Annotated in this window: 60 protein-coding genes (1 of these 60 running past the window's edge); 38 read left to right on the plus strand and 22 right to left on the minus strand. The window is 62.6% G+C overall.

What is annotated here, in order from left to right:
* Window positions 1-339 precede the first annotated feature (339 nt).
* From NKJ84_RS21485 to NKJ84_RS21495, 3 genes are all read left to right on the plus strand, one after another.
* A complete protein-coding gene (locus tag NKJ84_RS21485) occupies window positions 340-774 on the plus strand; it encodes a DUF4383 domain-containing protein (RefSeq protein WP_023719157.1) in 435 nt (144 codons plus the stop codon).
* 6 nt (window positions 775-780) lie between these two features.
* Window positions 781-1911 (plus strand): hypothetical protein, encoded by a 1131-nt coding sequence (locus NKJ84_RS21490; RefSeq protein ID WP_352508106.1) that lies wholly within the window; start codon window positions 781-783, stop codon window positions 1909-1911.
* A 159-nt stretch (window positions 1912-2070) separates the two neighbouring features.
* Window positions 2071-2586: a hypothetical protein gene (locus tag NKJ84_RS21495; protein WP_352450478.1), complete on the plus strand. Its 516-nt coding sequence runs from the start codon at window positions 2071-2073 to the stop codon at window positions 2584-2586.
* A gap of 8 nt (window positions 2587-2594) precedes the next feature.
* On the opposite strand, the gene NKJ84_RS21500 is transcribed toward NKJ84_RS21495, so the two are convergent.
* Complete coding sequence (locus NKJ84_RS21500) at window positions 2595-4217, minus strand: FAD-binding oxidoreductase (protein ID WP_352508107.1); 1623 nt, start codon at window positions 4215-4217, stop codon at window positions 2595-2597.
* Window positions 4218-4424: 207 nt separating this feature from the next.
* Between NKJ84_RS21500 and NKJ84_RS21505 the strand changes: the two genes are divergently transcribed.
* On the plus strand, window positions 4425-4919 hold the full coding sequence (locus NKJ84_RS21505) for a YegJ family protein (RefSeq protein ID WP_254819220.1): 495 nt from the start codon (window positions 4425-4427) through the stop codon (window positions 4917-4919).
* Window positions 4920-4932: 13 nt separating this feature from the next.
* Here the strand turns inward: NKJ84_RS21505 and NKJ84_RS21510 are convergent, their stop codons facing one another.
* Both NKJ84_RS21510 and NKJ84_RS21515 read right to left on the minus strand, forming a co-directional pair.
* The gene (locus tag NKJ84_RS21510; RefSeq protein WP_352508108.1) at window positions 4933-5904 is read right to left on the minus strand and encodes a hypothetical protein; all 972 of its coding nucleotides are present in this window, start codon (window positions 5902-5904) and stop codon (window positions 4933-4935) included.
* A 72-nt stretch (window positions 5905-5976) separates the two neighbouring features.
* Window positions 5977-7017 (minus strand): CapA family protein, encoded by a 1041-nt coding sequence (locus NKJ84_RS21515; RefSeq protein WP_352508109.1) that lies wholly within the window; start codon window positions 7015-7017, stop codon window positions 5977-5979.
* A gap of 143 nt (window positions 7018-7160) precedes the next feature.
* On the opposite strand from NKJ84_RS21515, the gene NKJ84_RS21520 reads away from it, so the two are divergent.
* The 6 genes from NKJ84_RS21520 (at window position 7161) to NKJ84_RS21545 (ending at window position 15075) form a co-directional block, all read left to right on the plus strand.
* Entirely contained in the window at window positions 7161-8414 is a 1254-nt protein-coding gene (locus tag NKJ84_RS21520) for a hypothetical protein (protein ID WP_352508110.1), read from the plus strand.
* 113 nt (window positions 8415-8527) lie between these two features.
* On the plus strand, window positions 8528-11842 hold the full coding sequence (gene uvrB / locus NKJ84_RS21525; protein WP_352508111.1) for an excinuclease ABC subunit UvrB: 3315 nt from the start codon (window positions 8528-8530) through the stop codon (window positions 11840-11842).
* A 438-nt stretch (window positions 11843-12280) separates the two neighbouring features.
* Window positions 12281-13810, plus strand: coding sequence for an ABC-F family ATP-binding cassette domain-containing protein (locus NKJ84_RS21530; protein ID WP_352508112.1), 1530 nt, complete (start codon window positions 12281-12283; stop codon window positions 13808-13810).
* A gap of 103 nt (window positions 13811-13913) precedes the next feature.
* A complete protein-coding gene (locus tag NKJ84_RS21535; RefSeq protein WP_023719167.1) occupies window positions 13914-14087 on the plus strand; it encodes a hypothetical protein in 174 nt (57 codons plus the stop codon).
* A gap of 127 nt (window positions 14088-14214) precedes the next feature.
* Complete coding sequence (locus NKJ84_RS21540; protein ID WP_254819275.1) at window positions 14215-14643, plus strand: VOC family protein; 429 nt, start codon at window positions 14215-14217, stop codon at window positions 14641-14643.
* Window positions 14644-14721: 78 nt separating this feature from the next.
* Complete coding sequence (locus tag NKJ84_RS21545; protein ID WP_352508113.1) at window positions 14722-15075, plus strand: DUF1428 domain-containing protein; 354 nt, start codon at window positions 14722-14724, stop codon at window positions 15073-15075.
* Here NKJ84_RS21545 and NKJ84_RS21550 read toward each other — a convergent pair.
* From NKJ84_RS21550 to NKJ84_RS21560, 3 genes are all read right to left on the minus strand, one after another.
* Window positions 15062-16717, minus strand: a complete 1656-nt coding sequence (locus tag NKJ84_RS21550; RefSeq protein ID WP_352508114.1) for a tetratricopeptide repeat-containing sulfotransferase family protein — start codon at window positions 16715-16717, stop codon at window positions 15062-15064. The genes NKJ84_RS21545 and NKJ84_RS21550 overlap by 14 nt on opposite strands.
* 183 nt (window positions 16718-16900) lie before the next feature.
* Window positions 16901-17167: a DUF1488 family protein gene (locus tag NKJ84_RS21555; RefSeq protein ID WP_254819211.1), complete on the minus strand. Its 267-nt coding sequence runs from the start codon at window positions 17165-17167 to the stop codon at window positions 16901-16903.
* A gap of 10 nt (window positions 17168-17177) precedes the next feature.
* A complete protein-coding gene (locus NKJ84_RS21560) occupies window positions 17178-17360 on the minus strand; it encodes a hypothetical protein (protein WP_352477934.1) in 183 nt (60 codons plus the stop codon).
* Between the two features lie 337 nt (window positions 17361-17697).
* Here NKJ84_RS21560 and NKJ84_RS21565 point away from each other — a divergent pair, with 337 nt between their 5' ends.
* From NKJ84_RS21565 to NKJ84_RS21580, 4 genes are read left to right on the plus strand one after another with little or no spacing between them, the layout of a single operon-like run.
* The gene (locus NKJ84_RS21565) at window positions 17698-17964 is read left to right on the plus strand and encodes a hypothetical protein (protein WP_352477936.1); all 267 of its coding nucleotides are present in this window, start codon (window positions 17698-17700) and stop codon (window positions 17962-17964) included.
* Complete coding sequence (locus tag NKJ84_RS21570) at window positions 17961-18206, plus strand: hypothetical protein (RefSeq protein ID WP_254819208.1); 246 nt, start codon at window positions 17961-17963, stop codon at window positions 18204-18206. Before NKJ84_RS21565 ends, NKJ84_RS21570 begins: the two co-directional genes overlap by 4 nt.
* Window positions 18207-18251: 45 nt before the next feature.
* Window positions 18252-18389: a hypothetical protein gene (locus NKJ84_RS21575; RefSeq protein ID WP_254819207.1), complete on the plus strand. Its 138-nt coding sequence runs from the start codon at window positions 18252-18254 to the stop codon at window positions 18387-18389.
* A gap of 32 nt (window positions 18390-18421) precedes the next feature.
* Window positions 18422-18646 carry a hypothetical protein gene (locus NKJ84_RS21580; RefSeq protein ID WP_352508116.1) on the plus strand — a complete coding sequence of 75 codons (225 nt, stop codon included), beginning with the start codon at window positions 18422-18424 and terminating at the stop codon, window positions 18644-18646.
* A 10-nt stretch (window positions 18647-18656) separates the two neighbouring features.
* Here the strand turns inward: NKJ84_RS21580 and NKJ84_RS21585 are convergent, their stop codons facing one another.
* Window positions 18657-19052 carry a Kazal-type serine protease inhibitor family protein gene (locus tag NKJ84_RS21585; protein WP_352508117.1) on the minus strand — a complete coding sequence of 132 codons (396 nt, stop codon included), beginning with the start codon at window positions 19050-19052 and terminating at the stop codon, window positions 18657-18659.
* 501 nt (window positions 19053-19553) lie between these two features.
* Here NKJ84_RS21585 and NKJ84_RS21590 point away from each other — a divergent pair.
* From NKJ84_RS21590 to NKJ84_RS21600, 3 genes are all read left to right on the plus strand, one after another.
* The gene (locus NKJ84_RS21590) at window positions 19554-19766 is read left to right on the plus strand and encodes a cold-shock protein (protein WP_006202520.1); all 213 of its coding nucleotides are present in this window, start codon (window positions 19554-19556) and stop codon (window positions 19764-19766) included.
* A 226-nt stretch (window positions 19767-19992) separates the two neighbouring features.
* Window positions 19993-20205, plus strand: a complete 213-nt coding sequence (locus tag NKJ84_RS21595; RefSeq protein ID WP_006202521.1) for a cold-shock protein — start codon at window positions 19993-19995, stop codon at window positions 20203-20205.
* 192 nt (window positions 20206-20397) lie between these two features.
* A complete protein-coding gene (locus NKJ84_RS21600; protein ID WP_352508118.1) occupies window positions 20398-20808 on the plus strand; it encodes a BA14K family protein in 411 nt (136 codons plus the stop codon).
* 69 nt (window positions 20809-20877) lie between these two features.
* On the opposite strand, the gene NKJ84_RS21605 is transcribed toward NKJ84_RS21600, so the two are convergent.
* The 3 genes from NKJ84_RS21605 to NKJ84_RS21615 all read right to left on the minus strand — a co-directional run bounded on the left by NKJ84_RS21605 (window position 20878) and on the right by NKJ84_RS21615 (window position 23040).
* Window positions 20878-21519: an MBL fold metallo-hydrolase gene (locus tag NKJ84_RS21605; RefSeq protein WP_352508119.1), complete on the minus strand. Its 642-nt coding sequence runs from the start codon at window positions 21517-21519 to the stop codon at window positions 20878-20880.
* Window positions 21520-21689: 170 nt separating this feature from the next.
* Entirely contained in the window at window positions 21690-22001 is a 312-nt protein-coding gene (locus tag NKJ84_RS21610) for a hypothetical protein (protein ID WP_254819202.1), read from the minus strand.
* 145 nt (window positions 22002-22146) lie between these two features.
* A complete protein-coding gene (locus NKJ84_RS21615) occupies window positions 22147-23040 on the minus strand; it encodes a branched-chain amino acid aminotransferase (RefSeq protein ID WP_352508120.1) in 894 nt (297 codons plus the stop codon).
* 243 nt (window positions 23041-23283) lie between these two features.
* Here NKJ84_RS21615 and NKJ84_RS21620 point away from each other — a divergent pair, with 243 nt between their 5' ends.
* The 4 genes from NKJ84_RS21620 (at window position 23284) to NKJ84_RS21635 (ending at window position 27210) form a co-directional block, all read left to right on the plus strand.
* The gene (locus tag NKJ84_RS21620) at window positions 23284-23811 is read left to right on the plus strand and encodes a MarR family winged helix-turn-helix transcriptional regulator (protein WP_023719182.1); all 528 of its coding nucleotides are present in this window, start codon (window positions 23284-23286) and stop codon (window positions 23809-23811) included.
* A complete protein-coding gene (locus tag NKJ84_RS21625; protein WP_023678415.1) occupies window positions 23798-24517 on the plus strand; it encodes a response regulator in 720 nt (239 codons plus the stop codon). The genes NKJ84_RS21620 and NKJ84_RS21625 overlap by 14 nt, the downstream gene beginning before the upstream one ends.
* A gap of 49 nt (window positions 24518-24566) precedes the next feature.
* Entirely contained in the window at window positions 24567-25982 is a 1416-nt protein-coding gene (locus tag NKJ84_RS21630) for an ATP-binding protein (protein ID WP_352508121.1), read from the plus strand.
* A 205-nt stretch (window positions 25983-26187) separates the two neighbouring features.
* A complete protein-coding gene (locus tag NKJ84_RS21635) occupies window positions 26188-27210 on the plus strand; it encodes a glycosyltransferase family 4 protein (protein ID WP_352508123.1) in 1023 nt (340 codons plus the stop codon).
* Between the two features lie 12 nt (window positions 27211-27222).
* On the opposite strand, the gene NKJ84_RS21640 is transcribed toward NKJ84_RS21635, so the two are convergent.
* The 3 genes from NKJ84_RS21640 to NKJ84_RS21650 form a co-directional block, all read right to left on the minus strand.
* Complete coding sequence (locus tag NKJ84_RS21640) at window positions 27223-27582, minus strand: tRNA-binding protein (RefSeq protein WP_352477950.1); 360 nt, start codon at window positions 27580-27582, stop codon at window positions 27223-27225.
* A gap of 6 nt (window positions 27583-27588) precedes the next feature.
* Window positions 27589-28089, minus strand: a complete 501-nt coding sequence (locus NKJ84_RS21645) for a type III secretion system chaperone family protein (RefSeq protein ID WP_023678420.1) — start codon at window positions 28087-28089, stop codon at window positions 27589-27591.
* 331 nt (window positions 28090-28420) lie between these two features.
* The gene (locus NKJ84_RS21650) at window positions 28421-28723 is read right to left on the minus strand and encodes an accessory factor UbiK family protein (RefSeq protein ID WP_352508124.1); all 303 of its coding nucleotides are present in this window, start codon (window positions 28721-28723) and stop codon (window positions 28421-28423) included.
* Between the two features lie 130 nt (window positions 28724-28853).
* On the opposite strand from NKJ84_RS21650, the gene lgt reads away from it, so the two are divergent.
* The 6 genes from lgt to NKJ84_RS21680 all read left to right on the plus strand — a co-directional run bounded on the left by lgt (window position 28854) and on the right by NKJ84_RS21680 (window position 34734).
* Window positions 28854-29705, plus strand: coding sequence for a prolipoprotein diacylglyceryl transferase (lgt, locus tag NKJ84_RS21655; protein WP_352508125.1), 852 nt, complete (start codon window positions 28854-28856; stop codon window positions 29703-29705).
* A complete protein-coding gene (locus NKJ84_RS21660; protein WP_352508126.1) occupies window positions 29702-30790 on the plus strand; it encodes a class I SAM-dependent methyltransferase in 1089 nt (362 codons plus the stop codon). Before lgt ends, NKJ84_RS21660 begins: the two co-directional genes overlap by 4 nt.
* Window positions 30791-30929: 139 nt before the next feature.
* Window positions 30930-31718: a peptidoglycan editing factor PgeF gene (pgeF, locus tag NKJ84_RS21665; RefSeq protein ID WP_352508127.1), complete on the plus strand. Its 789-nt coding sequence runs from the start codon at window positions 30930-30932 to the stop codon at window positions 31716-31718.
* Entirely contained in the window at window positions 31718-32869 is a 1152-nt protein-coding gene (locus NKJ84_RS21670; RefSeq protein WP_352508128.1) for a M24 family metallopeptidase, read from the plus strand. The genes pgeF and NKJ84_RS21670 overlap by 1 nt, the downstream gene beginning before the upstream one ends.
* A 54-nt stretch (window positions 32870-32923) precedes the next feature.
* Window positions 32924-33544, plus strand: a complete 621-nt coding sequence (locus NKJ84_RS21675) for a hypothetical protein (protein WP_352508129.1) — start codon at window positions 32924-32926, stop codon at window positions 33542-33544.
* 254 nt (window positions 33545-33798) lie between these two features.
* Window positions 33799-34734 (plus strand): ribose-phosphate pyrophosphokinase, encoded by a 936-nt coding sequence (locus NKJ84_RS21680; RefSeq protein WP_254819191.1) that lies wholly within the window; start codon window positions 33799-33801, stop codon window positions 34732-34734.
* Between the two features lie 112 nt (window positions 34735-34846).
* On the opposite strand, the gene NKJ84_RS21685 is transcribed toward NKJ84_RS21680, so the two are convergent.
* The gene (locus NKJ84_RS21685) at window positions 34847-35713 is read right to left on the minus strand and encodes an AraC family transcriptional regulator (RefSeq protein ID WP_352508131.1); all 867 of its coding nucleotides are present in this window, start codon (window positions 35711-35713) and stop codon (window positions 34847-34849) included.
* A 130-nt stretch (window positions 35714-35843) separates the two neighbouring features.
* Here NKJ84_RS21685 and NKJ84_RS21690 point away from each other — a divergent pair, with 130 nt between their 5' ends.
* The 8 genes from NKJ84_RS21690 to NKJ84_RS21725 all read left to right on the plus strand — a co-directional run bounded on the left by NKJ84_RS21690 (window position 35844) and on the right by NKJ84_RS21725 (window position 43289).
* Complete coding sequence (locus NKJ84_RS21690) at window positions 35844-37088, plus strand: MFS transporter (RefSeq protein WP_352508132.1); 1245 nt, start codon at window positions 35844-35846, stop codon at window positions 37086-37088.
* 205 nt (window positions 37089-37293) lie between these two features.
* Entirely contained in the window at window positions 37294-38043 is a 750-nt protein-coding gene (locus tag NKJ84_RS21695) for an SDR family oxidoreductase (protein ID WP_352508134.1), read from the plus strand.
* A 385-nt stretch (window positions 38044-38428) separates the two neighbouring features.
* Window positions 38429-39073, plus strand: coding sequence for a 50S ribosomal protein L25/general stress protein Ctc (locus NKJ84_RS21700; RefSeq protein ID WP_023719196.1), 645 nt, complete (start codon window positions 38429-38431; stop codon window positions 39071-39073).
* 23 nt (window positions 39074-39096) lie between these two features.
* Complete coding sequence (gene pth / locus NKJ84_RS21705) at window positions 39097-39822, plus strand: aminoacyl-tRNA hydrolase (protein WP_254819186.1); 726 nt, start codon at window positions 39097-39099, stop codon at window positions 39820-39822.
* Between the two features lie 110 nt (window positions 39823-39932).
* Window positions 39933-41036, plus strand: coding sequence for a redox-regulated ATPase YchF (ychF, locus tag NKJ84_RS21710; protein ID WP_352508135.1), 1104 nt, complete (start codon window positions 39933-39935; stop codon window positions 41034-41036).
* Between the two features lie 217 nt (window positions 41037-41253).
* Window positions 41254-42228 (plus strand): magnesium/cobalt transporter CorA, encoded by a 975-nt coding sequence (gene corA / locus NKJ84_RS21715; protein ID WP_352508136.1) that lies wholly within the window; start codon window positions 41254-41256, stop codon window positions 42226-42228.
* 132 nt (window positions 42229-42360) lie between these two features.
* Window positions 42361-42822, plus strand: coding sequence for a MaoC family dehydratase (locus NKJ84_RS21720; RefSeq protein ID WP_352508137.1), 462 nt, complete (start codon window positions 42361-42363; stop codon window positions 42820-42822).
* Entirely contained in the window at window positions 42819-43289 is a 471-nt protein-coding gene (locus tag NKJ84_RS21725; protein ID WP_352508138.1) for a MaoC family dehydratase, read from the plus strand. The genes NKJ84_RS21720 and NKJ84_RS21725 overlap by 4 nt, the downstream gene beginning before the upstream one ends.
* Window positions 43290-43332: 43 nt before the next feature.
* On the opposite strand, the gene NKJ84_RS21730 is transcribed toward NKJ84_RS21725, so the two are convergent.
* The 4 genes from NKJ84_RS21730 to petA form a co-directional block, all read right to left on the minus strand.
* Window positions 43333-43878: an adenine phosphoribosyltransferase gene (locus tag NKJ84_RS21730; RefSeq protein ID WP_254819181.1), complete on the minus strand. Its 546-nt coding sequence runs from the start codon at window positions 43876-43878 to the stop codon at window positions 43333-43335.
* A gap of 214 nt (window positions 43879-44092) precedes the next feature.
* Window positions 44093-44965, minus strand: a complete 873-nt coding sequence (locus tag NKJ84_RS21735) for a cytochrome c1 (protein WP_352477976.1) — start codon at window positions 44963-44965, stop codon at window positions 44093-44095.
* Window positions 44966-45054: 89 nt separating this feature from the next.
* Window positions 45055-46356: a cytochrome b gene (locus NKJ84_RS21740; protein ID WP_254819179.1), complete on the minus strand. Its 1302-nt coding sequence runs from the start codon at window positions 46354-46356 to the stop codon at window positions 45055-45057.
* 16 nt (window positions 46357-46372) lie between these two features.
* Window positions 46373-46933 (minus strand): ubiquinol-cytochrome c reductase iron-sulfur subunit, encoded by a 561-nt coding sequence (petA, locus tag NKJ84_RS21745; protein WP_352508139.1) that lies wholly within the window; start codon window positions 46931-46933, stop codon window positions 46373-46375.
* Window positions 46934-47213: 280 nt separating this feature from the next.
* On the opposite strand from petA, the gene NKJ84_RS21750 reads away from it, so the two are divergent.
* Window positions 47214-47570, plus strand: coding sequence for a cupin domain-containing protein (locus NKJ84_RS21750; RefSeq protein ID WP_352508140.1), 357 nt, complete (start codon window positions 47214-47216; stop codon window positions 47568-47570).
* A gap of 27 nt (window positions 47571-47597) precedes the next feature.
* On the opposite strand, the gene NKJ84_RS21755 is transcribed toward NKJ84_RS21750, so the two are convergent.
* Genes NKJ84_RS21755 through NKJ84_RS21770 form a run of 4 tightly spaced genes read right to left on the minus strand, consistent with a single transcriptional unit; the run spans window position 47598 to window position 52269 of the window.
* Window positions 47598-47912: a DUF6665 family protein gene (locus tag NKJ84_RS21755; RefSeq protein WP_254819177.1), complete on the minus strand. Its 315-nt coding sequence runs from the start codon at window positions 47910-47912 to the stop codon at window positions 47598-47600.
* Between the two features lie 22 nt (window positions 47913-47934).
* Entirely contained in the window at window positions 47935-49818 is a 1884-nt protein-coding gene (locus NKJ84_RS21760) for an ABC transporter ATP-binding protein (protein ID WP_352508141.1), read from the minus strand.
* Window positions 49815-51704, minus strand: coding sequence for an ABC transporter ATP-binding protein (locus NKJ84_RS21765; protein ID WP_352508142.1), 1890 nt, complete (start codon window positions 51702-51704; stop codon window positions 49815-49817). Before NKJ84_RS21765 ends, NKJ84_RS21760 begins: the two co-directional genes overlap by 4 nt.
* 22 nt (window positions 51705-51726) lie before the next feature.
* Window positions 51727-52269: a hypothetical protein gene (locus NKJ84_RS21770; RefSeq protein WP_352508143.1), complete on the minus strand. Its 543-nt coding sequence runs from the start codon at window positions 52267-52269 to the stop codon at window positions 51727-51729.
* A gap of 283 nt (window positions 52270-52552) precedes the next feature.
* Here NKJ84_RS21770 and NKJ84_RS21775 point away from each other — a divergent pair, with 283 nt between their 5' ends.
* Together NKJ84_RS21775 and soxR are read left to right on the plus strand one after the other, a co-directional pair.
* Entirely contained in the window at window positions 52553-53011 is a 459-nt protein-coding gene (locus NKJ84_RS21775; RefSeq protein WP_352508144.1) for a tRNA (cytidine(34)-2'-O)-methyltransferase, read from the plus strand.
* Between the two features lie 170 nt (window positions 53012-53181).
* A protein-coding gene (gene soxR, locus NKJ84_RS21780) for a redox-sensitive transcriptional activator SoxR (protein ID WP_352508145.1) crosses the window boundary here: on the plus strand, window positions 53182-53402 show its 5' end (the start). Its footprint extends 226 nt past the window's final position; 221 of the gene's 447 nt are visible here — the first part of the coding sequence; it begins with the start codon at window positions 53182-53184; its stop codon lies off the right edge, out of view.

The raw sequence follows: 53402 nt of genomic DNA on the forward strand, positions 1-53402 counted from the left end.
CTCGTGTCCTCGAATGGCATCCCGAACCCCCCAGCGCAAAGCGCGCCAAACTGTTCGCGATGTCCTCGCACACCTGTTCGCGATGTCCCCGGTCCAAACAGGGTGGCGACTGGCAGGACCGTCAAAATCAAGGCCGGCATGGCGCGACACCTTTCGGGAGTTGCTGCCGCGACCGTGTCCTGATCTGACAGGGAGGCGCTGGGAGAAATCCCGGCGCCGACTGTCCTTGTGGCCCCGCCGGACGACTTTGCCGGCGACGCTTCACCCTGCGCCAAAATCAGCTACTATCCACTTGCCGTGGGAGGCCGGTTAAAAGGGCTGACGGCAGGGGGACATTTCATGACGCTCATCCAGAAGCTTGCTGTTGCCTATGCTTTCCTGTTCTTCGGCGTTGTTGCCATCGGCTATGTGCCGGCCTTCAACGATGCCGGCGGCAATCTGTTCGGCCTGTTCTCGCTGCAATGGTATGATGATTTGCTGCACGCCTTCTCCGGCGTCTGGGCGCTGGCGGCCGCCTTCATCTCGCACCGCCAGGCGGTGTTCTATTTCAAGCTGTTCGGCTCGGTCTATCTGTTCGACGGCGTGCTCGGCCTGGTCACTGGTTCCGGCTGCCTCGATGGCGGCATTTTCATCAACGGCTTCCGCTCCCTGAACGACATCGAATTCCCGGCCCGCTTCTTCGCCAACCTGCCGCACATCGTCATCGGCGGCTTCGCCGTCTATGTCGGGTTCTGGCTGTCGAAACGTGTGTACGACCATTTCGCCACGGCCTGACCGGCCATGTTCCTGTTCCGCTGGCTGAAGCGCATCATCAAGGCGATCCTCTGGCTCGTCGTCATTGTCGTGTTGATCCCGATCGCCGGGCTGGCCTACGGCTTTCTCACGACGCCGTCGCTGGACACAACGCCTTTGCCGGGCGTCGCTGAGGGTGCCCCGCCGAAGGCGCTGGCCGACAAGATCCGTGCCGAAATCCCCGGCTACCAGCGGCCGGAGGAATCGACCTTTCTTACTTATCCGGAATGGGCCATCGTCTACGCCGCCCGCGAATATGCCGGCTTCGTCGACAAGAACCAGCCGAGCGGTTTTCCCTATCTCTCCTATATCGGCCGCTTCTGGCAGGACTATGCGATGGTCATCCGCGCCAGCTCCGCCTACAGGTTCAACCTCGACAATCACCAGATGCTGGTGATCATCGGCACCAGCCACACGATCGAGCACGCCATCCAGTGGGCCTATGAAAATACGGTCGGCCGCGTCACCGAAGCGACAGCCGGCAAGCGCACCGCCGTCGACATCTACCAGGCCAAGGTGGCGGCGGAGTATGCCGGTTTTCTCGACCAGGTGCCGTGGTACCAGTTTCCCTATGCCGAAAAGCGTGCCGGCCTGTTCGCCGTCCAGCCGGCAGCGGACGACAGCGCTGTCCGTACCAGCGAACGCAAGCTCGCCTTCGGCTTCGCCGACACCATCAAGCAAGGCTACGCCGATCTGATCAAGTCGGCGCTCGCCGCCACCACCGATCCGGCCTTGCTCGACATTCACGTCTGGGCCAAGGGTCCGGTCAGCGAGGTGACGCGCAACGAGCCCGACACTTTGCTGGAGCGCGATCTCGGCGCCGACGGCACGGTCTTCGTCACCAGGCGCTATCAGGTGTTCACCGACATGATTCCGCGCCTGATCGGCAAGGGCATCTCCTTCGTCGAGATCGGCGGCAATGACGAGATCATGGTCACCATGCTTTCCAACGACGAAATCAAGGTTCCCGAAGATGCACGCACCTTGTTCAGCTACCCGCTTCCGGCGGAACCTTCGACGCGACGCACCGGCCTGACCGTCGCCGTGCGCAAGCTGCACATCGTGCTGCCAGCGCTGATGACGGCAGGCGCCAGGCTCGAGCATGTCTACGATTACTGAGGCCTTTCGGTCACAGCCGGCCTCGGCAAAACGTTGCGTGATGCTCCGCCACGCTCATTCCACAATCGCGGCCAAATCCCGCCTTGTTCCGCAACGATTGATGATGCCGTAGACACGTTGTCTTGCGCACATGTGCAGGCAACTCGGAGGCACAAGACCGTGATCAAGACCGCCCTTGTCGCCATGACCATCGTCGGCTGCGACTGCGACGCCAGGCTTTGCGAATATATCGGCGAGACGCCCGCCAAATGGTCGACCATCGCCGAATGCGAAGCGGCGATGAAAAGCCAGATGCTGCACGAGCGCAATTTCGACTATCCGCTGGTCTCCGGCATCTGCCGGACACAGAACTCGTCTTCGTCATCGCAACTCGCTGCGACCGCTTCCGAGCCTGAATTGACGACGGCCAGTACGGCCGCGACAGACCCGCTGCCACCGGAACTGAGCCATCGGCCCAGTGCTGCGGTCGGAACGCAGGCAACGGCGACGGAAACGGAAGCCGTCCGGCCGGTCGCCTATGAAGCGGCGGTCGATGGCGGCCGCGCCGTGCTCTACCGCACGAAGGCCGGCTACGCCGTGGTCAAGACCGATCTCGGCCGCGCCGCATCGGCAACGATCGGCATCGCCAGGCGTTCGGCGAACTGGCTGGCGGCGAAGCTGCCTGACGGTCTGTAGCCGCCGCTTCAGGCCGTGCCGATCAATGCCTTGACGGCGCGATAAAAAATCGACGAAAACAACTCGCCCGGATCGTATTGCAGCTTCTTCGCCAGGAAGGACGGCAGTTCCGGATAGGAGGCAAGCAGTTCCTTGCCTGTGTAGTGGAGCTGGTAGGGCAGGAAAAAACGCCCGCCATGCTTGATCGTCACGTCGATCAGCGCCCTTGTCAGCGCCCGCATCCTGGCATTGCCGTCGGCGTCTGTCGGCTGATTGATGTAGAGCACCAGCGAATAGGCCGGCTCCGGCGCATAATTCAGCGCCACATCCTCCTTGTGGACGATGCGTACCGACGCGTTGAGCACCGGCAGGGTCTGGTTGCGCAGGATCTCGCGCGCTTCCGCGATGAACGGGTTATAGGCCGCCCGCGGGATGAAATACTCGTGCAGGATGTCGGTCTCATCGAGCAGATCGTTGAACAGATAGGGCACTGAATCGTGCATCGGATTGTTGCGCGTGACGAGGCAGGCCTCGCCCTCGGCCATTGCCGTCGTCCGCGCCACCGTGCAGCTCTCGAATTGCGGCTCCAGCGTCTTTTCGGTGAACCATTTCAGCTCCTGGAACAGGCTGCCCCATTTCGCCAGGTTGATGATCACCCGCTTGAGCCCGACCGAACCCGGTTCACCGATTGCCGGCTGGTCGGCCGGCGGCTGGTCGGCCACCTTGTCATAGCGGTAGACGATCATATCCTCGAGGAAATTGCCCGGCGCAGTCGACAGATGCCCATAAAACAGACCGATCGCCCTGTTTGGCTCCAGAACCTCGGCGAAGAACGTCGGGAAATCGTCCGATCTGATGATCTCGCGCGAGGTCCGGTAGACGGCGTTGTCGACGATGTCGAGTGTCGCCTCCAGCACCACGCCGAACAGGCCGTAGCCGCCGACGACGTGGCGGAACAGCTCGGTATTTTCGGCCGGTGAGCAGGTCGTCACCGAACCGTCGGCCAGCATCACCCGCATCGATCGGATCGAGTCGGCGACCGAGCCGGCCTGGTGGTCCATGCCATGCGCGTTGACCGACAGCGAGCCGCCGACCGAAAAGATGTCGGTCGACTGCATCGCCTTTACCGCGAAGCGCGGGTGCAAAAGGTTCTGAATGTCGTGCCAGCGCGCGCCCGGCTGCAAGGTGATCGTCTTCGCCGTCGGGTCGACACTGACCTTGTTGAATTTGCGCATGTCGAGGACCAGCGCGTTATCGTCGAAGGCGTGGCCGCCCATCGAATGGCGCACCGCCGCGACCGAGACCTTCAGGCTATTGGCGCGGGCAAAGGCCAGCGCGCTCGCGATGTGGTCTTCCTCGCTGACTTCGATAACGCCGTAGACCGGTGTCATCGACAAGCCGCTGGCATCGTTGATGTCGCCGCCCTTGGTCAGCCATGGCAGCGCCGGATCGTAGGCTGGCGGGCCCCCCAGCGGCTTCTGCGCCAGGTCGATCCCGTCAATGTCGGCGATGCGCCCGGAATTCTTCTGCACCGACGGACCGCGCGCCAGGCGCGCCACGGTCGTCCCGCCCCAGAGCATCGCGCCGCCGACCACCGCCGCACCCAGCAGCAGCCGCCGCGACAGGCGAAACCCCTTGCGTTCCTCGACCATGACACCCCTCGCTGCCTCAGGGATAGCGCGGGTTTCCGGCAAAAAACCAGAGCCGGAGTGCGTAGCAGAACTAGCGGCAGTTGCGGCAGTTGCGGCATCAGCATCAGGAGCATTTTCTTATGGTTGCAATTAAGGTATGTTTCGCGCTATGATTGAAGATCCGAACGGATCCATGATGATGCTGACCATTGTATGGGCGCCCATTCCATGAAGCTCGTGTCCCGCGCGATACTGTCCCTGATGCTAGAGCTTGCTCCGATATGCGCCGAGGCTCACGACTCCAGTCAGGGCGACGACAGCGTCGTCGCAGTCGCGCCTGACGATCCGGATATGGCGGCGGCGACTGCACAGGCACGTGCCACCCTGGACGCATTCCTGGCATTATCCCAGACACCGCCACCTGGAACGGACACATTCAAACTGAAGGTGATGATCAAGGACGGACATGTGACCGAACACTTCTGGGTCATCCCGTTCCAGCGGAACGAAACCGGATTCGTGGGGATATTGGCGAATGAGCCACATAGTGTCCACAACGTCGTGGCTGGCCAGTATGTAGAATTCAACCGAGACGATATTTCCGACTGGGGATATACCAAAAACGGTCACCAGGTTGGCAGTTTCACCGTCTGTGTGATGTTCAAGTCGATGCCGAAGGAAGAAGTCGACTACATGCGTAGCCAACGCGGCTTCGATTGCTGACCGCCCAGCCGGACTACCCCGCCTCCTCGTCCCGCGCCCCGATTTTGCGCACCAGTGCCGCCGTCGCCAGCATCGCCCCCATGTCTGCGATCATCGGCGCGGCATGCTTGGTGTAGTCCAGGCGCGTGGAGATATCCGGGAGCTCGAAGAAATTCCTTTCCTGCGGCAGCAGGAGGAAGCCGTCGCTGCCGTTGAGCGCGACGCGTGCCGGATCGTTCGGCCGGGTCTCGCCGAGCCATTGCAGCGCCTGCGCCAGCCGGCCCGTCACCAGCGGCCGCGCCGCCTCGATATTGTCGGTGCGGAACTCATAGGCGGCATCGAGCTCCGGCACGCCGCTGGACAATTCCTGCATCTTGCTGCCGAAGATGCCGCGGAGGAAGCCGACGACCTTGTTGGTCCGGCGCGCGGCCACCAATGTGCCGGGGAACGGCACGATCGTCTCGAAGGCGACGATCACGCCCTTGAACACTGCCGTCGTGCTCTTGCCCGTCCCTTCCCGTAGATCTGCTTCGTACAGCTCGAATGGAAACCCTTCATAGCGGCCGGAGAAAACATCGTCGAAAGACTGTCGGTTGAACGAACCAACCGTCTCACGCGGCAGTCGGTCGAACGAATTCGGCTTGACGTTGTGGCGATACCGCATGTCCTCGATGAAACCGAAGATGATCGGCAACAGCGTGCTGCGAAACGACTGCTGCAATTTGCTCGCTGGCTTGATCGCCCGGAAATAGAGCAAGATCGCTGCCAGGAGTCCGCCGACATAGAGGAACACATGCGGGGTCGAGACCCACTGCTCGTTCGGGTCGGCAACCCCGTTGAAGAGCCAGGCCACAAACACCACGAACGCCAGCACCAGCCCGATGAACAGTGGGACCCGCCAGCGCGTCCGGCGATGGGCCGAAGCTCTTTCGGCCTCATAGGCCTCGATGTTCTTCCTGAGGCCGGCGATCACCGCTTCGCTCGGCATGAAATCCGCAGTTTCCATCACCCACCGCCGCCACAAGCCTGCCCGCGCTGGGCATGATAGCCGGTTTGGTGGACCGCGTCAGCGCAGCCGTCAGCGCCCGGCACTGAAGATCGCATCGAGGCGGGCCAGAACCCTTTGCCTTGATTTTCCCTTCAACATTTCAACCGGCACCAGCCGCTCGTGATCGCCGGCGCGCAGCCGCATGAAGGCATGCAGCCGGTAGGCGGCAATGGCGCCGCGCGTGCCGGGATCGGCGCTGATGTCGACGACGAAAATGGCACCGATGCGGCCAGGCCAAGGCTGGCGCGCGAAGGCGGTGCCGAAGAAATCGCCGAGTCCATAGGCGACGAGCGTCTTGCCGATCCGCTCGATCGGCTGCACGACATGGGCATGATGCCCGGCGATCAGGCAGACGCCATGTTCGGCCAGAAGCCGCGCCAGTGCCCGCGTCCTCGCACGTGGAAAATGCCGGAATTCCCAATCCCAATGCGGCACCGCGCAGAGGAGGTCGACACCCGAAGCGGCATCGCGCGGCCATTGCGCCGGATCGCCTTGCATCGAGACACGGCCCGCGAACTGAGCCGCGTCGGCATTGCGCCACAAGGTAAAGGCGGCAAGGCCTATGGTCAGCGAACCAACCGCAAACCGCTCGACCGGAGCCGCAGTGCCGATCGTGCGGATGCCTAATTGCTCCAGCACGGCGACCGTCTCGTCGAAGCCGGCGATGCCCTGGTCGAGCACATGGTTGTTGGCCAGCGACAGCACCAGTTTTTCGCGCGAAATGCCGGCAGCGGCCAGCGCCTCGGCAAGGAACCGCTCGTTCATCGCGTGGTGCGTGCCAAACCTCGTACCCAAAACAGCGCTCGGCCGTTCCACCACCGGGCTTTCGCAATTGCCGACCACGAGATCGGCCGAGGCAAGCAGTGCCGCAATCGCCGGATCGCAGTCCGGCGCGCTGCGATTGGCCACCGCCGAGATATCGCCGACGAAAGCCAGCCGCACCGTCCGCGCCGGCGGCGGGTCGAGCAGGGCTGCGTCCGCCGGAGCAAAGCCGCGCGCGTCGCCATTGAGCGAAGGCCGGAGGAAGCGTGGCAGCCAGGACAGTTTGTAGGAAAGCGGATAATTCGACACGCGACGGCCCAATGGTTTGCCTTGTGTAGCCCGCCAGCCGGATTGATTGAAGCGCTGACTGTTATCGTTGAACCACAGGGCTACAGGCGCGCGAACCAAATGCGTGTATGATCCACTGCGGAGCGACAAAAGGGGTGATCACGATGACGCGTTTTTCCAGGCTGATGGCATGCGCCATCGTTCTTTTCCTGCCGCTGTCTTCGGCCGGCGGCGCTGTGCCGGATACCGCGGCCCTGTTCGAGGCAAAAACCGTGGCCGAGCGTAACGGCGCTCTTGCCGCTCTTGAAACCGCCGCGCCAGGCGATCCGGCAGCCGCCTACGCCGCCGGCGCCGGCGAATTCTTCACCGCGCTGGAGATCCTGGCCGGCGGCCTGCATCGCCACGGTTTCGAAAGCCCGCAATCCTTCATGCTGCCGCTGATGCGGCTGCCGGTGCCGGACAATGCCAATCCCGAGCCACTGACCTACGAACAATTCCGCGCCATTCTCGTCGCCTTCCGCGATCGGTTGGAGAAATCCGCAGCCACGCTGGGTTCGGTGCCCGCCGATGCGGACATCGGCACGGTCATCGACCTCACCCGCCTCGGCATCGATCTCAACGAGGATGGCCAGATCGCGCCGGACGAAAGTGCCGCCGCGATCATGGCGGTTCTGTCACGCGGCGGCGGTGTGCCAGACGCGGCCGCACCCGCCCTCACCTTCCGCTTCGACCGCGCCGACGGTTATTGGCTGCAGGGCTATGCCGAGTTCCTGATGGCGCAGGCAGACTTCTGGCTGGCGCATGATTTCAAAAACACATTCGACGGCTCCTTCCACATGCTGTTCCCGCGCGCAAAACTGCCGCTGCAGGATACGCTCGTGCCGCTGGACGCTGGCATGAATGGCGGCATCCTGACGTCCGAATGGCGCCTCGCCGACTTCATCTCCCTGGTGCATCTCATCAACTGGCAAGTGGTCGAGCCTGAGCGCCGGCAAGCGGCGCGCCGCCATCTGATGGAGATGATCCGACTGTCGCGCGAAGACTGGAAAGCCATCCGCGCCGAAACCGACAATGACCGCGAATGGCTGCCCGGGCCGCAGCAGAAAGGCGCCAGCCCGCTGACGGGCCTTGAAGTCGGCGAGGAGCAGGTGCAGGCCTGGCTCGCCGCCCTTGATATGGCCGAGGATCTTCTGGAAGGCCGCACCTTGCTGCCGCATTTCCGCATCGCCGATAAAGGCATCAACATGAAGCGCTTCTTTGATGAGCCAAAAACCTTCGACCTGGTGCTGTCGATCACCGGGCCGGCCATCGCGCCCTATCTCGAACGCGGCAAGATTCTCACAAGCGAGGAGTTCAACCAGATCCAGCGCCAGTTCGGCGGCGCCGGGTTTCTGACGTTCGCGCTTTGGTTTAACTGAGGACGAAACCTGGAGGGTGCTCCTGACAGCCTGCTGTCAGCAGCCAAATTGCGCCTCGCGCTACCCGCCACTCCGCTCTTTCCATTTTGGCCGATACCTCCCATATTCGGGCCATGGCCAGACTCTCCGACAAGAAAACGCCGCCGCCGGCGAATGACGAGCGCGCTTCGCCGCCCAAGCGGCGCAGTCCGCTGACCGATTTCCTCGATGCCTCGGAGCCCCTGTACAAGGGCGGCTTTGCCGAGGCGCCGCAGGCCGAGTTCACCGGCGCGCCGCTGACCGGCTCGATTGCCGACTGGGCCGAGCAGATCGAGCGGGAAGCCGAGAAGGAAGGGCGTCAAATCTCCCCCATCGAGGGGGAGATGTCGCCGAAGGCGACAGAGGAGGTCGGCAAAGGAAGCGCTCGGCATGAAGGGTCGCAGAGCACTGCCGCACCGACTCCACCCGGCGGCTCCGCCGCCACCCTCCCCTCGAGGGGGAGGGAAGGCGCCAAGTCTGCCAAGAAGATCCCGGAGCGCTCCTCTTCCCCCGGCCGTACTGCACGCGGCACCTCGATGGGCGGCGCGGCTTCGGCGCGGGAGCGCACTGCGGCCGGTCTCAATCCTGTCGCCGGCCTCGACATTTCGCTGGAGGACGCCGAGACCATGGCCTCGGGCGGCGTCACCGCCACCGTCGCGGCGCTGTCGGCGCTGATCGAATCTGGCAATCCGCTGCACAAGGACGGCGTGCTGTGGACGCCGCACCGCCCTGCCCGGCCGGAGAAGTCCGAAGGCGGCATCGCCATCAGGATGGTCTCGGATTTCGAGCCGGCCGGCGACCAGCCGACCGCGATCAAGGATCTCGTCGAGGGCGTCAACAGCAACGACCGCACCCAGGTGCTGCTCGGCGTCACCGGCTCGGGCAAGACCTTCACCATGGCCAAGGTGATCGAGGAGACGCAACGCCCTGCTCTGATCCTGGCGCCCAACAAGACGTTGGCCGCGCAGCTCTATTCCGAGTTCAAGAAATTCTTCCCGGAAAACGCCGTCGAGTATTTCGTCTCCTACTACGACTACTACCAGCCCGAGGCCTATGTGCCCCGGACCGACACCTACATCGAGAAGGAATCCTCGATCAACGAGCAGATCGACCGCATGCGCCATTCGGCGACGCGCTCGCTGCTCGAGCGCGACGACGTCATCATCGTCGCCTCGGTGTCCTGCATCTACGGTATCGGCTCGGTCGAGACCTATACGGCGATGACCTTCCAGATGCAGATCGGCGACCGGCTCGACCAGCGCGCGCTGCTCGCCGACCTCGTCGCCCAGCAATACAAGCGCCAGGAAATCAACTTCGTCCGCGGCTCGTTCCGGGTGCGCGGCGACACGATCGAGATCTTCCCGGCCCACTTGGAAGACCGCGCCTGGCGCATCTCGCTGTTCGGCGACGAGATCGAGGCGATCACCGAATTCGATCCGCTGACCGGCCAGAAAACCGGCGAGCTGAAGAGCGTCAAGATCTACGCCAATTCGCACTACGTCACGCCGCGCCCGACCTTGAATCAAGCCATCAAGTCTATCAAGGAAGAACTCAAATATCGGCTGCAAGAGCTTGAAAAGGCTGGCCGCCTGCTTGAGGCGCAGCGGCTTGAGCAGCGCACCCGCTTCGACCTGGAGATGCTGGAGGCGACCGGCTCCTGCGCCGGCATCGAGAATTATTCGCGCTATCTGACCGGCCGCAAGCCGGGCGATCCGCCGCCGACACTGTTCGAATACATTCCCGACAATGCGCTGGTCTTTGTCGACGAAAGCCACGTCACCATACCGCAGATCGGCGGCATGTATCGCGGCGACTTTCGCCGCAAGGCGACGCTGGCCGAGTATGGTTTCCGCCTGCCGTCCTGCATGGACAACCGGCCGTTGCGCTTCGAGGAATGGGACGCCATGCGCCCGCTCTCCGTCGCGGTTTCGGCGACGCCCGGCGCCTGGGAGATGGAGCAGTCCGGCGGCGTCTTCGCCGAGCAGGTCATCCGCCCGACCGGCCTGATCGACCCGCCGGTCGAAGTGCGCCCGGCCAAGACACAGGTCGACGACGTAGTCGGCGAAATCCGCGAGACCACGAGGGCCGGCTACCGCACGCTGGTCACCGTGCTGACCAAGCGCATGGCCGAGGATTTGACCGAATATCTGCATGAGCAAGGCATTCGCGTCCGCTACATGCACTCAGACATCGACACGCTGGAGCGCATCGAAATCCTGCGCGATCTGCGCCTCGGCGCTTTCGACGTGCTGGTCGGCATCAACCTGCTGCGCGAAGGCCTCGACATTCCCGAATGCGGCTTCGTCGCCATTCTCGACGCCGACAAGGAAGGGTTCCTGCGCTCCGAGACATCGCTGATCCAGACCATCGGCCGTGCCGCCAGAAACGTCGACGGCAAGGTCATCCTCTATGCCGACCAGGTCACCGGCTCGATGGAGCGCGCGATGGCCGAGACCAACCGCCGTCGCGAAAAGCAAATGGAGTGGAACGCGGCCAACGGCATCACCCCGGAATCGGTCAAGTCGCGCATTTCGGACATTCTGGATTCGGTCTACGAGAAGGATCATGTCCGCGCCGACATTTCGCAGTTCACCGACAGCGCCGGCGCGATGATGGGCAACAATCTGAAGGCGCATCTCGACGCCCTGGAAAAGCAGATGCGCGACGCCGCCGCCAACCTCGATTTCGAAAAGGCGGCCCGCATCCGCGACGAGATCAAGCGGCTGCGCGAGATGGAACTGTCCATCTCGGACGACCCGCTGGCCAAATATGCCGACATGGAAAGCCCGGTTTCGGGCCGCGAAAAGGGCAAGCACAACAAGGGCGTGGCCAAACATCGTACAGCAGAGGAACAGGAGCGTTTCCGGAAGCTCGACGAGGCACATGCCGCCGAAGAGGCGGCCAAGGCTGCCCGGCCCAACCTCTTCCGCAAGCCGGAGCTCGACGAAATGGGCGCCGACGGCGCCGTGCCGGTCAAGAAGCCGCTGTTCGCGAAACCTTCGCTGGACGATATGGGACCTGGGACCGACATGCCGACGCCGTCAGGCGCGGTCTCCCGTTCGCTGTTCAAGAAACAGTCGGCGCAGGAAGCGCACGGTTCGGATTTCGGTATACCGGGTGAACCGACCAAGCCGCTGTTCAGGAAGAACTCACTGGACGAGATGACGGTGCGGCGGACCGAGAAGCCGGTCGAGGGAAAAGCGCCGGCGAAACCACAGCCAATCTCCCCCCTCGTGGGGGAGATGCCAAGTGGTGGCAAAGAGGGCAGGGTAGAGGGGGGCGCGAAGGAACGCCACGTTTCAGCCAAACCCATCGTCCGCCAGCGCGCTGGCATCGGCTCCTACGAAGACCCCGCCGACGCCCGCCGTGAAAAGCGCCGGCCGGGCAAGACGGGTCGGCCGGGACGGTAGCGAGCTTCCCTTCTCCCCTTGTGGAGAAGGTGGATCGGCGCGCAGCGCCGAGACGGTTGAGGGTGCTGGACGGATCGCCGTCGGTGCCAAGCTGGAGCGCCCCTCATCCGACCGCTTCGCGGCCATCTTCTCCCACCAAGCAAGGGGAGAAGGGGGAGCCTAGCCACTTGCCATCGGCGCTACCCTTGGTGTAGCCAGTTTCTACAACTTGAACGTCTTGAAAGGAGGGCTGCGTGTTATTTTCTCACCACCGTCAGCGCGGCCCTGTCTCTGCCCTGCGAGCTTGCTTGCAGGGCTGACCAGAGACGGTCCGGGTTCTCCCGCTTCGATTTTCTTGGTCTGCCCTTCGTGGTGCTGCAACGCCGAGCCTGATGGCCAGCCTGCGCACCGTCAAAGTGCATCAACCGGAATCACTCCGGACAGACCAGAGAAATCGACATGGCCCTGATCAGCCTCAAGTCCCTCGGCGTCACTATGAGTGCGCCGCTCTTCTCCAATCTCGACCTCACCATCGGCACCGGCGATCGGCTCGGCATCGTCGCCGCCAATGGTCGCGGCAAATCCACTTTGTTGAAGTGCCTGACCGGCGACATGGAGCCGACATCAGGCGACATCACCCGCACGCGCGGCCTGCGCGTCGGCTATGTCGAGCAAATCATCCCCGCAGCGCTGGCCGGGCGCAGCTTTCATGAAGTGGTGGCCGACGTCTTGCCGGCCGAGCAGGCCGAAAGCGAACAATGGCGCATCGATGTGGTTCTCAACTCGCTCGATGTGCCGCAGCCGATGCGCGAGCGGCCGATGCGAGCCTTGAGCGGTGGTTGGCAAAGGCTGGCGCTGATCGCCCGTGTCTGGGTCACCGATCCCGACGTCCTACTTCTCGACGAGCCGACCAACCATCTCGACCTCGGCAAGATCAGCCAGCTCGAGACCTGGCTGAACGCGCTGTCGCGCGAGGTGCCGGTGGTGATCGCCAGCCATGACAGGGCGTTCCTCGACGCGACGACCAACCGCACGCTGTTTCTACGCCCCGAACAATCGCCGGTGTTTTCGCTGCCCTATTCGCGGGCGAGGCTTACGCTGGACGAGGTCGACGCCTCGACCGAGCGCAAATTCCAGCGCGACATGAAAGTGGCGCAGCAGCTGCGCCGGCAGGCGGCCAAGCTCAACAATATCGGCATCAATTCCGGCAGCGACCTTTTGACGGTCAAGACCAAGCAGCTCAACCAGCGGGCAGAGCGACTGGAAGAAGCGGCAGCGCCGGCACACCGCGAAAGATCGGCGGGCGCGATCAAGCTCGCCAATCGCGGCAGCCATGCCAAGGTGCTGATCACGCTCGACGACTTGGTGGTCGGAACACCTGACGGCACGGTTCTGTTCAGCACCGGCAAGCGCCATATCTGCCAAGGCGACCGCATCGTCCTGCTCGGCCGTAACGGTGTCGGCAAATCACGGCTGATCGGCCTGATCCGGAACGCCATCGTCGAGCCGGAAACGGTGGCGCAAAGCGTGAAGGTGACGCCGTCGACCGTGCTCGGCTATAGCGACCAGGCATTGTCGGGCATCAGCGGCGATGACACGCCGCTGGCGATGCTCTCGCGCAGATTCGATGTCGGCGAGCAGCGCGCCCGCTCGTTGCTGGCGGGCGTCGGCGTTAGCATCGACATGCAGGAGCGCCGGATCGGCGTGCTGTCGGGCGGACAGATGGCGCGGCTGATGATGCTGGCGCTCAGGCTCGCCAATCCCAATTTCTATTTGCTCGACGAGCCGACCAATCATCTCGATATCGATGGCCATGAAGCGCTGGAAGCGGAATTGCTGGAACGTCAGGCGAGCTGCCTGCTTGCCTCGCACGACCGCTCCTTCATCCGCGCGGTTGGCAACCGCTTCTGGCTGATCGAGAAACGGCGGCTGACCGAGATCGATAGCCCGGAAGCTTTCTTCCAGGAGGTAGCCGAAGCGGGCGGTTGAAAAATTGCGGAAAAAAATCCGGCGCTCTGTCGGATGATGATCGCATGCCACGTCCTTGGGACGCCGACACGGTGATGCCGGCGCCAATCGAGGAGAAAGCATCATGTCTATTCTGTCATCCATAGGTCACGCCGTGACGCGTTACTCGGCGGCTCGCGCCCGTTATCGCAGCGAACGCGCCATCCTTTCATTGCCGATCGAGTTGCGCAAAGATATCGGCTGGCCGGAAATCGTCGTCGACGCGCAAAACAGCCCGCGGATTCGCATCGAAGGTTGAAAGGTGGCAGTTGGCCGTCGCGGCAGGCGCCATTTCGAATCCAAAAACCATCGGCCGTGTAGGATCTTCGCCGTTCCGTTCGTCCTGTGGTTCGCAAAGGCCAACCAGACGCAAAGAGGAGCATGACATGAATGATCAGCCGCAGACCCAGTCCGCCGCCAAAGTGCTTGGCGGATTGACGCCCTACCTTCAGCTGGACGGCGCTTTCAAAGCCGCAGAATTTTACCAAAAGGCCTTCGGTGCCGAGCAGGTCTTTGCCTATCCGCCGGATGAACAGGGCCGCACCATGCATATCCATCTGCACATCAACGGTTCGACCCTGATGCTTTCCGACTTCTATCCTGAGCATGGAATGGCCGCTGTGAAGCCGCAGGGCTACACCATGCAGCTCCATCTCGGCAGCGACGACATCGACGCCTGGTGGAAGCGGGCCATCGAGGCGGGTTGCGAGGAAGTCGTGCCGTTGCAGGTGATGTTCTGGGGCGACCGCTGGGGCAATATGCGTGATCCGTTCGGCGTCGAATGGGCAATGAACGCACCGGTGAAAGCAGCTTAACATCCAACACAGGCTGTGTCTGAAATCACCTCTCCCCGCTCTAAAGGGAGAGGAAAACGATCACATGGAGGAAGTCAGATGTCCTATGTCGACGGTTTCGTACTGGCCGTGCCCAAGGCAAATCTCGATGCCTACAAGAAAATGGCGCAGACGGCCGGCGCCGTCTGGAAGGAGCATGGCGCGTTGGCCTATGTCGAATGCATTGGCGACGACGTACCCCATGGCGAGCTCACCTCGTTCCCGCGCGCCGTGCAGGCCAAGGAAGACGAGGTCGTCGTCTTCTCCTGGGTCGTCTATGAATCCAGGCAGCATCGTGATGCGGTGATGGCCAAGGTGATGGCCGATCCGCGCCTCAAGCCGGACTGGGAGACCATGCCGTTCGACGGAAAGCGCATGATCTTTGGCGGTTTTCAGCCCTTCATCGAGCTGTAGGCGCCCCTCGATCAAGTTTATTGAGCAGCGGCTTCAGCCGGTCGCCATAGCGCTTCCACAGATCGACCGAGCCCTGATACATCGGCTGGCGCACTTGCGCGGCCGACGCCGTGCGCACCGGCCGGTCGGTCTGGTGAAACGACAGCACGGCGTCGTCCCACGGGAGGCCGAGATGGGCGATCAGCGCCCGCGACTGGCCTTCCTGGTCGGCGACGAAATCCTCGTAGCGAACGTCGTGCACGACATCAGGCAGCACGGCGTGCCAGTGCGCCATGATATCGGTGTAGAGGTTGTGGAAATCGGCGAGCTCGTCGAGATCGTAGCCGTAGCGGTGGCTGTCGCCGCGGAAATGCACTTTGTAGATCGACAGGCAGGTCGCCGCCGCATCGCGCGCGCAATGGATGATCTTGGCCTTCGGCAGCATCATATGGATAAAGCCGACCAAGAGGAAATTGCCGGGCATCTTGTCGGTGACGTGCCGAAAACCTGGATAGCGGGCGTGCAGCATATCGAGATAGGCCTGGCCGGCCTCGGCATAGGCCTTGTCGGACATGTCGGCGATGCCCCAGGGAAAGCCGCCCTTCATGCTGAGCGGAAACTGCTTACCGACCGCCGTCTTCAATATGCTGAGCTCGCCGGCGCCATAGACCTGCGGATGGCTGGCGATGATCTGCTCGACCAGCGTGGTGCCGGATCGCGGCATGCCGACAACGAAGATCGGCGTGTCGTCGGCGATCCCGCCCGGCCTGTGTTTTTCAAAAAAGGTCTTGTCGAATACGGCCTTCATCGCCTCGAACTCGCCGCGCGTCTTGCCGGCATCGTAGTCGATGCCCTGGCGGCGGATCGCGTTGCCTTCGGCGAAATAGTCGAAAGCGCGGCCATAATCCCTGAGGTCGTCGTTGGCCTTGCCGAGGCCGAAGGAAAGCTGCATGCGCGCCAGGCTGCCTTGCGGCGCCTTGGCGTGCTCCGCCTCCATGCGGGCAAGCTCGGCGTCGCGCTCCTTCTGGCGCTTGACCTGCGTGAGCATCAGCCAGGCCCTGGCCATGCCGGGGTCCACCGCCAGCGCCTGCCTGAAAAGATCCGCAGCCTCGTCGAGATTGCCCTTTTCCATCAGCCCGACGCCCAGGCCGTGCAAAAGATCGGCATCCTTCGGCCGGATCGTCAGCGCCTCGCGAAAAACAGCCAGTGCCTCATCCAGCCGGCCCGCTTCCTGCAGCGTTTCGGCAAGCCCGACGCGGGCGCGGACATGGAACGGGTTGCGGCCGATCGTGCCGCGATAAATATCTTCGGCGCCTTCGAATTGGCCGAGCTGCTTCAGCGACGAGCCGAGATTGTCGCGCGCCGCCAACTGGTCCGGCCGAATCGCCACCACCTTGCGGAAGAGATCGGCCGCGGCCGCTACCCGGCCCAGGTCGCGCAGCACGGTGCCGAGATTGTTGAGGAAATCCGGATTGTTCGGCTGCAGACGCACCGATTGTTCGATCAGCGCCAGCCCCTCGGCGCTGCGCCCGGTCTGGTGCAGCAGAAGCCCGAGGAAATGCGCAGCAGCCGGGTGGTTGGCCTTTTGCGCCAGCACCTGACGGTAAAGCGCCTCGGCTTCCTGCCGGCGCCCCGCCTGGTGCAGCTGCAGCGCCCGCTGCACGTACTGGTCAAGCCCCAGCGGCGGCTGTCCGCCTGAGCCGTAACGTGCGCCTGCCGGTTGTCTCGGATCTCTGTTGATGGGAAACCTGCCGTGTTGTCCGCCTGCCGCGATCTAGGCCATCGCTGCGGCACGTGCAAGAGCAGACGGCGGTCGCTACGAAGCAAACCTCCGAACCCGGGGAACTTACCGAAAGTCGGCCGGCGTCAGCACATACATGTTCTTGCGGCCGTGCGAGTAGGCTTCGCGCGCAATATCGTGGATCGACGAACGCTTGGCGTCGAAGGCACTGAGGAATTCGGCTTCGGCTCCGCTTGCAGCCGGGTTTACCGTCGAAAGTGCCGTAACCTCGATAAAGAACGGGACTTCGAACATGCCGTCATGCCCGACGAAACGAACGCGCTTGGCTGCAGCGTCGTAGGACCGGCTGGGATTGGGAAAATTGAGTGTCATGGCTTGCGCGTCAAATCAGGCGGTTGCTTTCGGCAAGCTGGCGCGCCCGCCGCACCGTGCCGTCGGTGTCGGCAATCCTTCGCCTTGCCGCCTCGTCGCTTCTTATCGTGAGGCGCGGCGATATGACCTTTGTCGGCTTGACGACAGGATCGACTGCAACTGTCGGGACATTCGCTGTTCTTACGGAACTCATGACTCTATTCCCTTCATACCTAAATAAACACAAATGCCGGAGGAACTCTTCCGGAACTTCTTCAAACAATTTTTGAGATGCCCGGCACCGTATCATCGTTTCGCAAATAACCATAGAAAAGTAATTTTACGTTGGTAGCGGCAAAAAGCCGGAATCTTCTTGAATAAGCCGCATTTTCAGAATATTGGTATGGAACCGTTTTTGGGCCGTGCTTGGTCCCCTCGCGGCGTCAGGGGTTCTCGGCCCGCCAAAACCTCATACAAATCGCCGATACCCGATACCGCAATGCAGGCCCCGTTTTCAGGGCCAGGCCGGAAAGAAACTTCAAGGCACAAGAATGTCTGCCCGCACCACTCATTCCATCGCGCATTTCGCGGCACCTTTCGTGCTTGGCGGGCTAGATGGCGTGCAGCCGGCCGGCGACTATGACATCGACCACGACGAGGAACTGATCGACGGCATGTCGTGGCTTGCCTGGCGCCGCGTCGCCACTTTCATCCATCTGCCGTCAAGGACGGTGAAAAGCCCGACCAGCCAGCTTGTCGCCGTCGACCACGCCGAACTCGAAGCAGCGCTTCGGCACGATCAGGAGAATGTTACATGATCCGCTTCCAGCAGAGTGCGCGGCGCACGGATACGCCGTCGCATATCTTCACCGTCGGCCAGACCGTCCGCATGAAGAGCCGCATCGGCCTTGTCCAAAAGACCGCGGAGCTGTTCCAGATCAAGAGCCGGCTGCCGGTCAAGGACGGCTCGCCGCAATACCGCATCCGCAGCGAGCAGGAGACCTACGAGCGGGTCACCACGGAAGACAATCTCGAACCGGTCGACAACCCGGCCGGCTGAGCGATAGCACTCTCGACATTACCACCCACGCACGAGGGATCAGAAATGGCCAAGGGTCAACAGCGAAGCAACCGCGAGACACGCAAGCCCAAGAAGGACAAGGTGGCTGCAAAGCCGGCCTCGCCGTTCGGCTCGGCGGTCAAGCAGGCGGAGACCGGTACGAAACCCAAGTCCAAAGGCTAGGGTCGATCGCAGACAATCTGGTGGAGGCGTGCTTGAACTTCGTCATTGAGTTCTACCGCTCGCGCGATGCCGACGAAGCGACACTCGACCGGGTGTCGCTGGAGGCGCCGAACCTGCGCGCCGCCCTGCAAGGCGCCGCCACGCTGCTTCACACGTTGATGATGCCGCAGATCCCCGATCGCCTGCGCATCTCCAACGAGGACGGCGCCGAGCTCTACGCCGGCCCCGCCGATGGTGCCTATCCGGACGAACAGTAAGGCCGGTGCGCTAGCACGGCCCATCATCGACGACCCGATAATCAGCCGCGCGGGCCTCGCATTCATTGGGGAACGTGCGCAGTTCGCCATGGCGACGGGCACAGACCGGGCGGTATTCGCGGGTACAGAATGTCTGCTCGCCGCCGCCACCACCGCCACGGCACTCGCCTTCACGGATGATGCGGTATCCGGCGCGTTCGGCAAGGCAGGCGTTGGCGAAGGTCTGGCGGTCGCCGCCGCGCCTGGCGCAGACCGGGTCATATTGTCTGGTGCAGAATTGCGGCCCCGGCCGTGGCGGGCGCGGCCCCGGCCCCTCATCGACCACGACGGTGCAGGCCGCGAGAATTGCCGACAGGAACAGGATGGAAAAAACCTGCCGCGAGAAGATTGCCGCAAGAAACCGCATGAATGTTCCCTCCCTCGAAACTCGTGCCTGCACAAATGGTGCCTGCCTCCGGCCGATCCTCGTCATTCCGCCGCCAAATGCAACCCCTGTTTGCAACCGGCGGCATGGCCAACCAGGGCGACGGTAGGCCGGCGCAAAGGCAAAACAGCACCGGCCCCGCTTGCTGGACCATGCCTGGGCTGCGTCTGGCCGATGACCGCGCGGAGAACCGGAACTATCGGTGCGATGCGTCGGGATGCGCCTGTTGGGCCGCCCGCGGCTCTATCTTGCAAGCATCACGTTTCCGTGCGATAAATTTTGTGTTCGGGCATTTGCGACCCGGAGAGCGGAACGTTTTGGACGACCTTTCCCCGATACTGTGAATCTCTGACAGCCCCGTTTTCGGCGGGGGGTTTTACCATGCGCCAGTGCATGACTGCCGAAGCAACCACCGGGACTTGCCCACGGCGCCAGGCGGCGGGCGGAACCACCAAGACTGACACGGGTGAAGGAGTTTCCCCAATGGCCCAGACCGGCACCGTTAAATTCTTCAACGCTACCAAAGGCTTCGGCTTCATCACGCCCGATGGCGGCGCCAAGGATGTGTTCGTCCACATCTCGGCGATCGAGGCTTCCGGGCTGCGCACGCTCGTCGACGGTCAGAAGGTCACCTTCGATGTCGAGCCCGACCGTATGGGGAAGGGTCCGAAAGCGGTCAATCTCCGCGCCGCCTGAACGGCGGCGTGCCGCGCGTCCTTTCGGGGTGTGAGGATGCTGCAAGGCTTTGGTGTGACGTGAATTTTATAAAGGCGCGGCGGCTTTCGTCGCGCCTTTTGTGTTCTGGGATGCTTGCCGGCACCCGCAAAACTTTCTCTTGCCGATGGCACTAAAATAAAGGACAAATTTCCGTCCGGGCATTTGCCGGCCCGAGACTGGACTTGTGGGATCAAAGGAGCTTCCCATGCCGCAGACCGGCACCGTCAAATTCTTCAATCACGCCAAGGGCTTCGGCTTCATCACGCCGGACGACGGGGCAAAGGATGTCTTCGTCCATATTTCGGCCGTGCAGGCGTCGGGTCTTCCCGGTCTTGAGGATGGGCAGAAAGTGACATTCGACACCGAGCCGGACAAGCGCGGCAAGGGTCCGAAAGCCGTCAACCTGTCGATCGGCTGAACCGGCCCTGGACAGAATGGACGTGGGCCGGTCTGGCCTGCGGTGTTTACCGCACGCTTGAATCGCCCAGTTGGATGAACCCGCCTGCCAAATTTCGTTCAGCCCCCGTTCAGCCACGGTCCCATATTAGTCTTCGTTAAAGCCGGACCGCATCCCCCGAAAACGACCCGGGCCGGCACGAAGGAGACCGATATGAACCGAATTTTCAAGACTGCCATCCTGTCCGCCGCGGTCGTTGCGACCACGCTTGCGACCTTGCCCGCGGCCAGTGCCGATGAATGGCGCCATCACCGCCGGCACCACGGCAACGGCGACGCCGTTGCGGCAGGCGTGCTCGGCCTTGCGGCCGGTGCCCTGATCGGCGGTGCGCTCGCCAGCCCGCAGCCCCGCTATTACGACCCGTCCTATGATGATGAATACTACCGGCCTGCCCCGGTGCGCCGTTATTACGTGCAGCCGCGAGTGGCCTATGCCGAAAGCTATGCGGAGCCCTGGACCCGCGGCTGGTACGAATACTGCTCGGACCGCTACCGGAGCTTCAACGCGCGTACCGGCACGTTCACAGGCTATGACGGCGAACAGCATTTCTGCACCGCCAATTAACGGAGGCAGTTTCCTGCCGGAAAAAAGCGCGGTTGCACAGGCCGCGCTTTTTGTTTCCGGCAAGCGGTTTCAGATCAGGAACGGATTGCTCCGCCGCTCCTCACCAAAACGGCCGCCGGGACCGTGGCCGCAGATGAAGCCGATGTCGTCGCCCAACGGCAAAAGCTTCTCCTTGATCGAGGCGATCAGCGCGGCGTGGTCGCCGCCCGGCAGGTCGGTGCGGCCGACCGAACCGCGGAACAGCACGTCGCCGACATGCGCGAACTTCGCCGCCCGGTTATAGTAGACGACGTGGCCGGGTGCGTGGCCCGGACAATGGAGCACCTCGAACACGTGTGAGCCGAACGAAACGGTCTCGCCTTCGGCAAGGAACCGGTCGGGGACACAGTTGCGCACGGGATCGGTGATGCCGTAGCGCTTCGCCTGGTTCTCGAGATTGGCGAGCAGCGGCCGGTCGGCGGCATGCGGGCCGATGATCTCGATACCGAGCGCCTCCTTCAGCTCCATGGCCCCGCCGGCATGGTCGATATGGCCATGCGTGATCCAGATCGCGCCGGCAGTGATCGCATTGTCCTCGAGCGCCGCCAGCACCTTGTCGATGTCGCCGCCCGGATCGATGACAACGCCTTGCCTGTCGTCCATGTCGAAGAGAATGGTGCAGTTCTGCTGGAACGGCGTGACCGGCACAATGCCGGCGTTGAGCTGACCCATATTCGTCCTTTCACGCTGTCGGAGCGCTGCGCGCCCCCCTCGAACGCGTCAGGAAAGCCCTAACCTTTACCCTGATGTAGAGACACACGCGAACGGCGTCCACCGCTCCACAAACGGAAAACGGAATGGGCGGCCGAAGCCGCCCATTTGAAAACTTGAAACGTCAAAGCTTATTTCTTCATCGCGTTCATGACCGCACCGATGATGCCGGTCAGGATGGCGCCGCCGCCGGCACCGCCAACGATATTTGAAATGTTCAACGCGCTGCCTGCCCCTGCCGCCGTGGCCGCGGCTGTCGGGTCGACCGCGCCACCCAGCAGACTGTTGAGGATGGCCGCACCGCCGACGCCGCCAACAGCGCCGCCAAGGATTTTGGTAAGCTGCCCCATCGCCGCCGTCTTGATAGCCGCGCCAACCGCCTGACCACCGATGATACCCGTAATCACCTGAATAATGATCGGAAGAAGCGTGTTCATATCCATATTTCCAGTCCCTCCATAGCTGCCAGCCTCCCGGGCCGACCCCATCATGAGACGCCGAATTGTGTGAAAGTCAAATGCAGAAGCGCTTAAATAAAAGGGGCGGCTCGAAAACCGCCCTTACTAGTTAAAAAAGCTGTGACTTTCGTTATTCTGCAGCGATTGCGTGCTTGGGCTGAACGGCCGCAGAATAGTCATTCATCAGCGTCTTGGCGATTTCGCCGACCTCGAATCGGTATGGACCGATCTCCGAAACCGGCGTCACCTCGGCTGCCGTCCCGGTGAGGAAGCACTGCTGGAAGCCTTCAAGCTCTTCCGGCATGATGGCGCGCTCGATCACCTCCACACCGCGGTCCTTGGCAAGGCCGATGACCGTGCGGCGGGTGATGCCGTCGAGGAAGCAATCGGGCTTGGGCGTATGGATCTTGCCGTCCTTGACGAAGAAGATGTTGGCGCCTGTCGCTTCCGCCACCTGGCCCCGCCAGTCGAGCATCATGGCGTCGGCATAGCCCTTGGCCTCAGCGGCATGCTTGGACATGGTGCAGATCATATAGAGGCCGGCCGCCTTCGATTTCGACGGTGCGGTGCGCGGGTCGGGGCGGCGCCATTCGGCCATGTCGAGGCGGATGCCCTTGAGCTTCTGCGCCGGGTCGAAATAGCTCGGCCACTGCCAGATGGCGATGGCGCAGTTGATCCGACTGTTCTGTGCGGAAACGCCCATCTGTTCGCTGCCGCGCCACGCGATCGGCCGGACATAGGCGTCCTGGAAACCTTGCTTCTTCAACAGCGTGCGGCAGGCGTCGTCGATCTCGGCGACCGAGTAGGGTATCTTGAAGCCAAGCAGGCGCGCCGATTCGTGCAGGCGTTCGGTGTGGTCGGTCAGCTTGAAAATTTCGCCCCCATAAGCGCGCTCGCCCTCAAATACCGCGCTGGCGTAGTGCAGCCCGTGGGTCAAGACGTGGATCTTGGCGTCGGCCCATTTGACGAATTGGCCGTTCATCCAGATAAAGCCGTCCAGTTGGTCGAAGGGAACGGATGCCATGGTAACCTCCCGCGGGCGGCAGCCCGCACAGTGTCGTTGCGTGTTTCGCCTCGGCCGCTGCGGGCGGCCATTGTCTCAAAGCGTAGGCGGATATTTAAGGTCTGGCAAACTTAGGAAGTTCCGGAAAAAACGGCTTCGCTTGCCTTTTCGTTCGCAATCCGCCGAAAAGCTTGCCAAAAATTACCATCGCGTGGAAAATACGTCAATAGTGCTGACATAATTTCTGCTTCACACGGAGAAAAGATGACGAGCCACGCAGCCGCAGAGCCGATCAGGACGGCGATCACCGACGAGGACGGCATCGATTTCGCCATCATCGAGTTGTTCTTCTTCGCCTATCGCGACTTTACCTCCGATCCGGACCAGATCCTGGCCGATTACGGTTTTGGCCGCGCCCATCATCGGGTGTTGCATTTCGTCAATCGCCGGCCCGGCCTGACGGTCGCCGAGCTCCTCGACGTGCTCAAGATCACCAAGCAGAGCCTGGCGCGCGTGCTCAAGCAACTGATTGACACCGACCATATCGTGCAATTGCAGGGCCCCCGCGACCGCCGCCAGCGCGAGCTTTATCCGACGGCCAAGGGCCGTGCGCTGGCGCTGGCGCTGGCGCGGCCACAGTCGCGCCGCATCCATGCTGCATTGGAAGATTCCGGAGCCACCGAACGCGCCGTTATCGAACGGTTCCTTGAAGCGATGGTCAATCCGGAACTAAGGGCGCAGATCGACATTGTGCCCGCAAAGATGTCAGGGAAAAGCCATGGAGACCATTGAGAGGGTTGATCATCCGACAGCACCGGAAGACGACGCGCCGCATCTGCTGGTGGTCGACGACGACACCCGTATCCGCAATCTTCTGAAACAGTATCTGACCGAAAACGGCTTTCGCGTCACCGTCGCCGGAAATTCCGGCGAGGCGCGGCGCAAGCTCGCCGGCCTCGACTTCGATCTGATCGTGCTCGATGTCATGATGCCGGGCGAAAGCGGCGTCGATCTCACCAAGGCGCTGCGGGCGGAGAAAAACGTACCGATCCTGATGCTCACCGCACTGTCCGAAACCGACAGCCGGATCACCGGGCTCGAGGCCGGCGCCGACGACTATCTGCCTAAACCGTTCGACCCGCGTGAGCTGATCCTGCGTATCAACAATATCCTGCGCCGCGGCGGCCCCGCGACGACGCCCAAGGTCGAACAGCTGGTCTTCGGCCCCTATACGTTCCAGATCGCCAGGCGTGAGCTGAAGCGCGGCGGAGAGGCGCTCAAGCTGACCGACCGGGAGCAGGAAATCCTGGCGATCTTCGCTGCCCGTGCCGGCGAGACGATACCGCGGCATGAGCTTGTCGGCGACGAATCCGAGGTCGGCGAGCGCACGATCGACGTCCAGATCAACCGGCTGCGCCGCAAGATCGAACGCGATCCGTCCAATCCGGTCTGGCTGCAGACCGTGCGTGGTATTGGGTATCGGCTCAGCGTGGAATAGAATGCCGCCGACAGCGGCCCTTTGCCGCTCCCGGTGAGCGAAAAGACGAATGGCGACCACGCAACTCGAACGGCCGGGAGATGGCGGCTTCGGCGCCCGCGCGACGCGGGCGCTGAAGGCCGTGCCGCGCGCCTGGAACCGTTTCTGGCGCCTGGTGTCGCTTTACATGCCGAAGCGGCTCTATGCCCGCTCGCTGATCATCGTCATAGCGCCAATGATCATGCTGCAGTCGGTCGTCGCCTTTGTCTTCATGGAGCGCCATTGGCAGACCGTGACGCAACGCCTGTCACAGGCCACGGTGCGCGACATCGCCGCCATCATCGACCTGATAGAGACCTATCCGCATGACGCCGACTACGCGAACGTCATCCGCATCGCCCAGGATCGCATGCAGCTGAAGGTCGACCTCCTCCCCCCCGACCCGCTGCCGCCACCCGGGCCAAAGCCGTTCTTCTCGATCCTCGACGAGATCCTTTCCTCCGAGATCACCCGCCAGATCAACCGGCCGTTCTGGATCGATACGGTCGGCAATTCCAATATCGTCGAGGTCCGCGTCCAGCTTGAGAACAAGGTGCTGCGGGTCTTCGTGCGCCGCAGCCAGGCCTACGCGTCGAACACCCATATTTTCCTGATCTGGATGGTCGGCACCTCGCTGGTGCTGCTGATGATCGCCATTCCCTTCCTGCGCAACCAGATCCGGCCGATTCTGACGCTGGCCGAGGCGGCCGAGAGCTTTGGCAAAGGCCGGCCGATGCCGCGCGATTTTCGCCCGCGCGGCGCCGAGGAAGTCCGCCGCGCCGGCTTTGCCTTCATCCAGATGCGCGAACGCATCGAACGCCAGCTCGAGCAGCGCACCGCCATGCTGAGCGGCGTCAGCCACGATCTGAGGACCATCCTCACCCGCTTCAAGCTGCAATTGGCACTGGCCGGGACCAAGGCGGCCGACACCCAGGCACTCGACCAGGACATCGACGACATGCAGTCGATGCTGGAAGGTTACCTTGCCTTTGCACGCGGCGAAGCATCGGAAGATGCCGGCCGGTTCGACCTCGAAGCCTTCTTCGACAAGCTTCGCGAGGAAGCCGCGCTCCGCAAGCGCAAGCTGTCGACCGTACTTACCGGCGATCCGCACGTCCACGTGCGCCCCAATGCCTTTGCCCGGCTGCTCTCCAATGTCGTCGGCAATGCATTCCGCTATGCCAAGACGGTGGAGATCAACGCCAATCATGGACGCGGTTCGCTGCTCGTCACCATCGACGACGACGGTCCGGGCATTCCGCCCGAAAAGCGGGAGGATGTATTCAAGCCGTTCGTGCGGCTCGACGAGGCCCGCAACCTCGACGCCAGCGGCACCGGCCTTGGCCTCTCCATCGCACGCGACATTGCCCGCAGTCATGGCGGCGACATCGTCCTCGAACGCAGCCCGCTCGGCGGCTTGCGGGCGGTGATCAAGGTTCCGGCTTGACGGCAGCAAGACCCGGCCTTCATTCGCCCGTCATGAAACCATGGTGAAGAGCGCCAATGAAGCGCGCGATCCTGATTGATTCGGCCCTGCGGCCTCATTTCGACCCCGCGCCTGCCCGGGTGCGCCGGTGCGACGCCAGAGCTGCGGCGTGGTCGCCGCTCAGGCATCGCGGCAAGCCAATCAAGCTTGCCGCCAAGGGACCGCCATGCGCATCCTGATGGTCACCGACGCCTGGCGCCCGCAAGTCAACGGCGTCGTCCACACGCTGGAGCGCCTCTCGGAGACCCTGAAATCCTTCGATGTCGAGACGGATTTCCTGACGCCCAACATCTTTCGCACCCTGCCTCTGCCGACCTATCCCGATATCAGGCTGGCGCTGACGACGCCGCACCGCGTGGCGCGGCTGATCGAGGCGCGCAAGGTGGACCACGTTCATATCGTCACCGAAGGACCGCTCGGCATTATGGCCCGGCGCTACTGCCGCAACGCCGGCCGCCCGTTCACGACCAGCTATCACACACGTTTTCCGGAATATCTGAGCGCACGCCTACCGGTGCCTGAAGCATGGGCCTATCGCTGGCTGCGCGATTTCCATAATTCAGGACAGGGAACGCTGGTCGCCACCCAGTCGCTTGCCGACGATCTTGCGGCGCGCGGCTTCACCAAGCTCCGGCCGTGGACGCGCGGCGTCGACACCGATCATTTTCGGCCGGATAAAAGAAAGGACCTGGGATTTCCCGGACCGATCTTCCTCTGCGTCGGCCGCGTCGCGATCGAAAAGAACCTGCCGGCCTTTCTCGACCTCGACCTGCCGGGCAGCAAGGTGGTCGTAGGCGAAGGGCCGGAACTAGCGAAGCTGAAGGCCAGATATCCCGATGCCCATTTCCTCGGCCATCGTCCGAATGACGAGCTGGCCGAGATCTACGCCTCGGCCGATGCCTTCGTCTTCCCCAGCCGCACCGACACATTCGGCAACGTCATCATCGAGGCGCTGGCCAGTGGCACGCCGGTCGCAGCCTATCCCGTCACCGGACCGATCGACATCGTCGGAGACGGCATCGGCGGCGCGGTATCGGACGACCTGCGGCAAGCAGCGCTCGCCGCCCTTCACGTCGACCGCGCCGAGGCGCGGCAACGCGCGATGCGCTACAGCTGGAAGGCCTGCGCGGAAATGTTCATGGAAACGGTTGAAGAGGCGCTGGGCACCACGCGTAAACTGGCTGCGTGAGCAACAGCGCGGCTAGAACAACCTGCCTCCGTCCGGCACCTTGCGCTCGATCGCGCCAAGCACGACGGCGCCCTCTTCATCGGGAAAGCCTAGCGTCAGCACTTCCGACATGAATGGCCCGATCTGGCGCGGCGGGAAATTGACTACAGCGAACACCTGCCGGCCGATCAGGGTTTCGGGCGTATAGTATTTTGTGATCTGGGCCGAGGATTTCTTCACCCCGATCTCGGGACCAAAATCGATTTTCAACTTAATCGCCGGCTTGCGCGCCTCGGGAAAAGGCTCGGCCTCTACGATCGTGCCGGCGCGGATGTCGATACGGTCGAAATCGGCAAAGCTGATCTCGGGTTTTCGCGTGTTGCTCGAACTCATCGACGGTCAGGCGTTTCCGTAGGTTTCGAACAGCACGCCGGCCAACGCATCCTTGGCCGAAGTCCCCGACCAGACGACGAACTGGAACGCCTGGAAATAGCATTCGCAGGCTTCCAGCGCCGACGACAACAGCACCTCGACCTGCTGGCTTGACGGCTCGACCCCACCGGCCAGCAGCAGCGACTGGCGGAACATGATGGCGCCTTCCTGCTCCCAGAGATCGAAATGGCCAAACAGCATCTGCTCGTTGATCAGCGAAAGCAGCCGCATCACCTCGAGCGCGCGCGCCTCCGGGACTTTGATGTCGAAGGCGCAGGCCAGGTGCAGCGCCTCGTAGTCCTCCATCCAGGAGAATGAAACGTGGTAGTCGGTCCAGCTCCCGGCAACCGAAATCGAGATCTCGTCGTCGCCGGCCCGTTCGAAGGACCAGTCGTTGTTGTGCGCCACCTGCTCGATAACATCCACCGGATGGATTTCGCGGGAGAATTCGAGTTCGAGAAGTTCCATGAAATGCTTCCTGTCGTTCTGGGAGCGCCACCACACGCTCCGCGGGAGAGGCACACTCGAACAATTCTGCCTAGAACTCGGACGGCCAGGACTTCGTCAACGCAAAGACCCCGGACCGGACCCCACCGCCCGGCGCATGACCCTGCTCCGAATCATGCAACAAATTCAGTCTATTGATCGGGAGTCGCGTGACCAGCCAAATTTTTCGCACTGCGTCATTCGCATGTGGAAAGGCGATGTCACAAAGATTCACGCAGTACCGGTAAGCGATTCACGACAAAGCGCTTTTTACGATCCGGCTTTGTGGAAAAGTTTAACGATTTATTTCTGATTATTTTTTTGCACGCGGCTTTGCCGCAGCCACAGGCGCTGCTTGACCGGTCAATTCGGCAAGCCTGGCCTCGAGCGCCTCGATGCGAGCGGCGAGCCGGATGTTTTCTTCCCTGGCCTTCGCCGCCATGTCGCGAGCAGCGTCGAATTCCTCGCGCTGCACCACGTCCATGGAGTTGAGTATGCGCTCGGCCTGGCCCCTGAAGGCGGTCTCCACCTCGCGCCGCACGCCCTGCGCGGCACCGGCTGCATCGGTCATCAGCTTGGCGAATTCATCGAGAATGCGGTTCGGTCCAGTCGCCATGGCAAATCCTCGCTTGGTTGAATTGACGTAGTGGCGCACCATTCGGAATGCAAGCATATGCTTGCCTTGACCGCGCCAAAAGCCTGCCGCATGGTCCGCGCCCGAACCTGATTGGAACCCGGAGACCCTGTTGAGCGAATATTTGCTGCCGCTGGCCGCCCTGCCCTTTCCCAACATCGACCCGGTCATCGTCCGGATCGGACCACTGGCGGTGCATTGGTACGGCGTCGGCTATATCGTCGGCATTCTGTTCGCCTGGTGGTATGCCAAACGCCTCGTCACCAACCCCAAACTTTGGCCCGACGGCATCCTGCCGATGAAGCCCATCGACCTCGACGACTTCATCGTCTGGGCAGCCATCGGTGTGGTGCTCGGCGGACGCACCGGCTACGTGCTGTTCTACGACCTGCCGCGCTACATTGCCAATCCGCTCGATATCGTCGCCGTCTGGCAGGGCGGCATGTCGTTTCATGGCGGCCTACTCGGCGTCATTCTCGCCATGACGCTGTTTTCCTGGTCTCGCGGCATCCGCACATGGTCGCTGTTCGACGTGGTTGCCGCCGGCGTGCCGGTAGGGCTTGGCCTCGTTCGCCTGGCAAACTTCATCAATTCCGAACTATGGGGCCGGCCGACCGACGTGCCATGGGCATTCGAATTCCCCAATGGCGGCCCATTTGCACGCCATCCGAGCCAGATCTATGAGGCGCTGCTCGAAGGCTTGGTGCTGTTCCTGGTCCTGCGCTTCCTCACCCATTCCAGGCTCAAGCTGAAGACGCCGCGCTTCGTCGGCGGCGCCTTCATCGCCGGCTATGGCGCCTCGCGCATCTTCGTCGAATTCTTCCGCGAGCCCGACCAGCAGCTTGGCTACCTCCTTGGCACGAGCTGGCTGACCATGGGAATGGTGCTGTCACTGCCGATGGTGCTGGCCGGCATCTGGGCGATGGCTACAGCCAAGCCGGTGACAAAACCGCAGCCGGCATGACGCGGCTGAAGACCCGCATCGCCGAGCTGATCGGTGCGGTAGGACCGATCCCCATCAGCGAATACATGGCGCTCTGCCTGTTCGATCCGCAGGACGGCTATTATACGACACGCGAGCCGTTTGGCGCCGCCGGCGACTTCGTCACCGCGCCGGAGATCAGCCAGATGTTTGGCGAGCTGGTCGCCATCTGGCTCTACCAGGCGTGGCTGGCGATCGACCGGCCGACGCCGGTCGCCATCGCCGAAATCGGCCCCGGCCGCGGCACGCTGATGAGAGATATGCTGCGCACGCTTTCGCGGCTCGATCCGACGCTTACCGCCAGCGCATCGTTCGCCTTGATCGAGGCCAGTCCGCGGTTGACCGAGGTCCAGAAACGGACGCTTGCCGGGACGTCGGCCACCATCGCCTGGCATGAGGCCGTCGACACGCTGCCGCAGGGGCCGCTTCTGATTGTTGGTAACGAGCTGTTTGACGCCGTGCCCATCCGCCAGTTCGTCCGCGCTGGAGCCGGCTGGAGCGAACGGATGATCGGTCTCGACGACGCGAACCGGCTGCGCTTTTTCGTCGGCGCCGGCTCGCTTGACCCGATGCTGCTGCCGGAGGGTGCCGAGAATGCGACGCAAGGTGCCATCGTCGAGGTGGCGCCAGCCCGCGCCGCCCTGATGGCGGCCATCGCCGGGCGACTTGCCGGATTTGGCGGAGCCGGCCTGTTTCTCGACTACGGTCATCTCCAGCCCGGGATCGGCGACACCTTGCAGGCCTTGCGCAAGCACGGTCATGAGGACGTGCTGGCCAATCCGGGGCAGGCCGATCTCACAGCCCATGTCGATTTCGCTCCCCTCGCGGCAACCGTTCGGGCACACGGCCTCGATGCCCACCTCTCAACGCAAGGTGAATTCCTGCTCAAGATGGGGCTTCTCGAACGGGCTGGCCGGCTCGGCGCCAACGCCGATGAGGCAGCTCGCGAAAAGATCGCGGCCGACGTCGAGCGCCTCGCCGGCCCGCAGGCCATGGGCGAACTCTTCAAGGTGCTTGCCGTCCTCCCTGCCGGCATTGCCGTTCCGCCGTTTCCAAGCACGGATTGACTTTTCGCTGCCGCCTCTTTCACTCTCCCGTCTCCGACTAGCGCCCGACATCAACTTCGCCAGCCTTCAACCGCCCAGCCTTCAACTGCGCCCCTTCAACTCGCTTGACGAAATCGCCCATACGGACAACAAAGCCGCCATGCTGAATCAGACCAAACCGGATCCCGTTCGGTCGCCCTTGCTGGAAACGGCGCAAGGCATCCGCCACGGCTACTTCACGCGAGTCGGCGGCATTTCCAGCGGCATCTACCGGGGCCTCAACATCGGGGCCGGTTCGAACGATGACCAGACGCTGGTGCGCGAAAATCGCCGCCGGGTCGCCGAATGGATGGGCGTGCCCGCAAACCATCTGCTGACCGCTCACCAGGTTCATTCGCCGGACGTCGTCATTGCCAGGGAGCCTTTTGCCGGCGAGCGGCCCAAGGCCGACGCCATTGTCACCGACCGGCCGGGCATTGCCGTCGGTGCCTCGACCGCCGACTGCGGACCGGTCCTCTTCGCCGACGCCGAGGCGCGCATTATCGGCGCCGCCCATGCCGGCTGGAAAGGCGCTTTCACCGGAGTGCTGGAAAACACCATCGCGGCAATGGAAAGCCTCGGCGCCCGGCGCGACTGCATCGTCGCAGTGCTCGGTCCTTCGATCGGCACACGGAATTACGAAGTCGGACCGGAATTCGTCGCCCGTTTCGTCGACGCCGATGCCTGCAATGCTCGCTATTTCGCGCCCTCCGCAAATGCCGGACACGCGATGTTCGATCTCAACCGCTACACGGTTGACCGGCTGACCAAGGCTGGCGTCAACGCCGAAGGACTTGGCCGCTGCACCTATGCCGAGGAAGAGCTTTTCTACTCCTATCGGCGCAGCACGCATCGCAACGAGCCCGACTACGGGCGGCAGGTTTCGGCAATCGTTTTGGAGGCTGACTGATGGCGCTGCATTTCGAACGCTCGGAATTCGACGCGCGGCGCGATCGACTGATGATCGAGATCGCCGAAAAGAAGCTCGACGCCGTCCTGCTGTTTGCCCAGGAAAGCATGTATTGGCTAACCGGCTACGATACCTTCGGCTTCTGCTTTTTCCAGTGCCTGGTGGTCAAGGCCGACGGCTCGATGGTGCTGCTGACGCGTTCGGCCGACTTGCGCCAGGCGCGCCACACCTCGATCATCGACAACATCGTTTTGTGGACGGACCGCAACGGCGCCAATCCGGCGGTAGACCTGCGCAACCTGCTCAACGAACTCGACCTGCTCGGTGCCCGCATCGGCGTCGAATACGACACCCACGGCCTGACCGCCTATAATGGCCGGCGCCTCGACGAGCAGTTGCAGACCTTCGGGCAGATCGCGGATGCCTCCGGCATTGTCAGCCGGCTACGGCTGTTCAAGAGCCCGGCAGAAATCGCCAAGGCGGAAAAAGCCGCAAATCTGGCCGACGACGCGCTGGACGCAGCACTGCCGCTGATCAAGCAGGGCGGCGATGAGGCGCTGATCCTCGCCGCCATGCAAGGTGCCATCTTTGCCGGCGGCGGCGATTATCCGGCCAACGAGTTCATCATCGGCTCCGGCGTCGACGCCCTGCTTTGCCGCTACAAAGCCGGCCGCCGCAAGCTCACCAAGAACGACCAGCTGACGCTCGAATGGGCCGGTGTCTTCCACCACTACCATGCGGCAATGATGCGCACGGTGTTGACCGGCAAGGTATCGAAACGCCACCAGGAATTGTTCGATGCCGCCCGCGCCGCGCTACTTGCAGTCGAGAAGGCGATGACGCCCGGTAATACGTTCGGCGACGTGTTCGACGCCCATGCCCGCACCCTCGAAGTCCACAATTTGACCAAGCACCGGCTTAATGCCTGCGGCTATTCGCTCGGCGCCCGCTTCACCCCGTCCTGGATGGATATGCCGATGTTCTATCAGGGTAATCCCGAACCGATTGCGCCGAACATGACGCTGTTCGCCCATATGATCATCATGGACTCCGAAACCGAAACCGCGATGACGCTTGGCCGCACCTATCTGACGACCGAATCCCAGCCGAAGCCGCTGTCCCGCCATGATCTCGACTTGATCGTGCAGTGAATCCATAATGCAAAGAGTGTGAGGGGCGTTCATCGCCAAGGAGTTTTCAGGCTAATGAGACGATCGCATGTGACGACCGTGTCATTGCTCGTGGCGCTGGCGCTGGCGGCCTGCACCAATGCGAAGGACGTTCTCGAACCGTCGGCCATTGCCCCGCAATCGACGCAATCGCTCTCCGGAGCCGGAAGTGCCGCAACGCCCCCCGCAACTCCGGCTCGGCCTGCCGGCACCGCGCAAACTGCAGATACAGCGCAGCCTTCGGCTGCAGTAGCCGTGCCGCCCGCCAAAAGCGCGGCTGCCATTGCGCGGACCCGGCTGCAGGTGGCGCCGATCGTCGGCGCCTCGGTAGAAGCCGCGACACCGCTGACCGCCGAGCTTCAGACACGCGCCAGGCAGCGCGGCATCACCTTGGCCGGCAGCACCGACCAGACCCCAACGCATGTGCTCAAGGGCTATTTCTCGACCATGACGGAAGGCAAGGACACCACCGTCATCTACGTCTGGGACATCTATGACCCGGCCGGCAACCGGCTGCATCGCATCAATGGCCAGCAGAAGGCACCCTCCGTCGGCGGCGGTGAAGGCTGGGCGGCGGTGGCGCCGGCGACCATGCAGGCAATTGCCGACCAGACAATCGACCAGTTCGCCACCTGGCTTGGCGGCGGCGCCGGCTGACCTGGAGCATGATTTCCGAAAAGTGGAATCCGGTTTTCGGAAAAGACCATGCTCAGACTGAAAGATAGAGCTATCCCCGATTCCGTCGGCATCGCAGTGGACCTATCGCCGCATCGTCAAGCCGTAAGCGTTTATTGAGATTAGCCGGCGGATTCCCATTCACGACGCTTGCAATACCGGCGCGGGCCGCTAAAAGCCCGACTAAGAGGCTGGAGTGCTATCGGAGTCTCTCAATCCTTCGCCAGGAACGGTGCATGAAGCTCTTCGCGGGCAATTCCAACAGGGTGCTGGCCGAATCAGTCGCCCGCTACCTCAACATTCCGCTGGGCAAGGCCAGCGTCAGGCGCTTCGCCGACCAGGAAATCTTCGTCGAGATCCAGGAGAATGTGCGCGGCGAGGACGTCTTCATCCTGCAGTCCACCTCGTTCCCGACCAACGATCATCTGATGGAACTGCTCATCATGATCGACGCCTTCATGCGCTCTTCGGCCAAGCGCATCACTGCGGTTATTCCTTATTTCGGCTATGCCAGGCAGGATCGCCGCGCCTCGGGCCGCACACCCATCTCGGCCAAACTGGTCGCCAACATGATCACGAGGGCGGGCGTCGACAGGGTGCTGACCCTGGATCTCCATGCCGGCCAGATTCAAGGCTTCTTCGACATCCCGACCGACAATCTGTTTTCCGTGCCGGTCATGGCCCGCGACGTAAAGGCGAAATACAAGCAGCTTGCCAATGTCATGGTGGTTTCGCCGGATGTCGGCGGCGTGGTCCGCGCCCGCGCCCTCGCCAAGCGCATCGATGCCCAGCTCGCCATCGTCGACAAGCGCCGCGAGCGCCCCGGCGAATCGGAAGTCATGAACGTCATCGGTGACGTGCGCGGCAAGGATTGCCTGTTGATCGACGACATCATCGATTCGGGCGGAACACTGTGCAATGCAGCCGATGCGCTGCTTGCCGACGGCGCCACCAGCGTCACCGCTTATACTACTCATGGCGTTTTGTCCGGCGGCGCCATCGCCCGCATCGGCGCCTCGAAACTGCAGGAACTGGTCATCACCGATTCCATCCAGCCGACCCAGGCAGTGCTCGACGCCGCCAATATCCGCGTCATCTCCATCGCCGAACTGATGGGCGAGGCGATCTCACGCACGGCGACCGAGGAATCGGTGTCGAGCCTGTTCGATTAATGCGTGTCGCGCAAAACTGTGCAGCGGTTTTCCGATAACGACATGCATAAAAACAAGAACCTAAAGCGCATCGCATGAGGCGGGTCGAACGCGACGCCTTCAGGGCTGCGACTCAGGCCGAGCCGGACCGCTTGTTCGCCGCACCTTCGCCAGCATCACGGGCGCCGCGCATGTAACCGCGTGGCGAGGCTCCCAGCATGCGCTTGAACATGGTGATGAACGCCGGCACGCTGTCATAGCCGAGATCGAGCGCCACCCTTGTGATCGGCTCGCCGTCGGCCAGCCGTGGCAGCGCCGCGAACAGGCAGGCCTGCTGACGCCAGGTCGACAGCGACAATCCCGTCTGGCGGTGGAACGCGCGGGTGAAAGAGCGGCGACTCATGCCAACGATAGCGGCCCATTGGTCGATCGTCGCATGCGGTGACGGTGCCGAGACGAAGCGCCGGCACAGCGTCGCCAGCCTTGCATCGGACGGGAACGGCAGGCCGAGCGGCCGTTCCGGCAGGTTCGGGATTTCGTGCAGCAGGAGCTTCATGATCAGTCCGCCCCGGCCCTCCAGCTCGGCGCCCTGCGGCAGCTTTTCCGATTCCACGATCAGGCTGTGCATCAGGTCGGTGATGCCCACGACACGCAACCCGTCCGGTAGGCCGGGAATGGCCTCCGGCATCACATAGACGGACCGCATGCTGACGTCGCCCAGCATCTCGACGGAATGTTCGGTGCCGGCGGGGATCCACATCGCGTGGTCCGGAGGCACCATCCAGCGCCCATGCCGCGTCGTTACCAGCACGACCCCGACCAGCGCGTGCAGCAACTGGCTGCGGCTGTGATGGTGCCGTGGCACATGGTAGCCGTCCGGATATTCGGTCGGCAGCGCCACTGCCGGCCCTACGGCCTGCTCCAGCCATTGCCAGCGACGCTCATGCAGCAGCCCGAGATCAGCGTCGCCCGCCTTGAACATTTCCTTGCCATGCGGCATCAGCTATGGCCCACTTGCGAAACTATTGGACCAAACCACGAAAGAAGTCGCGTGACAAGCGACGTATAAGGCAGGCGGCCCCATAAGACCGCGTGCGGAAGTGCCCGCCAAAAAGACCACGGAGCATGCCTTGACAGATACCACAGCAATCGCCGAGGGCGAGCCGGCAGCGGCCGGCCACATCTCAGCTCAGGCGACGGCCTTCACCGTCATCCTGGCGGTGAGCTTCTGTCATTGCATCAACGACATCATGCAGTCGCTGCTGTCGGCGATCTATCCGCTGCTGAAGGCCAATTACGGTCTCGATTTCTGGCAGATCGGCCTCTTGACTTTCACTTTCCAGGTGACGGCATCCTTGCTGCAGCCGGTGATCGGCATGATCACCGACAAGCGGCCGATGCCTTATTCGCTGCCCTACGGCATGGCCTCCTCGTTGATCGGACTGGTCGTGCTGGCCTACGCCGGACACTATTTCCTGCTCCTCATCGGCGCCTCGCTGATCGGTATCGGCTCGGCGATCTTCCATCCGGAATCCTCGCGCATCGCCCGCTTCGCCTCCGGCGGCCGGTTCGGTCTTGCGCAGTCGCTGTTCCAGGTCGGCGGCAATTTCGGCCAGGCTATGGGGCCGCTGCTGGCAGCCTTCATCGTCGTGCCCTTCGGCCAGACCAGCATTGCCTGGTTCGCCGGCGGCTCGCTGATCGGCATCATCGTGCTGTGGCAGGTCGGCGGCTGGTACAGCCGGCTGCGTGCCGCGCAGGGCGCCCGCAAGGCGGCAAGCTTCGTCTCGCCCTTCCCGCGCCGCAAGGTGATGGGAGCGCTGCTGGTGCTGACGCTGCTGGTACTGACCAAGAACGCCTATATTTCCAGCCTTGCCAGCTACTACACCTTCTATTCCATTCATAAGTTCGGTGTTTCGGTGCAGATGTCGCAAGTCATGCTGTTCCTGTTCCTCGGCGCCTCTGCCCTGGGCATCCTGCTCGGCGGCCCGTTCGGCGACCGCTACGGGCAGAAGGCGATGATCTGGTTCTCGATCGTCGGCGTGCTGCCCTTCACGCTGGCCCTGCCCTACGCCAATTTCGAGTGGACGATGGTTCTCACCGTGCTGATCGGCCTGATCCTGTCCTCGGCCTTCTCGAACATCGTCGTCTTCGCCCAGGAATTGGTGCCCGGCCGCGTCGGCATGATCGCCGGCATCTTCTTCGGCTTCGCCTTCGGCATGGGCGGCATCGCCGCCGCCGTGCTTGGCGTCGTCGCCGACCTGAAAGGCATCGATTTCGTCTTCCAGGTCTGCTCGTATTTGCCGCTGCTCGGGCTACTGACGGTCCTCCTGCCTAACATGAAGGCAGCGAGGAAGCTGGAGGCGGCGGCCAGCTAAACATCAGTGCATCTTTCGGAATTGATAGGAGGGCGTGGCAGTTGCCGCGCCCTTGATGATTCTTTCACCATACGCCGGGTGAAAAGCCTGTCAGAGAGGGTCACCCCTGAAGGCAAAATTGTGGTCAGCAACGCTTCCAAGTTGAACATACCGGGCTTACCCCTGATGCTGCGCAGCGCTCCGCGCCAGGAAAGGCAATTCGCTTATGTCCAGACTAAAAGGCAAGGCCGCATTGATTACCGGCGGCACCAGCGGCATCGGCCTAGTGACGGCACAACGTTTCATCGAGGAAGGTGCGCGCGTCGCTATCACCGGAACCAATGCGAGCCGTCTCGAGGAGGCGCGCACCACCCTCGGCAGTGACGTACTTGTCATTGCCGCTGACGCCGGAGATGCCGCTGCCCAGAACGACATAGCGCGGCGGATCGAGGAAACCTTCGGCAAGCTCGACATTCTCTTCCTCAATGCCGGTATCGCCGACCTGCGCCCGCTTGGCGACTGGACCGAGGCCGCGTTTGACAGGAGCATCGATGTCGACCTCAAGGGGCCCTACTTCCTGGTCAAGGCGCTCGTTCCGCTGTTTTCGAACCCGTCGTCGATCATCCTCAGCGGCTCGGTCAACGCACATATGGGAATGGCTGGAACGCACGTCTATGCGCTGGCCAAGGCCGGCATGATTTCGCTCGCCCGGACGCTCTCGGGCGAACTGATAGAACGGGGTATTCGCGCCAATGTGATCAGCCCGGGTCCGATCGACACGCCGCTAAACGACAAACTTGGGCTGGCCCCCGAAGCGGCGAAGGCGCGCGCGAAAGCTGTGGTCGGCCTGGTGCCTGCCCGTCGTTTCGGAACCGCCGAGGAAATTGCCAATGCAGTGGTTTTTCTTGCTTCGGACGAATGCCCGTTCATGGTCGGAGCGGAAATGCTGATCGATGGCGGCTTGAGCATCGCCTGACATCGGCACGACGTGACAAAAAAAGACACTCGCCAGAAGGCAGTTTTTTGTCACGTTCTTAAAGGCCTGAAGAAGGCCAGCAGGTCGGCGCTGATGACACCGGCATGGGTGATCGCCATGCCATGGGAAACCCTTGTAGACCTGCCTGCCATGACCTTGCCTGCCATGACTTGCACCCTTTCCCGCCTTCGGCTATAGAGCCGCCACCCGCGTAGACACCCTTGGAGGCAACGCGGCGGAAGGCTGCCTTCCCTTGTGATCCCGAACAAAGGTCCGCTTGCTTATGCGGCTGCCGCTTTCGGATATGCAGGCCCGGCGGCTTTCGACGTTTACGGCCCAGCCACGCTGGCCGCGAACGCTCCAGAACAACGCGAAAGGAAATGCCATGAGCCACGATACTTACGAGCTCAAGGCCGAAGCGCGCGAACAGGTCGGTAAGGGGTCCGCCCGTGCAGTTCGCCGCAACGGTAAAGTGCCTGCAGTGATTTACGGCGACAAGCAGCCTCCCCTGGCGATTGCGCTGACCTATAAGGACATCTACTACAAGATCCATGGCGGCGGGTTTCTGACCACGGTCGCCACGATCGACGTCGACGGCAACAAGATCCAGGTTCTGCCCAAGGATTTTCAGCTCGACCCGGTCAAGGATTTTCCGGTCCATGTCGATTTCCTGCGCATCGGCAAGGACACCGAAGTCAATGTCGACGTGCCCGTGCACTTCATCAATGAAGACAAGTCGCCCGGCATCAAGCGCGGCGGCGTGCTCAACATCGTGCGCCACGAGGTCGAGTTCCACTGCCCGGCGAATGCGATCCCGGATTTCATCACCATCGATCTCACCGGCACCGATATCGGCGATTCGATCCACATTTCGGCCGTCACCTTGCCGGCCGGCGTCAAGCCGGTGATCTCCGACCGCGACTTCACCATCGCGACCATTGCCGGTTCCTCGGCGATGAAGCCGGAGGCGGTAGAAGAGACGACTGAAGCGGCTGCGCCCGAAGCGGCTCCTGCCGCCGAAGAGAAGTAACCCCTTCCCGCCCGGAGGCGACGATGCTTGTCTTTGCAGGCCTCGGCAATCCGGGCGCGAAATACGCCAGCAACCGGCACAATGTCGGCTTCATGGCGGCGGACGCGATCGCCCGCCGCCATTCCTTTTCGCCCTGGTCGAAGAAATTCCAGGGTCTGATCGCCGAAGGCACGCTTGCCGGCGAAAAGGTGATCCTGATCAAGCCGCAGACCTTCATGAACCTGTCCGGCCAATCGGTCGGCGAAGCCTTGCGCTTCTATAAGCTCGGCCCTTCGGCGCTGACTGTCTTTTATGACGAGATCGACCTTGCTGCCGGCAAGGTGCGTGTCAAGGTCGGTGGCGGTTCCGGCGGCCACAACGGTATCCGCTCGCTCGACCAGCACGTCGGCAAGGATTTTCGCCGTGTGCGCATCGGCGTCGGCCACCCCGGCGTCAAGGAAATGGTGCATGGCCATGTGCTCGGCGATTTCGCCAAGGCCGACCGCGAATGGCTGGACGTGCTGCTCGACGCAATCGCCGACGGTGCCGGATTGCTTGCCGAGGGCGACGACAATTCCTTCATGAACCGCGTGACGCTGGCCCTGCGCGACAAGCTCACGCCGACGGGCGACGACGACCGCCCGCCGCCCAAGGCGCCAAAGGCACAAAGCCACGTCCGCCAGGCGCGGCCGCAGCAGCCGGCGGCCAAGCTGCCCGAAACCGGCCCCATGGCGGCCATGCTGAAGAAGCTTTTTGGCGGCAAGGACTGAGCCATGGCGCCGTCAGCGCCGCGGGCATGAGTGCTCAGGGCTTGACGATCATCGGCGCTTTCGCCCATAGCCCTGATCAAATTTCGATTTCCCGATAGGACCAGACAAAAATGGGTTTCAAATGCGGCATCGTTGGCTTGCCCAATGTCGGCAAGTCGACGCTCTTCAATGCGTTGACCAGGACGGCGGCGGCGCAGGCCGCCAATTATCCGTTCTGCACCATCGAACCGAATACCGGCGAGGTGGCGGTGCCCGACCCGCGCCTGCAGAAGATCGCCGCGATCGGCAAGTCGAAGGAGATCATCCCGACCCGCATCTCGTTCGTCGACATTGCCGGCCTAGTGCGTGGCGCCTCCAAAGGCGAAGGGCTTGGCAACCAATTCCTCGCCAACATCCGTGAGGTCGACGCCATCGTCCATGTGCTGCGCTGCTTCGAGGATGACGACATTACCCATGTCGAGGGCCGCATCGATCCTGTCGCTGATGCCGAGACCGTCGAAACCGAATTGATGCTTGCCGACCTCGACAGCCTTGAGCGCCGCATCGTGCAGATCCGCAAGCGTGCCGCCGGCCAGGACAAGGAAGCAGCGACCGTACTTCCGATGATGGAAGCGGCGCTTGAACTGCTGCAGGCCGGCAAGCCCGCCCGCATCCTGCTCAACGGCATCTCGGCTGAGGATCTGCGCATCCTGCAGGGGCTGAATCTCTTGACCTCACACCCGGTGCTTTACGTCTGCAACGTCGCGGAAGCCGATGCCGCCACCGGCAACGCGCATACCAGGGCGGTCGAGAAGATGGCCGCCGCGCAAGGTGCCCGCACCGTTGTGATTTCCGCGGCGATCGAGGCCGAGGTCGCCCAGCTCTCGGACGAAGAGGAAATGGAATTCCTGGCAACGCTCGGTCTGGACGAACCCGGCCTGAACAAGGTCATCCGCGCCGGCTACGAGCTGCTCCAGCTCATCACCTACTTTACCGTTGGCCCCAAGGAGACACGCGCCTGGACCGTGCACAAGGGCGCCAAGGCGCCGCAGGCAGCAGGCGTCATCCACACCGATTTCGAGCGCGGCTTCATCCGCGCCCAGACCATCGCCTATGACGACTTCGTCAGGCTGGGCGGCGAAGTCGCGGCCAAGGAGGCCGGCAAGGCGCGCGACGAAGGCAAGGAGTATGTCGTCCAGGACGGCGACATCATGCTGTTCAAGTTCAACACCTGACCCGGCGAGGGAGCCCAATGGTCACCATTGCCGTCGCTCGATGACAAACTTCAAAGCAGGGTGTCGCAGTGCCTCTTGCGCTGCTTGACGGGCCATCGTGCGGGGTCTAAGGGGCCTCTGCACCGGCCTCGCGCCTCGCCTGCCCGTGTCCGTGCGATGTGACTGACGCGCCCCCTCCAAACGAACGCTCTTTGGCAACAGCAAGGGAGACCCGGCGATGATCAAGGCCTTCGTCGTCGACAATGATCGCCTGCGCCTGGTCGACGATCTCTTGCAAAACAGCGACACCGTCGTCTGGGTCGACCTCTTCAACCCGACAAAGGAAGAAGAGACTTCAATCGAGACCTGGCTCGGCGTCGCCGTTCCGACCCGCGAAGAGATGGAAGAGATCGAGATCTCGAGCCGTCTCTACGTCGAGGACGGCGCCTACTTCATGACCGCCATTCTGCCTGCGCAGACCGAGGTGAACGATCCGTTGATGTCGCCGGTTACCTTCGTGCTCGCCGGCAGCAGGCTGATCACCGTGCGGTACCACGAACCGAAGGCGTTCAAGACCTTTCCGCTGCGCGCCGAAAAGGTGGCGACCGGTTGCACCAGCGGTGACACTATCCTGATCGGACTGCTGGAGGCGATCGTCGACCGCCTCGCCGACATTCTGGAGCGCGCCGGCCGCGACGTCGAGGCGATCTCGCGCGACATCTTCGAGGCACGCTCGACCAAGGTTTCCAAGCGCAACCGCGACTTCCAGGAGCTGTTGAAAGGCATTGGCCGCAAGGAGGACCTCGCCTCCTCGATTCGCGACAGCCTGATCTCGCTGCAGCGCCTTGCCGGCTTTCTCGCCCATGCCTCCACGCAAAGCAGGATGAGCAAGGACACCCGCGCTCGCATCAAGACCTTGTCGCGCGACGTGCTGTCGCTCGCCGACCACGCCACGTTCCTGTCGCAGAAGATCAGCTTCCTGCTCGACGCGACGCTCGGCATGATCTCGATCGAGCAGAACGCCATCATCAAGATCTTCTCCGTCGCCGCTGTCATCTTCCTGCCGCCGACGCTTGTCGCTTCGATCTACGGCATGAATTTCGACATCATCCCTGAGCTCAAATGGCACTTTGGCTATCCCTTCGCCATCGGCATGATGGTGCTTTCGGCAATCCTGCCTTTCTGGTATTTCCGCCGTCGCGGCTGGCTATAGGGTCGTCAATACGCGCCACGGCTCGGGCACAGCAGGCTGGCGCACTAGAAATTGCTTGACCAAATGCCGCCCTGCCTGCATCCGGGACCCGACCCGTAGCGATCGTACAATCCTGAACAGGATTTCCAGACCATGACCACAAAGACCTGGGCTTATGAGGATTTTGCCGAGGGCGCTTCGCTCGACCTCGGCACCAAGCTGGTAAGCGCCGCCGAAATCATAGAATTCGCCAACGAGTTCGATGCCCAGCCGATGCATCTCGACGAGGCCGCGGGCAAGGCCAGCATCCTCGGCGGGCTGGCGGCTTCGGGCTGGCACACCTGCGCCATGTTCATGCGCATGCTGTGCGATGCCTTCCTGCTCGACTCGACCTCCCAGGGCGCGCCGGGCGTCGACCAGGTCAAATGGAAACGGCCGGTCCTGGCCGGTGACCTGTTGAGCGGCAGCACCACCGTCCTTGCCAAGCGACTGTCCAGATCGAAGCCCCGCCTTGGCCTGGTGACCATGCGCAGCGAGTTGTTCAACCAGCGCGGCGAAGGTGTTTTCGAGCTCGAAAACACCGTCATGTTCCTCACCCGCGAGGGCAGTGCGTGAGCCTCGACGAATTCTTCTGCATCGGTATCACCGTCACGCTCGGTTCACATCGATTCGAACCGGAGGCGATCAAGGCGTTCGCCCGCAAATACGACCCGCAGATATTCCATATCGACGAAGAGGCGGCGAAGAACAGCATGTTCGGCGGGCTCTGCGCCTCGGGCTGGCACACCGCCGCCACCTGGATGAAATTGAACCTCCAGGCTGGCATGGAGGCAGAGGTCGCCCGCTGGCCCGGCCCCGGGCCGGTGCCGGAATTCGGTCCCTCGCCCGGCTTCAAGAACCTCAAATGGCCCAAACCTGTCTATGCCGGGGAAACCGTGACTTTCACCCGCACCGCGCTGGCCCATCGCCCCATCGCCTCGCGACCGGGCTGGCGGCTGCTGACGCTTCGCTCAGAGGCCTTCGATTCGATCGGCGACAAGGTCATCGAATTCGAAAGTGCCGTGCTGGTGAAGGTGGAGTGAGCGGAGTTCTTTCCCTCTCCCACAGGAAAGAAGGAAGAAACGCTCAATGCCCCTCAAACCCGATCAGCGTCCTCACCGGTACGCCGAGCGCCTCTAACCTCTCTCGGCCGCCAAGGTCCGGCAGGTCGATGACGAAGCAGGCGGCGAGGATATCGGCGCCGATCTGCCGCAATAGCTTGACGGCCGCCTCGGCCGTGCCGCCGGTGGCGATCAAATCGTCGACGAGGATTACCTTTTCGCCTGGAGAAACGCCGTCCTTGTGCATCTCCATCTCGTCCAGCCCGTATTCCAGGCTGTAGGCGACGCGCACCGTCTCGTAAGGCAGCTTGCCTTTTTTACGGATCGGCACGAAGCCGGCCGAGAGCTGGTGGGCGATAGCGCCGCCGAGGATGAAGCCGCGCGCCTCGATGCCGGCGATCTTGTCGATCTTCAGGCCGGCATAGGGATGCACCAGTTCGTCGATGGCGCGGCGGAAGGCCCGCGCATTGCCGAGCAGCGTGGTGATGTCGCGAAACAGGATGCCCGGCTTGGGATAATCCGGAATGGTGCGGATCGCGGCAAGCAGCGTCTCTTCGAGCGAGGATTTCATCGAGCGGCTCTCCGGGCTATTCAGATTCGGCTGAAGGCGTGAAAGGAATGGGCCAATCGTAACCCGGCGCCGCCAAGTCCGGCTACCGCCATGTGATGCCTGACGGAAAATTGTCCGGCAAAGGGCCTTGCTCAGCGTCGGCTGCGATGAATCGACATGCCTGCAATGAAAAGGGCGCCTTTCGACGCCCTCGCATTTTCGTATATCGCAGGGCTCAGTGCGCCACGCCGGCCCACACCTTGCGCTTGGTCAGGTAGACCAGCGCACCGAACAGCAGCAGGAAGACCAGCACGCGAAAGCCGGTCTTCTTGCGGTCCTCGAGGTGCGGCTCGGCCGCCCACATCAGGAACGCCGACACGTCGCGCGAGTACTGGTCGACCGTCTGCGGCGCGCCGTCATCATAGGTAACCTGGCCGTCGGAGAGCGGCTTCGGCATCTTCAGCGACACGCCGGACAGGAAGTACGGATTGTAGTGCGTGCCTTCCGGTATGACCATGCCCGCCGGCGGCTGCTGGTCGTAGCCGGTCAGCAGTGAGTGGATGTAGTCGGGGCCGCCTTGCGCATATTGCGTAAAGATGTCGAACACGAAGCGCGGGAAGCCGCGCTCGACCCCGCGCGCCTTGGCCAGCAGCGACATGTCGGGCGGTGCTGCGCCGCCATTTGCCGCCGCTGCCGCTTCGACATTGGGGAATGGCGCCGGGAAATGGTCGGACGGCTTGCCGGGGCGGTCGAACATGTCGCCGGCATCGTTCGGGCCGTCATGGATCGTATATTCGGCCGCCAGCGTCTTGATCTGCGCATCCGAATAGCCAAGGCCTTCCAGCGTACGGAACGCCACCAAATTCATCGAATGGCAGGCCGAGCAGACTTCCTTGTAGACCTTCAGTCCGCGCTGCAGCTGGGCCTTGTCGTAGGTGCCGAATGGCCCGGCGAAGCTCCAGTCCATTTCCTTCGGTTCGTGTATCGGGAAATGCGTCGGCGCCGCCTCATTGTGCGCCTCTTCCTGGGCGCTGGCTCCAGTGCTTGCGGCACCCATGCCCGCGGCCACAAGGCCAAGCAGCGCCAGCGAGGAGAGAATCTTTTTCATGCCAATTCCCCTTGAGATTCTCTGACGCGCTGTCATCGTCTCGAGCATGACCTTGTCCGAGTACCGGTTTCCACTTTTCGGGATCATGCTCAGCCCTTGGTTTCCGGCGCGGTCGTGGCGCCGGCCGGATGTCCGCCGCCGCCCTTGTTCTTCTCGAGCACCGCCTCGGTGATCGAATTCGGCAGCCGTCGCGGCTTTTCGATCAGCCCGAGCACCGGCAGAGCTACCAGGAAGAAGGCGAAGTAGAACAGCGTCGCCATCTGCGCCATGAATACATAGCTGCCCTCGGCCGGCTGCGAGCCCAGCCAGCCGAGCAGGATGGCGTCGGCCACGAACAGCCAGAAGAACAGCTTGTACCAGGGTCGGTAGACTGCCGAGCGCACCTTCGAGGTGTCGAGCCACGGCACCAGGAACAGCATGACAATCGCGCCGAACATGCAGAGCACGCCCCCGAGCTTGGAGTTGATGGGCCCGATATTGAAGGTAATGGCGCGCAGGATCGCGTAGAACGGCAGGAAGTACCATTCCGGCACGATGTGGGCCGGCGTCTTCAGCGGGTTGGCCACGGTGTAATTGTCGGGATGGCCGAGATAATTCGGCAGGTAGAACACGAAATAGGCGAAGACGAACAGGAACACGATCATGCCGAACCCGTCCTTTATGGTCGCGTAAGGCGTGAAGGCGAGCGTGTCGGTCTTCGATTTGACCTCGATGCCGGTCGGATTGTTCTGGCCGACGACGTGAAGCGCCCAGATGTGCAGCACGACGACGCCGGCAATCATGAACGGCAAAAGGTAGTGCAGCGCAAAGAAGCGGTTCAGCGTCGGATTGTCGACCGCGAAGCCGCCGAGGAGAAGCTGCTGGATCCAGTCGCCGACCAGCGGAATGGCGGTGAAGAAGCCGGTGATGACGGTGGCGCCCCAGAACGACATCTGGCCCCAGGGCAGCACATAGCCCATGAACCCGGTCGCCATCATCAGCAGGTAGATGATGCAGCCGAGGATCCACAGCAGCTCACGCGGCGCCTTGTAGGAGCCGTAGTAGAGGCCACGGAAAATATGGATGTAGACGGCGACGAAGAAGAACGACGCGCCGTTGGAATGGAGATAGCGCAGCAGCCAGCCCGAATTCACGTCGCGCATGATCTTCTCGACCGAATCGAAGGCGAGAGTGCTGTCGGCTGCATAGTGCATGGCCAGCACGATACCGGTCAGGATCTGCGCCGCCAGCATAAGCGCAAGGATGCCGCCGAAGGTCCAGGCATAGTTCAGGTTGCGCGGCACCGGATAGGCGATGAAGCTGTCATAGACCAGCCGCGGCAGCGGCATGCGCGAATCGAACCAGCGTCCGATGCCGGACTTGGGCGTATAGGTCGAGTGTCCCTCGCTCATGGAAATATCCCCTGCCTCAGCCGATACGGATCTTGGTGTCAGAAATGAATTGGAACACCGGTACCGCCATGTTCTCCGGCGCCGGCCCCTTCCGGATGCGGCCGGCGGTATCGTATACGGAACCGTGGCATGGGCAGAACCAGCCGCCGAAATCGCCTTCCTGGCCGAGCGGGATGCAGCCGAGATGGGTGCAGACCTGGACCATCACCATCCAGGCTTCCTTGCCCGGCGTGGTTCGATTGGCGTCGGTTGCCGGCGCATCGGCCGGCAGGTTGGCATTGCGGGCGATTGGGTCCTTGAGTTCGGCGAGATTGACCGCCTCGGCGTCCTTCATCTCTTTTTCGGTGCGGTTGCGTACGACCACCGGCTTGCCGCGCCACTTCACGACGAGCGACATTCCTGGCGTCAGCGACGAGACGTCGACCTCGACCGAGGCAAGCGCCAGCGTCGAGGCATCCGGACGCATCTGGTCGATGAACGGCCAAGCAACGGCGCCCGCGCCGACCACCGCGGCCATGCCGGTGGCGACGTAGAGAAAATCACGGCGGTTGGGATCCTGGGTGTCGGTTGCGCTCACGGGTGCCTGATCCTTTCGCCTCTTCCGTGCCGGCGGCCGAGCTTGTTCCCCGCTCAATCGCGCCGGCCCGACAGCGCATGGCGAACAGGCTAGCGAATTCCTCCGGCATTTGGGACTTGGGTTTATGCGTGAAGCCTGTTTTTGTCCAGACGGGCGAAGGCACAAGGGCAGATTGTCGCGGGGGCGTAATTTGCCCAGCGGAACGATTGGAAAACAGCAGCAAAACCAAACGGCTGCGTTCACCTCGACAGCGGACGCTCGCCCGGTTTATCCTCGCCCCATGGCGCATGTCATCGACCGCGACAAATGGGCCAAAGCGCCCGACCGCTGGCCCGACCACTGGCAAGGCGAGTTGCAATGCGGGCCTTACGGTTCCAGCAGTTGCCTGATCTTTAACTACCTGCCGGAGACTGGCGGCGGCCCGAGGCTGCACAGCCATCCCTATTGCGAGATTTTCATCATCCGAACCGGGACCGGTCTGTTCACCGTCGGCGACCGGCAGATCGAGGCCACAGCCGGCCAGATCCTGGTCGTACCGCCGAACACGCCGCACAAATTCACCAATCTCGGGCCAGGCCCGCTGGAAACCACCGACATACACGAGAACGGCAGCTTCATCACCGAGTGGCTGGAATAACGCTTCCCAAATCAGTTCCGGTTCGGATCATCCGCTGGCGCCGAGCCTGGCCAGCACGGCCTTGGGAATGTTGTATTCCCGGATCACCGCGTCGTGCTTGCGCAGGCCGCAGAGTTCGCGCTGGATGAAATACCCGTGCACCGCTTCGGCTGCATCCCTGAGCAGCCGGGCACGGTCGACACTGTCGCAATTCTCGCGCAGCCTCGTCAATGTTTCCTCGACGCGCCGGCCGGCGCGGCCGAGCGCGGCCGCCTTCTCGCCGAGGATTTCATGGCCAAGCAGGTCCAACGCGCTCTCCTGCGCGCCGGACCGTCCGAAATTCGATGGCATTCTCACCGCCATGGTCTACTCCGGTTTTTAGAAACTACTCCGCCGGCCGGGTCTCGGCCAGCGCGCTCTCCTCGTTGAACAGGAAGCCGCCGGACTGCCGCTTCCACAGCCTGGCATAGAGCCCGTCGAGCCCGACCAGCTCGTCATGCGTGCCTTGCTCGACGATGCGGCCCTCGTCGAGCACCACCAGCCGGTCGAGTGCCGCAATGGTCGACAGCCGATGCGCGATGGCGATGACCGTCTTGCCTTCCATCAGCCTTGCCAGATTTTCCTGGATCGCCGCCTCGACGTCGGAATCGAGCGCCGAGGTCGCTTCGTCGAGCACCAGGATCGGTGCATCCTTGAGGAAGACGCGGGCGATCGCCACGCGCTGGCGCTGGCCGCCGGAGAGCTTGACGCCGCGCTCGCCGACATAGGCCTCGTAGCCGATGCGATCGCGATTGTCGCGCAGACCGAGGATGAACTCGTGCGCCTCGGCCTTCTTCGCTGCCGCGACCACCTCGGCGTCGGTCGCTTCCGGCATGCCGAGCTTGATGTTGTCGCGCAGCGAGCGGTGGAAAAGTGCCGTATCCTGGCTGACGACGCCGATATTGGCGCGCAGCGAATTCTGCGTGACCCTGGAGACGTCCTGCCCGTCAATGGTGATCTTGCCGCTCTCGAGGTCGTAGAGGCGCAGGATCAGATTGACCAAGGTCGTCTTGCCGGCGCCGGACGGGCCGACCAAGCCCACCTTTTCGCCCGGCCGCACGACGAGGTCGATGCCGTTGAGCACGCCGGACCCCTTGCCGTAGTGGAACTCGACATTGCTGACGTCGATGCGCCCGCCGCCGACGACAAGCTCTTTCGCGTCCGGCGCATCGGTCAGGCCGAGCGGCTGCGAGATCAGCGCCTTGGAATTCTCCAGCACGCCGAGGTTACGCAAGATGCCGTTGAGCTGCATCATCAGCCGGCCGAGCAGCATGTTCAGCCGCAGCACCAAAGACAGCGTGAAAGCCACGGCGCCGACTGTGATCGAACCCTCGACCCAGAGATAAACGGCAAAGCAGGCGATCGCCGTTATCATAATGCCCGACAGCATCGTCAGCGCCATGAGCACGCCGGTCAGCCTGCGGGTGAACGGGCGCAGCGCGTCGAGATAGATGTCGAAGCCGTTCCTGATGTAGTGGTCGTCGCCATCAGCCGAGAACAGTTTCAGCGTCTGCACGTTCGAATAGGAATCGACAAGGCGGCCGGTGATCATCGAGCCGGCTTCGGCGGTCGCTTCGGCATGTTTGCGGATTGCCGGCAAATAGCGCCTGGCCAGCAAGCCGAAGGCGGTAATCCAGATCACCACCAGCACCGCCAGCCGGAGATCGAGCCCGGCGACCAGCGCCAGCGTCGTCACCGTATAGACGACCATGAACCAGACGACCTCGATGAAGCTTTCCATCAGATCGCCGGTCGCCTGTCCCGCCTGCCAGACCTTGGTCGCGATACGCCCGGCAAAGTCGTTCTGAAAGAAGGCGTAGGATTGGCGCGAGACATGGCGATGCGCCTGCCAGCGCACCAGATTATAGAAACCCGGCGTGATCGTCTGCTCGTCGACCAGCGCCGACAGACCGACGACAATGGTGCGGATGACCAGCACCACCGCGATCATGAAGACAAGTTCCGGGCCGGCGGCAGTCCACAGCGCGTGCCAGCTGCGTTCCCCGGGAAGCTGGTCGAGGATGTCGACCAGCCGCCCGACGAAATAGAACAGTCCGGCTTCGACCAGCGGCGCGATGCCGCCGATCACCAGCATGGCGAAGAAGGCGATCTTCGCCTGCCCGACGTAATGCCAGAGGAAACCCCTGACGCTGGCAGGTGGCCGAAGGTCCGCGGGCTCCCGGAATGGATAGACCCAGTTCTCGAACCAGCGGTAGATGGCAGTCATCATTCGGCGGCTTCACCCTTGGCGATTGCATCGTTGGCGGCTGCATCGTTGGCAGAAGGGCCGTCGTCGAGCAGGAATCCGCCCGACTGACGTTGCCAGAGCTGGGCGTAGAGCCCGCCTTTGGCAACGAGTTCCTCATGCGAACCTTCCTCGATGACTCGGCCCTTGTCCATGACCACGAGCCGGTCCATGGCCGCGATCGTCGACAGCCGGTGCGCAATGGCGATGACGGTCTTGCCTTGCATCAGTTTGTAGAGATTCTCCTGGATGGCCGCCTCGGCCTCGGAATCGAGGGCGGAGGTCGCCTCGTCGAGAATGAGGATCGGCGCGTCCTTCAGCATGACACGGGCTATGGCTATGCGTTGCCGCTGGCCGCCGGACAATTTGACGCCGCGATCGCCGACATGCGCGTCGAAACCCTTGCGGCCGTTCGAATCCGACAAGCCGGCAATGAAATCCAGCGCCTCGGCGCGCCGCGCCGCCTCGATCAGCATCTCATTGCTGGCGTCCGGCCTGCCATAGAGGATGTTCTCGCGTACCGAGCGATGCAGCAGCGAGGTGTCCTGCGTGACCATGCCGATCTGGGCCCGCAGCGAGTCCTGCGTCACTGCCGCAATGTCCTGGCCGTCGATCAGGACCTTGCCGCTTTCGAGGTCGTAGAAGCGCAATAGAAGATTGACCAGCGTCGACTTGCCGGCACCCGATCGACCGACAATGCCGACCTTCTCGCCCGGCTTCACCGTCAGCGACAAGCTTTCGATCACACCCTTCTGCTTGCCGTAGTGGAAGCGGATGTCCTCAAAACGGATCTCGCCCTTGGTCACGGCAATATCCTTGGCACCAGGCCGGTCTTCGACGAGGCGCGGTAGCGAGATCGAGGCGATGCCGTCCTGCACCGTGCCGATATTTTCGAACAGCGTGGACATCTCCCACATGATCCATTGCGACATGCCCCAGAGCCGCAGCACGAGGCCGATGACCAGGGCGACAGCGCCGATCGTCACGGCTTGGCCGAGCCACAGCCATAGCGAGATCGAGGCGACCGAAAACAACAGCAGCGAATTCAGGACGTAGAGCAGGCCGTAGAGTTGCGTCACCAACCGCATCGATCGGTAAACGGTGTCGAGAAAGCCGGCCATACCGTCCTTGGCGAAGGATGCCTCGCGCCGCGCATGCGAGAACAGCTTGACCGTCTGAATATTGGAGTAGCTGTCGACGACACGGCCAGTCATGGTCGAGCGCGCATTGGCCTGCTCCTCGCCGACCTTGCCCAGTCGCGGGATGAAATAGCGCAACAGCAGGACATAGCCGGCAAGCCAGACGGCAAGCGGCGCAGCCAGCCGCCAGTCTGCCGAGCCGACAATGAACAGCATGCCGAGAAAATAGACGACGATATAATTGAGCACATCGATGAGCTTGATGACGCACTCGCGCACGGCGAGCGCTGTCTGCATCAGCTTGGTCGCGATGCGCCCGGCAAACTCGTCCTGATAGAAGCTCATCGACTGCTTGAGCAGGTACCGATGCACCTGCCAGCGGATACGCATCGGATAATTACCCATCAGCGTCTGCTGGTTGAGCAGCGAATGGAACCAGACCGTTGCCGGCAGCGCAAAAACCACGATGAAGGCCATGCCGGCCAGCTTCAAGCCTTCGGTCTGCAGGAACGTCTCGCGATTCTGTCCGGACAGCCAGTCGACGATCCGGCCCATGAAGCCGAACATCCACACCTCGGCAAGGGCGATGGCCGTCACCAGTACCGCATCGAGAGCGATGTAGGGCCATGCGCCGCGCGTGTAATGCACGCAGAAGGCGATCAGTGTCCGCGGCGGCTCGACCGGCTCCTTGGCAGGGAACGGATCGAGCCTTTTTTCAAACCAGCTAAACATAGTGACGCTCACAATTTCCCGCTCACGCGGCACGCGAACGGACGAGGTGCCCAGACCGCACGGCGTCAAGGACCGGCGATACGGTATCGTCCGCCTCGCCGGCCCTGCTTCGCGCTATATAGGTTGTCGCGGGCCTTTCGCCGACAGTCTCGCTTGACGATGCTGACGACGTTTTGACGATCCGGATTTTCGCGCCGGTTTTTGCACCAGGCCGGATCAGCCTGATGATCCGTCGCACCAGCGACGGCCGGCTATAGTCCGGAACGGCGCGCGAGAAATCGACGTCCGGCAGCATGCCGCGATGCGGACGCCGGCGGGTCTCGGCGTGAACCGCCGACGAGTGGGTCTCGCCGATCAAAAGTGCCCAGGTCGCAGTCTTGCGCTCGTGCAGGCTTCTTGAGCCGGGTATTCTACAGGGATCGAACATCGGTCCGTCCTCCACTTGAAGATGCAGATAGAAGGGTGAGTCGACCCAGGCCGCGGGCATGCGCGGTGCGGCAAAGGTGACATCGGTCGAATTGTGTTCAGGCGGGGCGTTCAGCCCCTTGCACAGCTTGAAAAACATCGCAGGATTCCTTCAAAGGCCGAAAAGGTTTCGGCGGGAATCGGTGCGATCAGAAGTCTAGAAGGTCAGGAGAATCGTCGTACCGAAACCGCCGTCGGGCTGGTAAGCCCACGAGAGAGGTGGTGGATGTGCATGGCCATCATGAATTACCCCTCCATCGGTTCGGGTTGACAATGCTGGCCGTATAACCGACTTCGCAGAAAATGACCACCCGCCAGTCCAGGAATTTCCAAAACCGCGAGAGCTCTGTGGCTGATCTGCCACTTATTAGAAAGACGCGGAAATGAACGACCGTCTCCGCATCGCGCTCTACCAGCCTGATATCGCCGGCAACACCGGGACAATCCTGCGCTTCGCCGCTTGCCTCGGTCTCGGCGTCGACATCATCGAACCGGCGGGCTTCCCGCTCGGTGACCGGGCGCTGAAACGGGCCGGCATGGACTACCTCGAAATGGCGGCGCTCACCCGGCATGTCGACTGGCACGCCTTCGAGGACTGGCGCAAGCTTGCCAAGCGGCGGCTCGTGCTGCTGTCGACCAAAGCAGCTGCCGCCTACACGGATTTCGCCTTTGCCGGCGACGACATTCTCCTGTTCGGCCGCGAATCCGCAGGCGTGCCGGATGCCGTCCACGAGGCGGCGGATGCGTGCCTGACCATCCCGATGCAGCCCGGAGCGCGCAGCATCAACGTCGCGCTTTCCGTTGCGATGGCGGCGGGCGAGGCGATCCGGCAGCTTCGCTAGGACCTGTACGCGATCGCCGGCCGCAGCGACCAAGGCATCGTCCTCACGCACCACTGCGTCCTCTCCGGTCATTCTAATCCAGACGCCCATCGCCATCTCCTGCCGTTTGCATCTTCGAGGCTTCTTCGCTACAAGCTCAACTTAACTTGAGGTCAAGCGGAAAATCGGAGATGGCTGCGGCAACGGAATTGACGGTCGGCCAGGTGGCGACGCGCAGTGGCGTGGCGGTGTCGGCGCTGCATTTCTACGAAGCGCGCGGGCTGATCCGCAGCCACCGCACATCAGGCAACCAACGGCGTTACGGCCGCGACGTGCTGCGACGTGTGGCGATCATCAAGGTAGCGCAGGAGGTCGGCATTTCGCTGGCCGAGATCGGCACAGCCCTTCGATC

The sequence above is a fragment of the Mesorhizobium sp. M0048 genome, from assembly GCF_040323405.1.
In the GTDB taxonomy this organism is placed as follows: domain Bacteria; phylum Pseudomonadota; class Alphaproteobacteria; order Rhizobiales; family Rhizobiaceae; genus Mesorhizobium.

Excerpts from the sequence above, each read along its gene's own strand:
- NKJ84_RS21635 (WP_352508123.1), top strand. The coding sequence starts at position 26,188 with ATGCGCATCCTGATGGTCACCGACGCCTGGCGCCCGCAAGTCAACGGC.
- NKJ84_RS21505 (WP_254819220.1), top strand. The coding sequence starts at position 4,425 with ATGAAGCTCGTGTCCCGCGCGATACTGTCCCTGATGCTAGAGCTTGCT.
- NKJ84_RS21765 (WP_352508142.1), bottom strand. The coding sequence starts at position 51,704 with ATGTTTAGCTGGTTTGAAAAAAGGCTCGATCCGTTCCCTGCCAAGGAG.
- NKJ84_RS21540 (WP_254819275.1), top strand. The coding sequence starts at position 14,215 with ATGAATGATCAGCCGCAGACCCAGTCCGCCGCCAAAGTGCTTGGCGGA.
- NKJ84_RS21720 (WP_352508137.1), top strand. The coding sequence starts at position 42,361 with ATGACCACAAAGACCTGGGCTTATGAGGATTTTGCCGAGGGCGCTTCG.
- NKJ84_RS21530 (WP_352508112.1), top strand. The coding sequence starts at position 12,281 with ATGGCCCTGATCAGCCTCAAGTCCCTCGGCGTCACTATGAGTGCGCCG.
- NKJ84_RS21625 (WP_023678415.1), top strand. The coding sequence starts at position 23,798 with ATGGAGACCATTGAGAGGGTTGATCATCCGACAGCACCGGAAGACGAC.
- NKJ84_RS21660 (WP_352508126.1), top strand. The coding sequence starts at position 29,702 with ATGACGCGGCTGAAGACCCGCATCGCCGAGCTGATCGGTGCGGTAGGA.
- NKJ84_RS21610 (WP_254819202.1), bottom strand. The coding sequence starts at position 22,001 with ATGGATATGAACACGCTTCTTCCGATCATTATTCAGGTGATTACGGGT.
- NKJ84_RS21755 (WP_254819177.1), bottom strand. The coding sequence starts at position 47,912 with ATGGCGGTGAGAATGCCATCGAATTTCGGACGGTCCGGCGCGCAGGAG.
- NKJ84_RS21585 (WP_352508117.1), bottom strand. The coding sequence starts at position 19,052 with ATGCGGTTTCTTGCGGCAATCTTCTCGCGGCAGGTTTTTTCCATCCTG.
- NKJ84_RS21575 (WP_254819207.1), top strand. The coding sequence starts at position 18,252 with ATGGCCAAGGGTCAACAGCGAAGCAACCGCGAGACACGCAAGCCCAAG.
- NKJ84_RS21485 (WP_023719157.1), top strand. The coding sequence starts at position 340 with ATGACGCTCATCCAGAAGCTTGCTGTTGCCTATGCTTTCCTGTTCTTC.
- NKJ84_RS21695 (WP_352508134.1), top strand. The coding sequence starts at position 37,294 with ATGTCCAGACTAAAAGGCAAGGCCGCATTGATTACCGGCGGCACCAGC.
- NKJ84_RS21650 (WP_352508124.1), bottom strand. The coding sequence starts at position 28,723 with ATGGCGACTGGACCGAACCGCATTCTCGATGAATTCGCCAAGCTGATG.
- pgeF (WP_352508127.1), top strand. The coding sequence starts at position 30,930 with ATGCTGAATCAGACCAAACCGGATCCCGTTCGGTCGCCCTTGCTGGAA.
- NKJ84_RS21700 (WP_023719196.1), top strand. The coding sequence starts at position 38,429 with ATGAGCCACGATACTTACGAGCTCAAGGCCGAAGCGCGCGAACAGGTC.
- NKJ84_RS21685 (WP_352508131.1), bottom strand. The coding sequence starts at position 35,713 with ATGCCGCATGGCAAGGAAATGTTCAAGGCGGGCGACGCTGATCTCGGG.
- NKJ84_RS21490 (WP_352508106.1), top strand. The coding sequence starts at position 781 with ATGTTCCTGTTCCGCTGGCTGAAGCGCATCATCAAGGCGATCCTCTGG.
- NKJ84_RS21510 (WP_352508108.1), bottom strand. The coding sequence starts at position 5,904 with ATGGAAACTGCGGATTTCATGCCGAGCGAAGCGGTGATCGCCGGCCTC.
- NKJ84_RS21750 (WP_352508140.1), top strand. The coding sequence starts at position 47,214 with ATGGCGCATGTCATCGACCGCGACAAATGGGCCAAAGCGCCCGACCGC.
- NKJ84_RS21595 (WP_006202521.1), top strand. The coding sequence starts at position 19,993 with ATGCCGCAGACCGGCACCGTCAAATTCTTCAATCACGCCAAGGGCTTC.
- NKJ84_RS21535 (WP_023719167.1), top strand. The coding sequence starts at position 13,914 with ATGTCTATTCTGTCATCCATAGGTCACGCCGTGACGCGTTACTCGGCG.
- NKJ84_RS21620 (WP_023719182.1), top strand. The coding sequence starts at position 23,284 with ATGACGAGCCACGCAGCCGCAGAGCCGATCAGGACGGCGATCACCGAC.
- NKJ84_RS21565 (WP_352477936.1), top strand. The coding sequence starts at position 17,698 with ATGTCTGCCCGCACCACTCATTCCATCGCGCATTTCGCGGCACCTTTC.
- uvrB (WP_352508111.1), top strand. The coding sequence starts at position 8,528 with ATGGCCAGACTCTCCGACAAGAAAACGCCGCCGCCGGCGAATGACGAG.
- NKJ84_RS21590 (WP_006202520.1), top strand. The coding sequence starts at position 19,554 with ATGGCCCAGACCGGCACCGTTAAATTCTTCAACGCTACCAAAGGCTTC.
- NKJ84_RS21775 (WP_352508144.1), top strand. The coding sequence starts at position 52,553 with ATGAACGACCGTCTCCGCATCGCGCTCTACCAGCCTGATATCGCCGGC.
- NKJ84_RS21560 (WP_352477934.1), bottom strand. The coding sequence starts at position 17,360 with ATGAGTTCCGTAAGAACAGCGAATGTCCCGACAGTTGCAGTCGATCCT.
- NKJ84_RS21675 (WP_352508129.1), top strand. The coding sequence starts at position 32,924 with ATGAGACGATCGCATGTGACGACCGTGTCATTGCTCGTGGCGCTGGCG.
- ychF (WP_352508135.1), top strand. The coding sequence starts at position 39,933 with ATGGGTTTCAAATGCGGCATCGTTGGCTTGCCCAATGTCGGCAAGTCG.
- NKJ84_RS21680 (WP_254819191.1), top strand. The coding sequence starts at position 33,799 with ATGAAGCTCTTCGCGGGCAATTCCAACAGGGTGCTGGCCGAATCAGTC.
- NKJ84_RS21555 (WP_254819211.1), bottom strand. The coding sequence starts at position 17,167 with ATGACACTCAATTTTCCCAATCCCAGCCGGTCCTACGACGCTGCAGCC.
- NKJ84_RS21760 (WP_352508141.1), bottom strand. The coding sequence starts at position 49,818 with ATGATGACTGCCATCTACCGCTGGTTCGAGAACTGGGTCTATCCATTC.
- NKJ84_RS21730 (WP_254819181.1), bottom strand. The coding sequence starts at position 43,878 with ATGAAATCCTCGCTCGAAGAGACGCTGCTTGCCGCGATCCGCACCATT.
- pth (WP_254819186.1), top strand. The coding sequence starts at position 39,097 with ATGCTTGTCTTTGCAGGCCTCGGCAATCCGGGCGCGAAATACGCCAGC.
- NKJ84_RS21670 (WP_352508128.1), top strand. The coding sequence starts at position 31,718 with ATGGCGCTGCATTTCGAACGCTCGGAATTCGACGCGCGGCGCGATCGA.
- NKJ84_RS21770 (WP_352508143.1), bottom strand. The coding sequence starts at position 52,269 with ATGTTTTTCAAGCTGTGCAAGGGGCTGAACGCCCCGCCTGAACACAAT.
- NKJ84_RS21630 (WP_352508121.1), top strand. The coding sequence starts at position 24,567 with ATGGCGACCACGCAACTCGAACGGCCGGGAGATGGCGGCTTCGGCGCC.
- NKJ84_RS21615 (WP_352508120.1), bottom strand. The coding sequence starts at position 23,040 with ATGGCATCCGTTCCCTTCGACCAACTGGACGGCTTTATCTGGATGAAC.
- NKJ84_RS21520 (WP_352508110.1), top strand. The coding sequence starts at position 7,161 with ATGACGCGTTTTTCCAGGCTGATGGCATGCGCCATCGTTCTTTTCCTG.
- NKJ84_RS21645 (WP_023678420.1), bottom strand. The coding sequence starts at position 28,089 with ATGGAACTTCTCGAACTCGAATTCTCCCGCGAAATCCATCCGGTGGAT.
- NKJ84_RS21605 (WP_352508119.1), bottom strand. The coding sequence starts at position 21,519 with ATGGGTCAGCTCAACGCCGGCATTGTGCCGGTCACGCCGTTCCAGCAG.
- NKJ84_RS21570 (WP_254819208.1), top strand. The coding sequence starts at position 17,961 with ATGATCCGCTTCCAGCAGAGTGCGCGGCGCACGGATACGCCGTCGCAT.
- NKJ84_RS21545 (WP_352508113.1), top strand. The coding sequence starts at position 14,722 with ATGTCCTATGTCGACGGTTTCGTACTGGCCGTGCCCAAGGCAAATCTC.
- corA (WP_352508136.1), top strand. The coding sequence starts at position 41,254 with ATGATCAAGGCCTTCGTCGTCGACAATGATCGCCTGCGCCTGGTCGAC.
- NKJ84_RS21600 (WP_352508118.1), top strand. The coding sequence starts at position 20,398 with ATGAACCGAATTTTCAAGACTGCCATCCTGTCCGCCGCGGTCGTTGCG.
- NKJ84_RS21740 (WP_254819179.1), bottom strand. The coding sequence starts at position 46,356 with ATGAGCGAGGGACACTCGACCTATACGCCCAAGTCCGGCATCGGACGC.
- NKJ84_RS21640 (WP_352477950.1), bottom strand. The coding sequence starts at position 27,582 with ATGAGTTCGAGCAACACGCGAAAACCCGAGATCAGCTTTGCCGATTTC.
- NKJ84_RS21735 (WP_352477976.1), bottom strand. The coding sequence starts at position 44,965 with ATGAAAAAGATTCTCTCCTCGCTGGCGCTGCTTGGCCTTGTGGCCGCG.
- NKJ84_RS21500 (WP_352508107.1), bottom strand. The coding sequence starts at position 4,217 with ATGGTCGAGGAACGCAAGGGGTTTCGCCTGTCGCGGCGGCTGCTGCTG.